The sequence below is a fragment of the Pseudomonas sp. W2I6 genome (assembly GCF_030815935.1).
Lineage (GTDB): Bacteria > Pseudomonadota > Gammaproteobacteria > Pseudomonadales > Pseudomonadaceae > Aquipseudomonas.
This window is the reverse complement of the sequence record NZ_JAUSXJ010000001.1, coordinates 6,006,304-6,062,041: the sequence shown is the minus strand read 5'-3', so window position 1 is coordinate 6,062,041 and position 55,738 is coordinate 6,006,304. Positions and strand designations below refer to the sequence as shown.

At 60.8% G+C, this 55,738-nt stretch carries 54 protein-coding genes and 1 pseudogene (1 of these 55 cut by a window edge); 35 read left to right on the top strand and 20 right to left on the bottom strand.

The genetic code is table 11. From position 1 onward, the window contains the following. The 6 genes from QF039_RS28085 to gcvH all read left to right on the top strand — a co-directional run. A protein-coding gene (locus QF039_RS28085; RefSeq protein ID WP_177066862.1) for a DUF4442 domain-containing protein crosses the window boundary here: on the top strand, positions 1-213 show its final stretch. 273 nt of this gene lie to the left of the window's left edge; the window shows 213 of its 486 coding nt (coding positions 274-486); its start codon lies beyond the left edge, outside the window; it ends in the stop codon at positions 211-213. A gap of 9 nt (positions 214-222) precedes the next feature. Further along, complete coding sequence (locus QF039_RS28080) at positions 223-1,440, top strand: 2-octaprenyl-3-methyl-6-methoxy-1,4-benzoquinol hydroxylase (protein ID WP_162835188.1); 1,218 nt, start codon at positions 223-225, stop codon at positions 1,438-1,440. 95 nt (positions 1,441-1,535) lie between these two features. Next, the gene (locus tag QF039_RS28075; RefSeq protein WP_307521793.1) at positions 1,536-2,540 is read left to right on the top strand and encodes an extracellular solute-binding protein; all 1,005 of its coding nucleotides are present in this window, start codon (positions 1,536-1,538) and stop codon (positions 2,538-2,540) included. Positions 2,541-2,700: 160 nt separating this feature from the next. Continuing rightward, positions 2,701-4,317 carry an iron ABC transporter permease gene (locus QF039_RS28070; RefSeq protein WP_003213940.1) on the top strand — a complete coding sequence of 539 codons (1,617 nt, stop codon included), beginning with the start codon at positions 2,701-2,703 and terminating at the stop codon, positions 4,315-4,317. 156 nt (positions 4,318-4,473) lie between these two features. Beyond that, positions 4,474-5,556: a glycine cleavage system aminomethyltransferase GcvT gene (gene gcvT / locus QF039_RS28065; RefSeq protein WP_003213938.1), complete on the top strand. Its 1,083-nt coding sequence runs from the start codon at positions 4,474-4,476 to the stop codon at positions 5,554-5,556. Between the two features lie 51 nt (positions 5,557-5,607). Further along, complete coding sequence (gene gcvH / locus QF039_RS28060) at positions 5,608-5,991, top strand: glycine cleavage system protein GcvH (RefSeq protein ID WP_307521791.1); 384 nt, start codon at positions 5,608-5,610, stop codon at positions 5,989-5,991. A gap of 39 nt (positions 5,992-6,030) precedes the next feature. Here gcvH and QF039_RS28055 read toward each other — a convergent pair whose 3' ends face one another. The 7 genes from QF039_RS28055 to QF039_RS28025 form a co-directional block, all read right to left on the bottom strand. Then, positions 6,031-7,173 (bottom strand): DegT/DnrJ/EryC1/StrS aminotransferase family protein, encoded by a 1,143-nt coding sequence (locus QF039_RS28055; protein ID WP_134327501.1) that lies wholly within the window; start codon positions 7,171-7,173, stop codon positions 6,031-6,033. A gap of 157 nt (positions 7,174-7,330) precedes the next feature. Further along, the gene (locus QF039_RS28050) at positions 7,331-8,002 is read right to left on the bottom strand and encodes an outer membrane protein (protein ID WP_008438895.1); all 672 of its coding nucleotides are present in this window, start codon (positions 8,000-8,002) and stop codon (positions 7,331-7,333) included. Between the two features lie 160 nt (positions 8,003-8,162). Continuing rightward, positions 8,163-8,480, bottom strand: coding sequence for a DUF2388 domain-containing protein (locus QF039_RS28045; RefSeq protein ID WP_008438896.1), 318 nt, complete (start codon positions 8,478-8,480; stop codon positions 8,163-8,165). A 69-nt stretch (positions 8,481-8,549) separates the two neighbouring features. Then, the gene (locus QF039_RS28040; RefSeq protein ID WP_008438897.1) at positions 8,550-8,996 is read right to left on the bottom strand and encodes an NfeD family protein; all 447 of its coding nucleotides are present in this window, start codon (positions 8,994-8,996) and stop codon (positions 8,550-8,552) included. Between the two features lie 10 nt (positions 8,997-9,006). Then, entirely contained in the window at positions 9,007-9,927 is a 921-nt protein-coding gene (locus QF039_RS28035; protein WP_003213925.1) for an SPFH domain-containing protein, read from the bottom strand. Between the two features lie 56 nt (positions 9,928-9,983). After that, positions 9,984-11,687, bottom strand: coding sequence for a GspE/PulE family protein (locus QF039_RS28030; protein ID WP_177066860.1), 1,704 nt, complete (start codon positions 11,685-11,687; stop codon positions 9,984-9,986). A gap of 84 nt (positions 11,688-11,771) precedes the next feature. After that, entirely contained in the window at positions 11,772-12,110 is a 339-nt protein-coding gene (locus QF039_RS28025) for a hypothetical protein (RefSeq protein ID WP_307521785.1), read from the bottom strand. Between the two features lie 127 nt (positions 12,111-12,237). Between QF039_RS28025 and QF039_RS28020 the strand changes: the two genes are divergently transcribed. Further along, the gene (locus QF039_RS28020) at positions 12,238-12,708 is read left to right on the top strand and encodes an Lrp/AsnC family transcriptional regulator (protein WP_003213920.1); all 471 of its coding nucleotides are present in this window, start codon (positions 12,238-12,240) and stop codon (positions 12,706-12,708) included. A 57-nt stretch (positions 12,709-12,765) separates the two neighbouring features. Here the strand turns inward: QF039_RS28020 and QF039_RS28015 are convergent, their stop codons facing one another. After that, positions 12,766-14,133 carry an inorganic triphosphatase gene (locus QF039_RS28015; protein WP_008438903.1) on the bottom strand — a complete coding sequence of 456 codons (1,368 nt, stop codon included), beginning with the start codon at positions 14,131-14,133 and terminating at the stop codon, positions 12,766-12,768. 158 nt (positions 14,134-14,291) lie between these two features. On the opposite strand from QF039_RS28015, the gene argE reads away from it, so the two are divergent. From argE to QF039_RS27965, 10 genes and pseudogenes are all read left to right on the top strand, one after another. Further along, positions 14,292-15,440, top strand: a complete 1,149-nt coding sequence (argE, locus tag QF039_RS28010) for an acetylornithine deacetylase (protein ID WP_003213916.1) — start codon at positions 14,292-14,294, stop codon at positions 15,438-15,440. A 137-nt stretch (positions 15,441-15,577) separates the two neighbouring features. After that, positions 15,578-16,877, top strand: a pseudogene (gene argA, locus QF039_RS28005) (amino-acid N-acetyltransferase). 593 nt (positions 16,878-17,470) lie between these two features. Then, a complete protein-coding gene (locus QF039_RS28000; protein WP_003213912.1) occupies positions 17,471-18,829 on the top strand; it encodes an OprD family porin in 1,359 nt (452 codons plus the stop codon). A 273-nt stretch (positions 18,830-19,102) separates the two neighbouring features. Continuing rightward, positions 19,103-19,741 (top strand): peroxiredoxin, encoded by a 639-nt coding sequence (locus QF039_RS27995; protein ID WP_029533018.1) that lies wholly within the window; start codon positions 19,103-19,105, stop codon positions 19,739-19,741. A gap of 315 nt (positions 19,742-20,056) precedes the next feature. Continuing rightward, on the top strand, positions 20,057-20,650 hold the full coding sequence (gene ssuE / locus QF039_RS27990) for an NADPH-dependent FMN reductase (RefSeq protein ID WP_003213909.1): 594 nt from the start codon (positions 20,057-20,059) through the stop codon (positions 20,648-20,650). Positions 20,651-20,758: 108 nt separating this feature from the next. Then, a complete protein-coding gene (locus QF039_RS27985) occupies positions 20,759-21,727 on the top strand; it encodes a sulfonate ABC transporter substrate-binding protein (RefSeq protein ID WP_003213907.1) in 969 nt (322 codons plus the stop codon). Between the two features lie 25 nt (positions 21,728-21,752). Then, positions 21,753-22,901: an FMNH2-dependent alkanesulfonate monooxygenase gene (ssuD, locus tag QF039_RS27980; protein WP_307521778.1), complete on the top strand. Its 1,149-nt coding sequence runs from the start codon at positions 21,753-21,755 to the stop codon at positions 22,899-22,901. 9 nt (positions 22,902-22,910) lie between these two features. Further along, the gene (gene ssuC / locus QF039_RS27975) at positions 22,911-23,699 is read left to right on the top strand and encodes an aliphatic sulfonate ABC transporter permease SsuC (RefSeq protein WP_008438905.1); all 789 of its coding nucleotides are present in this window, start codon (positions 22,911-22,913) and stop codon (positions 23,697-23,699) included. Then, positions 23,696-24,502 (top strand): aliphatic sulfonates ABC transporter ATP-binding protein, encoded by an 807-nt coding sequence (gene ssuB / locus QF039_RS27970; protein ID WP_008438906.1) that lies wholly within the window; start codon positions 23,696-23,698, stop codon positions 24,500-24,502. The genes ssuC and ssuB overlap by 4 nt, the downstream gene beginning before the upstream one ends. A 29-nt stretch (positions 24,503-24,531) precedes the next feature. Continuing rightward, positions 24,532-24,747, top strand: coding sequence for a molybdopterin-binding protein (locus QF039_RS27965; protein WP_003213899.1), 216 nt, complete (start codon positions 24,532-24,534; stop codon positions 24,745-24,747). Positions 24,748-24,864: 117 nt separating this feature from the next. Here QF039_RS27965 and QF039_RS27960 read toward each other — a convergent pair whose 3' ends face one another. Further along, entirely contained in the window at positions 24,865-25,503 is a 639-nt protein-coding gene (locus QF039_RS27960; RefSeq protein WP_307521774.1) for a TetR/AcrR family transcriptional regulator, read from the bottom strand. 252 nt (positions 25,504-25,755) lie between these two features. Then, entirely contained in the window at positions 25,756-27,132 is a 1,377-nt protein-coding gene (locus tag QF039_RS27955) for a glutamine synthetase family protein (RefSeq protein ID WP_003213894.1), read from the bottom strand. Positions 27,133-27,410: 278 nt separating this feature from the next. Here QF039_RS27955 and QF039_RS27950 point away from each other — a divergent pair, with 278 nt between their 5' ends. The 8 genes from QF039_RS27950 to QF039_RS27915 all read left to right on the top strand — a co-directional run bounded on the left by QF039_RS27950 (position 27,411) and on the right by QF039_RS27915 (position 36,593). Continuing rightward, positions 27,411-28,190: a gamma-glutamyl-gamma-aminobutyrate hydrolase family protein gene (locus tag QF039_RS27950; RefSeq protein WP_003213893.1), complete on the top strand. Its 780-nt coding sequence runs from the start codon at positions 27,411-27,413 to the stop codon at positions 28,188-28,190. Between the two features lie 39 nt (positions 28,191-28,229). After that, positions 28,230-29,588 (top strand): glutamine synthetase family protein, encoded by a 1,359-nt coding sequence (locus QF039_RS27945; protein ID WP_003213891.1) that lies wholly within the window; start codon positions 28,230-28,232, stop codon positions 29,586-29,588. A gap of 58 nt (positions 29,589-29,646) precedes the next feature. Continuing rightward, positions 29,647-31,011: an aspartate aminotransferase family protein gene (locus QF039_RS27940; protein ID WP_003213889.1), complete on the top strand. Its 1,365-nt coding sequence runs from the start codon at positions 29,647-29,649 to the stop codon at positions 31,009-31,011. Between the two features lie 208 nt (positions 31,012-31,219). Beyond that, the gene (locus tag QF039_RS27935) at positions 31,220-32,314 is read left to right on the top strand and encodes a polyamine ABC transporter substrate-binding protein (RefSeq protein WP_003213887.1); all 1,095 of its coding nucleotides are present in this window, start codon (positions 31,220-31,222) and stop codon (positions 32,312-32,314) included. Between the two features lie 165 nt (positions 32,315-32,479). After that, positions 32,480-33,574 carry a polyamine ABC transporter substrate-binding protein gene (locus QF039_RS27930; protein WP_003213885.1) on the top strand — a complete coding sequence of 365 codons (1,095 nt, stop codon included), beginning with the start codon at positions 32,480-32,482 and terminating at the stop codon, positions 33,572-33,574. Between the two features lie 75 nt (positions 33,575-33,649). Beyond that, the gene (locus QF039_RS27925; RefSeq protein ID WP_003195240.1) at positions 33,650-34,792 is read left to right on the top strand and encodes an ABC transporter ATP-binding protein; all 1,143 of its coding nucleotides are present in this window, start codon (positions 33,650-33,652) and stop codon (positions 34,790-34,792) included. Next, positions 34,789-35,709 (top strand): ABC transporter permease subunit, encoded by a 921-nt coding sequence (locus tag QF039_RS27920; protein ID WP_003213882.1) that lies wholly within the window; start codon positions 34,789-34,791, stop codon positions 35,707-35,709. Before QF039_RS27925 ends, QF039_RS27920 begins: the two co-directional genes overlap by 4 nt. After that, complete coding sequence (locus QF039_RS27915; RefSeq protein WP_008438909.1) at positions 35,706-36,593, top strand: ABC transporter permease subunit; 888 nt, start codon at positions 35,706-35,708, stop codon at positions 36,591-36,593. Before QF039_RS27920 ends, QF039_RS27915 begins: the two co-directional genes overlap by 4 nt. Positions 36,594-36,735: 142 nt before the next feature. On the opposite strand, the gene QF039_RS27910 is transcribed toward QF039_RS27915, so the two are convergent. Continuing rightward, positions 36,736-37,377, bottom strand: a complete 642-nt coding sequence (locus QF039_RS27910) for an HD domain-containing protein (RefSeq protein ID WP_226475497.1) — start codon at positions 37,375-37,377, stop codon at positions 36,736-36,738. Between the two features lie 263 nt (positions 37,378-37,640). Between QF039_RS27910 and QF039_RS27905 the strand changes: the two genes are divergently transcribed. After that, positions 37,641-38,606, top strand: coding sequence for a GlxA family transcriptional regulator (locus QF039_RS27905; RefSeq protein WP_177009079.1), 966 nt, complete (start codon positions 37,641-37,643; stop codon positions 38,604-38,606). Here the strand turns inward: QF039_RS27905 and QF039_RS27900 are convergent. After that, complete coding sequence (locus QF039_RS27900) at positions 38,584-38,937, bottom strand: carboxymuconolactone decarboxylase family protein (protein WP_177020266.1); 354 nt, start codon at positions 38,935-38,937, stop codon at positions 38,584-38,586. The genes QF039_RS27905 and QF039_RS27900 overlap by 23 nt on opposite strands. Before the next feature lie 99 nt (positions 38,938-39,036). Here QF039_RS27900 and QF039_RS27895 point away from each other — a divergent pair, with 99 nt between their 5' ends. Then, the gene (locus QF039_RS27895; RefSeq protein WP_102370124.1) at positions 39,037-39,939 is read left to right on the top strand and encodes an AraC family transcriptional regulator; all 903 of its coding nucleotides are present in this window, start codon (positions 39,037-39,039) and stop codon (positions 39,937-39,939) included. 131 nt (positions 39,940-40,070) lie between these two features. On the opposite strand, the gene QF039_RS27890 is transcribed toward QF039_RS27895, so the two are convergent. After that, positions 40,071-42,434: a penicillin acylase family protein gene (locus QF039_RS27890; RefSeq protein WP_307521767.1), complete on the bottom strand. Its 2,364-nt coding sequence runs from the start codon at positions 42,432-42,434 to the stop codon at positions 40,071-40,073. Between the two features lie 239 nt (positions 42,435-42,673). On the opposite strand from QF039_RS27890, the gene QF039_RS27885 reads away from it, so the two are divergent. Together QF039_RS27885 and QF039_RS27880 are read left to right on the top strand one after the other, a co-directional pair. Next, entirely contained in the window at positions 42,674-43,759 is a 1,086-nt protein-coding gene (locus tag QF039_RS27885; protein ID WP_307521765.1) for a GNAT family N-acetyltransferase, read from the top strand. Further along, positions 43,756-44,631, top strand: a complete 876-nt coding sequence (locus QF039_RS27880; protein WP_003213870.1) for a hypothetical protein — start codon at positions 43,756-43,758, stop codon at positions 44,629-44,631. Before QF039_RS27885 ends, QF039_RS27880 begins: the two co-directional genes overlap by 4 nt. Here the strand turns inward: QF039_RS27880 and QF039_RS27875 are convergent. From QF039_RS27875 to QF039_RS27860, 4 genes are all read right to left on the bottom strand, one after another. After that, positions 44,628-45,854, bottom strand: coding sequence for a DegT/DnrJ/EryC1/StrS family aminotransferase (locus tag QF039_RS27875; protein ID WP_307521763.1), 1,227 nt, complete (start codon positions 45,852-45,854; stop codon positions 44,628-44,630). The genes QF039_RS27880 and QF039_RS27875 overlap by 4 nt on opposite strands. Next, positions 45,851-46,264, bottom strand: a complete 414-nt coding sequence (locus QF039_RS27870; protein WP_003213866.1) for a multidrug efflux SMR transporter — start codon at positions 46,262-46,264, stop codon at positions 45,851-45,853. Before QF039_RS27870 ends, QF039_RS27875 begins: the two co-directional genes overlap by 4 nt. Then, on the bottom strand, positions 46,264-46,620 hold the full coding sequence (locus QF039_RS27865; RefSeq protein WP_003213864.1) for an EamA family transporter: 357 nt from the start codon (positions 46,618-46,620) through the stop codon (positions 46,264-46,266). Before QF039_RS27865 ends, QF039_RS27870 begins: the two co-directional genes overlap by 1 nt. 107 nt (positions 46,621-46,727) lie before the next feature. Continuing rightward, positions 46,728-47,312, bottom strand: a complete 585-nt coding sequence (locus QF039_RS27860; RefSeq protein ID WP_003213861.1) for a DUF6436 domain-containing protein — start codon at positions 47,310-47,312, stop codon at positions 46,728-46,730. A gap of 111 nt (positions 47,313-47,423) precedes the next feature. Between QF039_RS27860 and QF039_RS27855 the strand changes: the two genes are divergently transcribed. Further along, complete coding sequence (locus QF039_RS27855) at positions 47,424-48,365, top strand: alpha/beta hydrolase (protein ID WP_307521759.1); 942 nt, start codon at positions 47,424-47,426, stop codon at positions 48,363-48,365. A gap of 118 nt (positions 48,366-48,483) precedes the next feature. On the opposite strand, the gene QF039_RS27850 is transcribed toward QF039_RS27855, so the two are convergent. Beyond that, on the bottom strand, positions 48,484-49,236 hold the full coding sequence (locus QF039_RS27850) for a DUF2059 domain-containing protein (protein ID WP_301051563.1): 753 nt from the start codon (positions 49,234-49,236) through the stop codon (positions 48,484-48,486). Between the two features lie 131 nt (positions 49,237-49,367). Between QF039_RS27850 and QF039_RS27845 the strand changes: the two genes are divergently transcribed. Both QF039_RS27845 and QF039_RS27840 read left to right on the top strand, forming a co-directional pair. Then, positions 49,368-50,000: a 2OG-Fe(II) oxygenase gene (locus QF039_RS27845; protein ID WP_003213854.1), complete on the top strand. Its 633-nt coding sequence runs from the start codon at positions 49,368-49,370 to the stop codon at positions 49,998-50,000. A gap of 2 nt (positions 50,001-50,002) precedes the next feature. Then, positions 50,003-50,497 carry a DUF523 domain-containing protein gene (locus QF039_RS27840; RefSeq protein ID WP_063033885.1) on the top strand — a complete coding sequence of 165 codons (495 nt, stop codon included), beginning with the start codon at positions 50,003-50,005 and terminating at the stop codon, positions 50,495-50,497. A 110-nt stretch (positions 50,498-50,607) separates the two neighbouring features. Here QF039_RS27840 and QF039_RS27835 read toward each other — a convergent pair whose 3' ends face one another. Then, complete coding sequence (locus QF039_RS27835; RefSeq protein ID WP_003213851.1) at positions 50,608-51,387, bottom strand: transporter substrate-binding domain-containing protein; 780 nt, start codon at positions 51,385-51,387, stop codon at positions 50,608-50,610. Positions 51,388-51,521: 134 nt separating this feature from the next. Between QF039_RS27835 and QF039_RS27830 the strand changes: the two genes are divergently transcribed. Then, positions 51,522-51,962: a DUF4399 domain-containing protein gene (locus tag QF039_RS27830; protein ID WP_003213848.1), complete on the top strand. Its 441-nt coding sequence runs from the start codon at positions 51,522-51,524 to the stop codon at positions 51,960-51,962. Between the two features lie 61 nt (positions 51,963-52,023). On the opposite strand, the gene serA is transcribed toward QF039_RS27830, so the two are convergent. Beyond that, positions 52,024-53,253, bottom strand: a complete 1,230-nt coding sequence (serA, locus tag QF039_RS27825; RefSeq protein WP_003213846.1) for a phosphoglycerate dehydrogenase — start codon at positions 53,251-53,253, stop codon at positions 52,024-52,026. A 204-nt stretch (positions 53,254-53,457) separates the two neighbouring features. On the opposite strand from serA, the gene QF039_RS27820 reads away from it, so the two are divergent. Then, positions 53,458-54,852: an FAD-binding oxidoreductase gene (locus tag QF039_RS27820; protein WP_102604101.1), complete on the top strand. Its 1,395-nt coding sequence runs from the start codon at positions 53,458-53,460 to the stop codon at positions 54,850-54,852. 22 nt (positions 54,853-54,874) lie between these two features. After that, on the top strand, positions 54,875-55,540 hold the full coding sequence (locus QF039_RS27815) for a fumarylacetoacetate hydrolase family protein (RefSeq protein ID WP_003213842.1): 666 nt from the start codon (positions 54,875-54,877) through the stop codon (positions 55,538-55,540). Positions 55,541-55,738 lie beyond the last annotated feature (198 nt).

Genomic DNA, 55,738 nt, shown 5'->3' with positions numbered 1-55,738 from the left:
GCTATCGACTTTATCTCGCCGGGCAAAGGCCCGGTGTTCGCCGAATTTTCCATCGACCAAGCGTTGCTGGACGAGATTCGCCAGCACACCGCCAGCGGCGACAAGTATTTACCGCAGCTCAAGGTACAGATTCATGACGGCTCCGGCACCCTGGTGGCGCGGGTCGACAAAACCCTTTACGTGCGGCGCAAGCTGCAATCGAGACAGGCTTAAAGCATGGACATGCGCGCAGATGTGCTGATTGTCGGGGCCGGAATGGTCGGAAGCGCCCTGGCGCTGGCGTTGCAGGGCAGTGGCCTGCAGGTGCTGCTGCTCGACGGCAGCCCCCTGAGCGTCAAGCCGTTCGACCCTCATGCTGCGTTCGAACCGCGGGTGAGCGCCTTGTCGGCCGCCAGCCAGCGCATCCTCGAACGCCTTGGCGTGTGGGACGGCATTGTCGAGCGACGTGCCAGCCCGTACGGCGAGATGCAGGTGTGGGACGGCAGCGGCACCGGGCAGATCCACTTCTCGGCGGCCAGCGTGCATGCCGAGGTGCTGGGGCATATCGTCGAAAACCGTGTGGTCCAGGATGCCTTGCTCGACCGCCTGCACGACTGCGACCTCGGCCTGCTGGCCAATGCGCGCCTGGAACAGATGCGCCGCTCCGGCGATGACTGGCTGCTGACCCTCGCCGATGGCCGCACCTTGCGCGCGCCACTGGTGGTCGCGGCGGACGGCGCCAACTCGGCAGTACGTCGCCTGACCGGCACCGCTACCCGTGAGTGGGATTATTTGCACAACGCCATCGTCACCAGTGTGCGCAGCAGCCAGGTGCATCAAAAGACGGCCTGGCAGCGTTTTACCGACAATGGCCCGCTGGCGTTCCTGCCGCTGGTGCGGGACGGGCAGGAAGACTGGTGTTCGATTGTCTGGTCGACCACCCCGAGTGAGTCCGAGCGCTTGATGGCGCTGGACGATGAAAGCTTCTGCCGTGAACTGGAAAATGCCTTCGAAGGCCGCCTGGGCAGCGTGATAAGCGCCGATCCACGGCTGTGCGTGCCGTTGCGTCAGCGCCACGCCAAACGTTACGTGGCCGAAGGCCTGGCATTGATTGGCGACGCGGCCCACGTCATTCATCCGCTGGCGGGGCAGGGCGTGAACCTGGGCTTCCTCGATGCGGCGGTGCTCGCCGAGGTGCTGCTGGCGGCCAACGAGCGCGGCGAGCGCCTGGCGGATGTGAAGGTGCTCAGCCGTTACGAGCGTCGGCGCATGCCGCACAACCTGGCGCTGATGGCGGCGATGGAAGGCTTTGAGCGGTTGTTCCAGGCCGATCAACTGCCGTTGCGCTGGCTGCGTAATGCAGGGCTGAAGGTGGTTGAGCAGATGCCGGAGGCCAAGGCGTTGTTTGTGCGTCAGGCATTGGGTTTGACCGGGGATTTGCCGGAGCTGGCCAAGGCCTGAGGGTGCTGTGCAACATCTGGTAACGGCTCCGTTGAGCGTTACCAAATGTGAGTCCTTATCATTTGCGCTCTTTTTGCAAATGAGAGACCGCACCCATGTTGGCACCCAAGCGCCTCCTGACTGCCCTGGCACTCACTCTTATCGGCAGCACCGCCGTGCAGGCGGCCGATGAGGTCGTGGTCTACTCCTCGCGCATCGACGAACTGATCAAGCCGGTGTTCGACGCCTACACCAAGAAGACCGGCGTGCAGGTGAAGTTCATCACCGACAAGGAAGCGCCGCTGATGCAGCGCATCAAGGCCGAAGGTGAAAACGCCACCGCCGACCTGCTGCTCACCGTCGACGCCGGCAACCTCTGGCAGGCCGAGCAGATGGGCATCCTGCAGCCGTTCACCTCTGCGGTGATCGACAAGAATATTCCCCTTCAATACCGTTCTTCGGCCCATGCCTGGACTGGCCTGAGCCTGCGAGCGCGGACCATCGCCTACTCCACCGATCGCGTGAAACCGGGCGACCTGACCACCTACGAAGCCCTGGCCGACAAACAGTGGGAAGGCCGCCTGTGCCTGCGCACCGCGAAGAAGGTCTACAACCAGTCGCTGACCGCCACCCTGATCGAAACCCACGGCGCGGCCAAGACCGAAGAAATCGTCAAGGGCTGGGTCAACAACCTGTCCACCGACGTGTTCTCCGATGACATTGCCGTGCTGGAGGCGATCAACGCCGGGCAGTGTGACGTGGGTATCGTGAACACCTACTACTACGGCCGCCTGCACAAGCAGAAGCCGGACCTGGCGGTGAAGTTGTTCTGGCCGAACCAGGGCGACCGCGGGGTGCACGTCAACCTGTCGGGCATCGGCCTGACCAAGCATGCACCGCACCCGGAAGCAGCCAAGGCGCTGGTGGAGTGGATGACCACGCCGGAAGCGCAGAAGATCTTTGCGGATGTGAACCAGGAGTTCCCGGCCAACCCGGCGGTGCCGCCGTCGGCGGAGGTGGCGACCTGGGGCAAGTTTGTAGCTGACACATTGCCGGTGGAAGTGGCGGGCAAGCGTCAGGCTGAGGCTATTCGCTTGATGGATCGCGCTGGCTGGAACTAAGTGCACGTTTAAAAACACCGCACACAGTGTGGGAGCTGGCTTGCCTGCGATAGCATCACCGCGGTGTGACTGACACACCGAGGTGCGTGCATCGCGGGCAAGCCCGGCTCCCACACTGTTTTGTGGCGAGTTAAAAATATTATCCCCAGAGATCTGTTCCTTGGCCCATCCCGCCCAACGCCGCTGGTACCTGCCGGTCTTCACCGTCGCCGCCCTGGTGCTGCTGCCGTTGAGCGTGCTGTTGCTGTCGTGGCAGACCATCGACCACCAGATCTGGTCCCACCTGTGGGAAACCCAGATGCCACGTCTGCTGGGCAACACCTTGACCCTGGTGCTGGGCGTCGGTGTGGGCGTTACGCTGCTGGGCGTCAGCCTGGCCTGGCTGACCAGCCTCTGCGAATTCCCCGGCCGGCGCTGGCTGGACTGGGCGTTGATGCTGCCCTTCGCGATTCCCGCCTATGTGCTCGCCTTCGTCTTCGTCGGCCTGCTGGACTTCTCCGGCCCGGTGCAAACCCTGCTGCGCGAATGGTTTGGTACAGGCTTGCGCCTGCCGCGTGTGCGCTCGACCAGCGGTGTGATCATCGTGCTGGTGCTGGTGTTCTACCCCTATGTTTATCTGCTGGCACGCACCGCGTTCCTCGCCCAGGGCAAAGGCCTGATGGAAGCGGCGCGTGTCTTGGGGCAGTCGCCGTGGCAAGCGTTCTGGCGGGTGGCCCTGCCCATGGCGCGTCCCGCCATCGGTGCGGGCGTGGCCCTCGCGTTGATGGAAACCCTGGCGGATTTCGGTGCCGTCTCGGTGTTCAACTTCGACACCTTTACCACCGCCATCTACAAGACCTGGTACGGCTTTTTCAGCCTCTCCAGTGCCGCGCAACTGGCCAGCCTGTTGCTGTTGGTGGTGATGCTGGTGCTGTACGGCGAACGCCGTGCCCGGGGCGCCAGCCGGCCGAGCAACGAGCGACCTCGCGGCAAGGCGCTTTACCATCTGCGCGGGTTCAAGGCGGCGTTGGCCAGCGGTTGGTGCGGATTGGTGTTCGCCTGCGCGTTCGTGATCCCGATGCTGCAACTGGTGGCCTGGTTCTGGCAGCGTGGCCGTTTCGACCTGGACGAGCGCTACGCCGGTTTGATCGTCCATACCCTGTACCTGGGCGGTATGGCTGCCCTGATCACCGTCAGCGTGGCCCTGGTGCTGGCGTTCGCCCATCGCCTGGCGCCCACCCGAGCCATCCGCTCCGGCATCAGCCTGGCCAACGTAGGCTACGCGCTGCCCGGCTCGGTACTGGCGGTGTCGATCATGCTGGCGTTCAGCTACCTGGATCGTGAACTGGTGATCCCGGTCTCCGGCTGGCTGGGGGGCGCCGGCAAACCGCTGTTACTGGGCAGTTTGTCGGCCTTGCTGCTGGCGTATCTGGTGCGCTTCATTGCGGTGGCCTACGGGCCGCTGGAAAACAGCCTGGCGCGAATCCGTCCGTCCTTGCCGGAAGCCGCCCGCAGTCTTGGGGTCAGCGGGCCGCGACTGTTTTGCAAAGTGTATCTGCCACTTTTGCTGCCGGGCACCCTGAGCGCGGCGCTGCTGGTGTTTGTCGATGTGCTCAAGGAAATGCCGGCGACCCTGCTGATGCGCCCGTTCGGCTGGGACACGCTGGCGGTGCGGATTTTCGAGATGACCAGCGAAGGGGAGTGGGCGCGGGCTTCGCTGCCGGCCCTGACCCTGGTATTGGTGGGGCTGTTACCGGTCATCGGGTTGATCCGACGTTCGGCGCGACGAATCGGTTAGGTGCCAGTCCTACGGCTTGAGGCTACAATGCGCGGCATTCGGTGCGGTCGATCTTTCAGATCGGGTTGCTGAACGCGGCTACAGGCCTTGTATTTCAAGGCGTGCGGCCCGAACGGCGACCGTCCGCACCTTCGCCACGCCCGGAAGGAGAAACCCATGGGACAGCGCACGCCTCTGTATGACCTGCATCTCGCCCTTGGCGCGAAAATGGTCGATTTTGGCGGTTGGGATATGCCTTTGCACTACGGCTCGCAGGTTGAGGAGCACCATCAGGTGCGACGCGACTGCGGGGTGTTCGATGTATCCCATATGACCGTGATCGATATCACAGGCCCCCAGGCCAAGGAATGGCTCCAGCATTTGCTGGCCAATGATGTTGACCGATTGCACGGCTGCGGCCGCGCGTTATACAGCGCCATGCTCAACGAGCAGGGCGGCGTGGTGGACGACATGATCGTCTACCGTACCGAGGGCGGTTACCGGCTGGTGGTCAACGCCGCCACCCGTGACCAGGACATGGCCTGGATGCAGGCTCGGCTCGGCAGCTATCAGGCCCAGCTCCGCGAGCGGCCCGAATTGGCCATGCTCGCCATTCAAGGCCCCCATGCCCGGCAAAAGATCGCTGAACTGGTGACCCAGTCCCGCGCCACCCTGATCCATCAGCTCAAGCCCTTTGAAGGCCTGGCTGACGGCGACTGGTTTATCGCGCGCACCGGTTACACCGGCGAAGACGGTCTTGAAATTGTCCTGCCGGCCGATCAGGCCCCGGCGTTCTTCAACGACCTGGTAGGCGCAGGCATTTCGCCCATCGGCCTCGGCGCCCGCGACACGCTGCGCCTTGAGGCCGGCATGAACCTTTACGGTCAGGATATTCACCAGGACGTCTCGCCCCTGGCAGCCAACATGGCCTGGAGCATCGCCTGGGAGCCGGCCGAGCGGGATTTCATCGGCCGCGCCGCCCTGGAAGCCGAAAAGGCTGCGGGTGTGAAGTCCAAGCTGGTCGGCCTGGTGCTGGAAGAGCGCGGGGTTTTACGCGCTCACCAGGTGGTTCGTATCGCCAATGTTGGCGAAGGAGAGATCACCAGTGGTAGTTTCTCTCCTACGCTAAGCAAATCCATTGCCCTGGCGCGTGTGCCGTCGGCGACTGCTGACCGGGCCGAGGTGGAAATCCGCGGCAAGTGGTACCCGGTTCGGGTGGTCAAACCGACGTTCGTGCGCCATGGCAAAACATTGATCTAACTTTTCCGGCGGGCCAATGGCCGCTGACATTTTTCCTTGAGGACACAGACTATGAGCGATATCCCTGCCGACCTGCGTTTTGCCGAAAGTCACGAATGGGCCCGTCTGGAAGCTGACGGCACCGTGACCGTCGGGATCTCGGACCATGCCCAGGAAGCATTGGGGGATGTGGTATTCGTCGAGTTGACCGAAGTCGGCAACGTATTTGAGGCGACTCAGCAGGCGGGTGTAGTTGAATCCGTTAAGGCCGCTTCGGATATCTACTCGCCAATTGCTGGCGAAGTGATCGCGGTGAACGACGCCTTGAGCGGCGAGCCAGAACTGTTGAACTCCGACCCTTACGGCGCCTGGATCTTCAAGCTCAAGCCAAGCAACCCGTCTGAGCTGGACAAGCTGCTGGACGCTGCCGGTTACAAGGCTGCCATCGGCGAGTGATCCCGCTGCGGGAGCCGGCAACCGGCTCCCGCAAAGGTTTTATCCGCGTTTCAATACTGCTTTTACCGCCGCTACCGAACGCTCTACGTCCGCTTTCGTCATCGCCGTGAACATCGGCAACGACACAATCAAACGCCCCACTTTTTCCGCAACCGGGAACATGCCTTCCTTGAATCCCTGTGCCTTGTACAAGCTCAGCAGGTGGATCGGTGGGTAGTGATAGCCAATGCCGACGCCATGGGCCTGCATCTGCTCCATGAACGTGGCGCGTGCGGGCAGGCCGTCCTGACGCTCCGGCAGTACCAGCTGGAACAGGTGCCAGTTGCTGTTTTCGAAGTCTGCCGGTGGCAATTGCGCGCCGTACTTTTCTTCGAAATCACTGCCGAAGCATTCGAAATAGTGCCGTGCCAGTTCCTGGCGGTGGGCAGTGATCTTCTCGATATGGGCAAACTGGCCCAGGCCGATGGCTGCTGCGATGTCGGTCATGTTGAACTTGCCGCCCAACACATCCACGTCGAGGCCATCGAAGCCGGTGCGGGTCACGCCCTGCAGGCGATATTTCTCGGCCAGGCGTGCTTCTTCAGCGTTGTTCAATACCAGGCAGCCGCCTTCGGACGAGGTGATGTTCTTGTTCGCCTGGAAGCTGAACGATACGAAATCGCCGGTAGCGCCAATGCGTTGGCCATCCCAGCTGGAACCCAGGGCCTGGGCTGCATCTTCGACGATGCGCAGGTTGTACTTGTTGGCCAGCGCGTAGAGCAATGGCATGTCCAACGGCAGGCCCGCCAGGTATACCGGGATGATTGCCTTGGTGCGCGGTGTGATCGCGGCTTCCACCTTGGCCAGGTCGATATTGCGGGTCACCGGGTCGATGTCGGCGAACACCGGCGTGGCACCGACTTCCAGAATCACGTTGGCCGTGGCTACCCACGAAATCGGGGTGGTGATGACTTCGTCACCAGGCCCGATACCGGCGATGCGCAAGGCAATCTCCATGGTGCAGGTGCCCGAGTTGAAGGTACGCACCGGGCGCCCCCCAAAATATTCCGACAACTGCGCCTCGAACGCCTGCACTTTCGGCCCGCTGGTGATCCAGCCGGAGCGCAGTACGTCGCCTACCGCCGAGATGGTGGCTTCATCAATGGTGGGCTTGGAGAACGGCAGAAAGGGCAGTTGGCTCATGACGTTGAAGGCATCCGTTTCAGAAGGCGATGAGAAAAAGCATATCAATGCCGGGCATGGTTGCACGGCTCGACTGAATATAGCCTGTCGTCTGTGAATGAATCGTCCCGCCTGAAACAAAAAATGCCGCCTCGGGAGCGGCATTTCAGCATCGGTGTCAGAAGGCAACGCGTGCCTCAAGAAACACGTTCTGCTCTTTGAGCTTGCCTTTGAGCTGTTCGTCCCGGGCGTTGATCCGATTGGCGAACGTGTTGTAGCCGGTCTCGATCCCGCCCATGTCCACGTAACGCCAGCCGGTACCCAGGGTCAGGGTTTCGCTGACCTTGGCATCCAGCCCCAGGCCAACGCTGTAGGCGAAGTTGTATTGGCGATTGCTGGCGAAACGGCGGGTGTCGTTGGTCTGGTAACCCTCGGCGTCAACCTGGGCCACGCCGACTCCCGCCATACCGTAGAACGACAGCCATTCATTGATCGGGATGTTTTTATAACCGTTGAGCATCAGGCGCTGGCTGTCGGTGCGCAGGCTGTTGACGTTGGCATTGAACGGTGCCCAATGGGATTTGAAGGTCGAGTGGCTGGGCATCGTGTATTCCCCCTCCAGGCGCCAGCCATCGGCAAAGGCATAGCCTACGGCGAATGAGCCGGTGAAAGTCTTGCTGCTGTCGGGGGCTTCTACCCGGTGGGTTACGCGTGGGCTGGTCAGCAGTGAGCTTGAGAGATTCTGCCGGGCGCTGTTGAGCTTTGCCGACCCGTACCAGCTTTCTGCCTGGGCATAAGGCGTGGCAACCGCGGCGAGCAGCAGGGCGTAGGAGAGTTTTTGCATGGTCATCGATTCACTCAGTCTGAAGGGAATCGATAGCTTGTTGCCGGGCGCGCCTGCAACTCGACAGGACTTTTCCTGTTCAGATGCGGAATCGCCAGCGTCTGGCGTAGGAAATCAGGGCAAAAAAATGCCGCTCTCGAGGAACGGCATTTTTTATGCGGCGGTGTTACTCGGAAGCAATGGCGTTTTTCGCCAGGATTGCGTTCGCCAGGTCCATATCCGTGGCCTTGAGGCCAGGGTTATCGGCGCGGACTTTCTGCATCGCAGCTTCCAGGTATGGGCCACGGATGTTGCCGTCACTGGCGACGAAGCTACCGGCGTCGTCCTGGGCGGCGACTACCATTTTGTGGTCCTTGAAGGTCAGGTACGTCGAGCCGGTCGTGGCACCCGATGAGATGACATTACGCCAGAAGCTGTCGGCCATGGCTGAACCGACAGGAAGGGAAAGCACAGCGAGGGTTGCGACAGCATATTTTAGACGCATGATGGGTGACTCCGACTGGGTTATCTGAACAGTTTGATTGTAGATAGCCCAGCCGAGTTCCATGGATGACTAAACAGTTTCAACCTGCAAAATCACACCTTCCTGACCAATGACACGTACGTGTGCCCCAGCCGGCGCGTCCGGCCCGGATGCCATCCACACACCGTCACCCACCTTGATCTTGCCACGGCCCTCGACGATGGCCTGATGCACCACAAAGGTGCGACCGATCAACTCGGAGCCGCGCATGTTCAGCCCCGGCTGGTCGCTGACCTTGGCGCTGCTGCGCTGGCGTCGCCACCAGTACACCGCCGTGAGGATCGACAACACGGCGAACAGCAGCAGTTGCCACTCCAACCCCAGGCTCGGCACCAGGAACTTGATCACGCCCACGGCTGCCGCGGCGATGCCCATCCACAGCAGATAACCACCGGCACCGAACACTTCAAGGATCAACAGCACCGTGCCCAGTGCCAGCCAGTCCCAAAACGACAGGTGCTGCAGGAATTCCCACATGGTGCGTGCCTCAGGCTTTCTTGTTGTCGAAGGTTGCCTTGACGATTTCGCCGATGCCGCCGACTGCGCCAATCACCTGGCTGGCTTCCAGCGGCATCAGGATCACCTTGCTGTTGTTGGCCGAGGCCAGCTTGCCCAGTGCGTCGATGTATTTCTGGGCGACGAAGTAGTTGATGGCCTGCACGTTACCGGTGGCGATGGCTTCCGATACCACTTGAGTGGCGCGGGCTTCGGCCTCGGCCTGACGTTCGCGGGCTTCGGATTCCAGGAAGGCGGCCTGACGACCACCTTCGGCCTCCAGGATCTGCGCCTGCTTCTTGCCTTCGGCGGTCAGGATCGCGGAGGCTCGCAGGCCTTCGGCCTCGAGGATCTGCGCACGCTTGATCCGCTCGGCCTTCATCTGGCCGGACATGGCGGCCATCAGGTCGGCAGGCGGGCTGATGTCCTTGATCTCGATCCGGGTGATCTTGATGCCCCACGGTGCGGTGGCTTCGTCGACGGTGCGCAGCAGTTTTTCGTTGATGCCGTCACGCTGGCTGAGCATCGCATCCAGCTCCATGGAGCCGAGCACGGTACGGATGTTGGTTTGCAACAGGTTGCGGATGGCGTGTTCGAGGTTGTTCACCTCGTAGGCCGCCTGGGCGGTATTGACCACCTGGAAGAAGCACACGGCGTCGATCTGCACCGTGGCGTTGTCAGCGGTGATGACTTCCTGGGGTGGGATATCCAGCACGCTTTCCATCACGTTGATCTTGCGACCGATGCGGTCCATGACCGGAATGATGATGTTCAGGCCGGGCTTGAGGGTGTTGGTGTAGCGGCCGAAGCGCTCGACTGTCCACTGGTAACCCTGCGGGACCACCTTGAAACCCATGAAGAGGATGGCGACGGCCAAGCCTACAAAAAGAAGCAGTACGGTTCCGATCTGCATAACGATTCCTTGTCTGGTGACGGTAAAGCGAGGTTTTTCCGATTGTAACGGTGTTGTCACGGATAAGGACGGATTACCGCGCCATCGATCAAAGGATTTGTTTCTGAATCCCCAGGCGTCACTCGCAGTACCTCTTCAAGTGTTGTCAGTCCTGCCATTACCTTGCGCATACCGGCGGACCGCAAGCTGCACATTCCCTGGTCAAGGGCCGCCAGACGCAGGGCCTGGAGGTCGGTGCCCGGGCTGACCAGGGCCTTGAGGCGATCGTTCATCAGCATGATCTCGTAGACCCCGGCTCGACCCCGATAGCCACTTTCCCGGCACTCGCCGCAACCCACTGCCTGATGGACCTGCCCGGCTTGCCGCTTGCAGTGCGGGCACAACAGCCTGACCAGGCGCTGGGCCATCACCCCCAGCAGCGTGGCATTGATCAGGTAATGGGGAATGCCCAGTTCCAGCAAGCGGCTGATGGCGCCGGGCGCATCGTTGGTGTGCAACGTCGACAGCACCAGATGCCCGGTCAGGGCGGCCTGGATCGCCATTTCTGCGGTTTCCAGGTCGCGAATCTCGCCGATCATGATGATGTCCGGGTCCTGGCGCATCAGGGCGCGGATGCCGCTGGCGAAGGTCAGGTCGATGTTGTGCTGCACCTGCATCTGGTTGAAGGCCGGCTCCACCATCTCGATCGGGTCTTCGACGGTGCACAGGTTGACCTCGCGAGTGGCCAATTGCTTGAGCGTGGTGTACAGCGTGCTGGTCTTGCCGGAACCGGTAGGGCCGGTGACCAGGATGATGCCGTTGGCCTGGCCGGTCATGGATTGCCAGCGTTGCAGGTCGTCGTTGGAAAGTCCCAGTTGCTGGAAATCCTTGTGCAGCACCTGCGGGTCAAAAATTCGCATCACCAGCTTTTCGCCGAAGGCTATGGGCAAGGTCGACAGGCGCAGTTCCACTTCCCCGCCCGTGGGGCTTTTGGTCTTCACCCGGCCGTCCTGGGGTTTGCGTTTTTCCGCCACGTTCATCCGGCCCAGGCTTTTCAGGCGGCTGACCACCGCCATCGTCACCTGGGATGGGAATTGATAGACATCATGCAGCAGCCCGTCGATGCGAAAACGCACGCGCCCCTGATCGCGTCCGGGTTCGAGATGGATATCACTGGCCCGCTGGCCAAAGGCGTACTGCAACAGCCAGTCGACGATGTTGACGATGTGCGCGTCGTTGGCGTCGGGCTCCTGGTCGTTGGCGCCGAGATTGAGCAGTTGTTCGATATTCGGCGCGCCGGAGGTTTTTTGATCAATGGCGCCGCTGACCGATTTCGCCAGTCGGTAAAACTCCACGGTGCAGCGCTGGATCTCCTGGGGATTGGCCAGCACCCGCTTGATAGAGCGCTTCAACACCTGAGCCAGGCCGGCTTCCCAACTGCTCACGAAAGGCTGGGCGCTGGCGACGGTAACGCTGTGGGCGTCGACCGCAACGGCCAGGATCTTGTGGCGCTGGGCAAAGGCATAGGACATCAGCGGCACCACCGCCGCGACGTCGATTTTCAACGGGTCGATACGCAGGTAGGGCTGGCCGCAGTGGCGGGCGAGCCATTCGGTCAGCATTTCCAGAGACGGCCCCTGGCGGGCAATGCATTCCAGGGGATGCAGCCCACTGTTCGCCGGTAGGGCCAGGTCGGCGGGCACCAGGCCCTGGTCGATCAGGGCAGGCAACAACTGATGGATTTCCAGCCAGCGATCCTGCGGATTTGGCGCAACGGACATGGTGACGTTCCTGGGCAACGATTAGGCGTAGTCCTCAGGCTAGTCACCCTTTGCGCTTCGGCCTCCGAGGTATATTGCAGGCTTTTACTGAGGGGCCGCCTGGACCGCCAGAGGCCGCGCAGCATCTGCCGGGCGCAGCTCCAGCGAGCACACACTGATCAGGTTACGAAGTTTTTCGCCGATCACCTGGGCCCGGTGCCAGCTCAGGCCATCCATCACGATATCGATCGCCAGCAGGTCGTCTTCACGCTGCACGCTCACCTGACGTGGCACCAGGAACTGCAGGGCAAAATAGTTGAGCACCCGGCACAACACGTCGGGTTCAGCCTCGGCGAGGATTTGATAGTGCGCCTGGCAGTGGGCATTGCTGACGGCCCAGGCGTCAACGCGTTGGGCGGGGTGGGAGGCTTCGACGATGTGCATGATGATTCTCCGGATTCGACTGGAGAAATTTTTGCATTCGTCGCGGGAGATTTCTTATCTAAAACAGCCTGTATTGGCTTATAAGAGAATCATGTAATTCTTTAAATCATGATTGATGGGTATTTTTATGCACGCTGAATTGGACGTGTACGACCGGCGCATTCTCGCGCTGTTGCAGGAAGACGCTTCGCTCTCCAGCGCGCAGATCGCCGAACAGGTCGGCCTGTCGCAGTCGCCGTGCTGGCGCCGGATTCAGCGGCTGAAAGAGGAGGGTGTGATTCGCGGCCAGGTCACCCTGCTGGATCGCAAGAAAATCGGCCTTAATACGCAGATTTTTGCCGAGGTAAAACTCAACGCCCACGGCCGTTCCAACTTCACCGAGTTCACCGAGGCGATTCGCGGTTTTCCGCAAGTGCTGGAATGTTATGTGCTAATGGGGGCGGTGGACTTTCTACTGCGGATCGTCACGTCGGACATTGAAGCGTATGAGCGGTTTTTCTTTGAGAAGCTGTCGATGGTGCCGGGGATTCAGGAGGTCAACTCGATAGTGGCCTTGTCGGAGATCAAGTCCACCACGAGTTTGCCGGTGTTGCGCTGATAGTTGCCATGGCCTGACTTGAGTGGCGAGAGAGCAAGCTCCCTCGCCACAAGGGTTTTACAGGCGCAGCAGGGTTTTCCAAGCGCGATTCTGATACACCGCAATCGCCTGATGCATCCGCGCATCCAGCGACTCATCGGTGATCGGCTGGTTGGCCAGGTGCGCCAGCTTGTTCAGCTCGCCATACAAACGGTCCAGCTCGGCGATATCCAGCACCTGGCGTGCATGGTGCAGCCAGGCCAGGATGCGTTCGATACGCGGCAGTTGCTCGGCCAGGTCTTCCGGCTGTTGCTGGTAGCGCGGCAGTTGCAGGGCAACGGCGTCATCGGCCAGCAGGCGCGGCAGCCAGTTGGCCAGCTGTGCAGCGCCCTGGCGATTGCCACGCACGTTGCGATCCGCGGCCCAGGTGCGGGCCAGCAGCCAGCGGGAAGTGGTCAGGGAGAACAAACCCCAGCGCACGTCTTCCAGTTCTTCGGCGAACTGCTCCGGCGCGGCCTTGCGGATGTCTTCATCGTCGTCACCGGCCTGGACCAGCGGACGCCAGTCTTCCAGCAAGGCGTCCAGTGCGGCGCGCAATTCGCTGGTGGACTGACGCGGTGCGGCCTGGCCGAGGCTGCCGAGCAGGGCCCGCAGTTCGCCGAGGTTTTCCACCCAGTCCTGCAGCAGGCGCCAGTGGCCGTTGAAACGGTATTGCTCGGCCAGGCGCTGGCTGCTGCCCAACAGATGCCACATGACGGCAGCAAATGCGTCGTCCAGCGGCATTTCGGCGTGCAGCAGCGGTGCCGGCAGGCTCAGGGAGTAGCTGTTGGCGTCGAACAGGCGATAGCCACGCTCGGCCTTGCTGATATCGCACGGCATCAGCGCCAGGGTCGCGGCCAGTTCAGCGGCCAGTTCCAGCAGGGCGGCCGGGTCGCCTTCGCGCAGTTCCAGTTCCAGCTCGCAGATTTCTTCTTTCTGCTTGCCGGCAACCACGTGGCCCAGGTCCAGGGCGGCTTCGATCACCACCTTGGCCTTGCCGCGGCCCCAGGCGATTTCAGCGCGTTCGCGGACGAAATCGGTGGTGAAGATCGGCTTGAGGGTCTTTTTGTCCAGCTCGGCCAGTTGCTCGGGCCAGCATTCGCCGTCGAGTTTCTTCACGTCGAGCTTGGCTTTGGCCAGGTCCCAGTTGTACTCATTGCGTTCCGACAAGCCGGCGACGCTCTGGCCACGGGTCTTGAGGGTCTGGATCACTTCGTCGCCGTCTTTGCGCAGGCGCAGGGCCACTTTGGCCTGGGCCAGGTCGCGTTCCGGGGTGTCGAAGTACTGGTTCATCAACTCACGGCGTTCCCAGCCACTTTTGTTGCGTTTTTTCAGTAACGGGTGCTCACGCAGCGCGGCGAGGGTTTCGCGGCTGACACGGAGCTTGATTTCGGTTTCTTTCTGCATGGCCGGAAAATCCAGGATCGGGAGCGCAGCCGGGGAAAAGAGTGGCTGCCAAGGTCGTGCAGTGTACAGGACTGAGCCCGGCAACGTGCCGCAACGGTTTATTGTGTCACTCAGATAGCTCTATGATGGGGTTCGTCCGGGAAGTTGAGAGACAGCGCATGCCTTTACCGTCCATGAAAGAACAATTCGCCGCGCTGATTGCCGCGCCTTCGGTCAGTTGTACCCAGGCCTCTCTCGACCAATCCAACCGCCCGGTCATCGATTTGCTCGCCACCTGGCTGGCAGACCTGGGCTTTGCCTGCGACATCCAGCAGGTCAGCCCAGGCAAATTCAACCTGTTGGCCAGTTTTGGCACCGGCCCTGGCGGCCTGGTGCTGGCGGGCCACAGTGACACCGTGCCGTACGACGGCGCCCTATGGCAGACCGATCCGCTCAAGCTGACGGAAGTCGACGGCCGCTGGGTAGGACTGGGCAGCTGTGACATGAAGGGCTTTTTCGCCCTGGTGATCGAAGCCGTCCAGCCGTTGCTCGACCAGCCTTTCAAGCAGCCGCTGCTGATTCTTGCTACCTGCGATGAAGAAAGCTCCATGGCCGGTGCCCGTGCACTGGCCGAGGCGGGTCGTCCCTTGGGCCGTGCGGCGGTGATCGGTGAACCCACCGGCCTCAAACCCATCCGCCTGCACAAGGGCGTAATGATGGAGCGCATCGATATCCTCGGGCGCAGCGGCCATTCGTCGGACCCAAGCCTGGGCCACAGCGCCCTCGAAGCCATGCACGACGCCATTGGCGAACTGCGTGGCCTGCGCCTGGCCTGGCAGCGCGAATACCGCAATCCGCAGTTCAGCGTGCCGCAGCCGACCATGAACTTCGGCTGCATCCACGGTGGCGACAACCCCAACCGCATCTGCGGCCAATGCTCCCTGGAATTCGACCTGCGGCCCCTGCCGGGCATGGATCCCCAGGTGCTGCGCGCTGCCATCCGACAGAAGCTCGAACCCTTGGCCGAGCGCCATCAGGTGAAGATCGACTATGCGCCGCTGTTCCCCGAAGTGCCGCCCTTCGAGCAGGCCGAGGATGCAGAGTTGGTGCGGGTAGCTGAACGACTTACCGGTCATCGCGCCGAAGCAGTGGCGTTCGGCACCGAAGCGCCTTATCTTCAGCGCCTTGGTTGCGAGACCCTGGTGCTTGGCCCTGGCGATATCGCCTGCGCCCACCAGCCAGGCGAGTACCTTGAAATGTCACGCTTGACGCCTACAGTGCGTCTATTGCGTGAACTGATTCAACATTACTGCCTGACACCTGCATAAATTAACCCCTGCCCATCCGTACATAGAAGGAGAGCGAGCGTGTCGCCAAGCCTGTTTCCGACGATAACCAACAGCCCGCTGTGCGTTTTTGCGATTCATCCTTTTTTGGCTGCTTTTTATTACAGGCCCAGGTTTTTATGCCCGAATACGTCAATTGGCTTCGTCACGCTTCGCCTTACATCAATGCCCACCGGGATTGCACCTTTGTCGTCATGCTGCCGGGCGATGGTGTAGAGCACCCGAACTTCGGCAATATCGTCCACGACCTGGTGCTGCTCCACAGCCTGGGCGTGCGACTGGTGCTGGTCCACGGTTCGCGCCCGCAAATTGAAACCCGCCTCGCCGCCCGCGGCCTGACCCCGGCTTACCACGAAGGCTTGCGCATCACCGATGCCGCAACCCTGGAGTGTGTGATCGACGCGGTCGGCCATCTGCGTATCGCCATCGAAGCGCGGTTGTCGATGGACATGGCGTCCTCGCCGATGCAGGGCTCGCGCCTGCGGGTGGCCAGCGGCAACCTGGTGACGGCGCGCCCGATCGGTGTACTTGAAGGCGTCGACTATCACCACACCGGCGAAGTGCGCCGGGTCGACCGCAAGGGCATCAACCGCCTGCTGGACGAGCGCTCCATCGTGCTGCTGTCGCCGCTGGGCTACTCGCCTACCGGCGAAATCTTCAACCTCGCCTGTGAAGACGTCGCCACCCGCGCGGCCATCGACCTGGGCGCGGACAAGTTGCTGCTGTTCGGTGCCGATCTCGGCCTGATCGACGAGCACGGCCGCCTGGTGCGTGAATTGCGGCCGCAACAGGTGCCCGCGCACCTGCAACGCCTGGGCAACAACTACCAGGCCGAATTGCTGGACGCGGCCGCCGAGGCTTGCCGGGGCGGCGTAGGCCGCAGCCACATTGTCAGTTATGCCGAAGACGGCGCCTTGCTGACCGAGCTGTTCACCCGGGATGGCGGCGGTACGCTGGTGGCCCAGGAGCAGTTTGAACTGGTGCGCGAAGCGGCGATTGAAGACGTCGGCGGGTTGCTGGACCTGATCAGCCCGCTGGAAAGAGCAGGGGATTCTGGTGCGTCGTTCCCGGGAAGTGCTGGAGCGGGAAATCGAGCAGTTCAGCGTGGTGGAACGTGAAGGCATGATCATCGCCTGTGCGGCGCTGTATCAGATCGCCGACTCCGACGCAGGGGAGCTGGCGTGCCTGGCCGTGAACCCGGAGTACCGCCATGGCGGTCGCGGTGACGAACTGCTGGAGCGCATCGAGACCCGTGCCCGGGCCCAGGGTTTGAAGACGCTCTTCGTGCTGACGACCCGTACCGCCCACTGGTTCCGCGAACGTGGTTTTGTGCCGAGCACGGTGGATCGCCTGCCGTCGGCGCGGGCGTCGTTATACAACTATCAGCGTAATTCGAAGATTTTCGAAAAGGCGTTGTAAGCCTGAAGGGGCGAGGGGGCAATCCTCTCGCCTGTCACTTTGGCAAGTCATGCTCCTCGGCGGATGCATCGGCCCTGAACACAGGGTTTGCCAATTTATACATATAACTGACATCAAAGTGACATTATCACCGGGTACGGTGAGGTGGATTGTTGGGACGGCAGAAAAGTTTCATCGATACAAAAACTGTAACAAATTGACGGAATGATGTGCGTTTGGCCATGATGGCGTCGCGTTTTTGATCGTGAGTGACGTATGACCCCGTTTGGTCAACACAAAACGATCTAAAAAAGCGCAAAGACATACTCTTTCGGAAAACGCTTATGGAGCGGCATCGCCTGTCGGCTTGACCGTCCCATGGAAAGCGTTATTCCTGAATGGTATGAAAAAGGACGAAACAATTCTTTTTGGGTGTATGAAAAACTCATTACCCTGCAAGGACCAAATTAACTGCGGTTAGACGAAAGTAGTAGACACACAAGGTTACGATTGACTTGTCAGTCACTATCCGGTGCTAATCGCGCATCTGTGGATCGAGGGCGTCAGACCCGAGACCTAAGAAATACAAAAATTAGAAATGAGAGGAGCGGTACATGAAGAAGTCAACATTGGCGTTGGCCGTAGCTTTGGGGGCAATCGCCCAACAAGCAGGCGCCGCTGGTTTTATCGATGACAGCAAGATCACGCTGGGCGTACGTAACTTTTACATCAACACCGACAACCGCGATCTGAAGCCATCGGCTACCTCGAACACCCGCAGCAAAAACGCTGAATGGGGTCAGGGTTTCGACCTGCGTTTCATCTCGGGTTTTACCCAAGGTACTGTGGGCTTCGGTCTTGACGCCATCGGCCTGTACGGCGTGCGTCTGGATTCCAGCCGCGCTGATCACGGCAACTACACTGGTACTGCTTCCGGCGGCACCGTGTTCCCAAGTGATGGCAACAAGGCCGTTCACGATTTCGCCAGCCTGGGCGTGACCGGTAAGGTCAAGATCTCCCAAACCGTGCTGAAGATCGGTACCTTGCAGCCGAACAACCCGGTGATCAAGACCAACGACGGTCGTCTGTTGCCACAAACCTTCCAGGGCGGCGAGATCTCTTCGAACGAGTTCAAGGACCTGACCCTGACTGCTGGTCAGATCGAGCACTCCAAAGGCCGTAACTCCAGCAACAATGAAGGTCTGTCCCTGGCCGGTGCCAACGGCAGCTCGAACTACGACGCTGGTAACTTCGTCAACAAGTTCTACTACGCCGGTGCTGACTACAAAATCAACAAAGACCTGACCGCTTCGTACTACTTCGGCGAGCTGAAGGATTTCTACTCTCAGAACTTCCTGGGCCTGGTCCACAACTGGGCGATCGGTCCTGGCGTCCTGAAAAGTGACCTGCGCTACTACCGCAGCCGTGACAACGGTGCCAACGGTGATACTGCCGGTTACTACACCTCCGGCTACTACTCGGATCATCCGACCAACGCCACCAAGGTCAAAGGTAAGGTCGACAACGACCTGTACAGCTACCTGGCGCTGTACTCGGTTGCCGGTCACACCTTCGGTGCTGGCTACCAGTACACCAAGGGCGACAGCGACTTCCCTTGGCTGAACCAAGGTGACGGCTCGTCTAACAGCACCATCACCGACATGCAAATCCAGAAGTTTGCCCGTGCTGGCGAACGTACCTGGCAAGCTCGCTACGCCTATGACTTCGCCAAGATCGGCGTACCTGGCCTGACTGCCGGTGTGGTTTACCTCAAAGGTAGCAACATCGACACTACCGTCGGCGAGCGTAACGAGTGGGAACGCGACCTGACCCTGGCTTACGTTGTTCCAGAAGGTCCGCTGAAAAACCTGGGCGTTGCCTGGAAAAACGCGATGTGGCGTACCGACCTGGCGAACACCCGTTCCCAGGACGAAAACCGCGTAATCCTCAGCTACACCTACGCGTTCAAGTAAGAGCGTAAAACCTTGCCCGGCGCAATGCCGGGCAGGGTGCTTTACTTTTCAAGCCGGGCTCAACCCCCGCAAGCCCGTCCTGAACCCCTCTTTGTACAGCGTCTCAAGGCCTTCTCGAACCTTGAAGCGGATGTTGATCCACGCCCGTTGCCAAGTCCAATGAACAGATTTTTAATATTCCTTTATCGTCTAGATAAATCGATATTTATTCTTTTTAAATAATCCGCGACACAGGCACAGTGGGCTCCATAAGCACTCATCAGGAGCCACACCATGAGCCTCAGACTGGGCGACATCGCCCCCGACTTTGAACAGGATTCCAGCGCCGGCAAGATTCGCTTCCACGAGTGGCTGGGCGATAGCTGGGGCGTGCTGTTTTCCCACCCGGCGGACTTCACCCCGGTGTGCACCACCGAGCTGGGTTTCACCGCCAAGCTCAAGGATGAATTCGCCAAGCGGGGCGTCAAGGCCATTGCGCTGTCGGTGGACCCGGTGGACTCCCACCACAAGTGGATCGAAGACATCAACGAAACCCAGCACACCATCGTCAACTTCCCGATCCTGGCCGACGCTGACCGCAAGGTCTCCGACCTGTACGACCTGATCCACCCGAATGCCAGTGACACCCTTACCGTGCGTTCGCTGTTCGTGATTGATCCGAACAAAAAGATTCGCCTGACCATCACCTACCCGGCCAGCACCGGGCGCAACTTCCACGAAATCCTGCGGGTGATCGACTCGCTGCAACTGACCGACAACCACAAAGTCGCGACCCCGGCCAACTGGCAGGACGGTGACGAAGTGGTGATCGTGCCGTCGCTCAAGGACGAGGAAGAGATCAAGAAACGCTTTCCGAAGGGTTACCGGGCGGTGAAGCCGTACCTGCGGCTCACCCCTCAACCGAATCGTTAAGGCTGATATCGCCATCGCGGGCAAGCCCGCTCCCACAGTTGACCGCATTCCCCTGTGGGAGCGGGCTTGCCCGCGATAGCGGCCTGACAGCAACAGAGAGTTCAAGTTGTAAACCGTCTCACATAGCAGGGGTTTTAAGGCCGTTTCGACGGCCTTTTTTTATGCCTGCGATTTAGTCGGCAGCATATGCATTTAAAGAATAAACAAATGAAAAAATAAGATTTATAGATATATAAATTGGCTGATATGGTCTGTCCCATCTTGGCGCCATCGCCACATAGCGAACCGCCGACACTTTCCAAAGGAATTTCCTACATGCTGGTCGTAACACTTGGTGGTAGCCCCAGCCAACGTTCCCGGTCCGGGGTCTTGCTGGATCACACCCGCAACTGGTTGCAGCAACAAGGCGTGGAAGTGGTGAGTTATCAGATACGGGACTTCCCGGCCGAAGACTTGCTGCACGCGCGGTTCGATAGCCCGAAAATCATCGACCTGTTGCAGCAAGTGGCGAACGCCGATGGCCTGGTGATCGCCACGCCGGTGTACAAGGCTTCGTTTTCCGGCGCGCTGAAAACCATCCTCGACTTGCTGCCTGAACGCGCCCTGGCCCACAAAATAGTGTTGCCGATGGCCACCGGCGGCAGCATCGCCCACATGCTCGCGGTGGACTACGCGCTGAAGCCGGTGCTGTCGGCATTGAAAGCCCAGGAATTGCTCCACGGGATTTTCGCCGAAGACAGCCAGATCGCCTACGGCGAAGGCAGCGCCCAGGCGCAACTGGTGCCGGTGCTGGAACAACGCTTGAGCGAGGCTTTGGAGACGTTCTACAGCGCCATGGCCCGCCGCCCGAAACCCCTTGACCCCAATGTGTTGAATGAACGTTTGTTGAGTGCTCGCTGGAGCATTTAAGCCTTACCCAGCTTTACCTGAATTCGACAAGTACTACTCACCTTACTCAGCCGCCAACGGCCAAGCAGGTGCAGCCAACCCCCTAATCGTATATTTGGAGAGAGCGCCATGCGCACTGTCATCTTGCGTCGTGGTCTGGTCGCACTGTTTGCTGCGGCTGTGTCCTTCGGTGCCATTGTTCAAGCCCAGGCCGCCGAAACCTTGCGGATCGGCTATCAGAAATACGGCACCCTGGTGCTGCTCAAGGCCAAGGGTTCGCTGGAAAAGCGCCTGGCCGAGCAGGGCGTGCAAGTGCAGTGGACCGAGTTTCCCGGCGGCCCGCAGCTGCTGGAAGGATTGAACGTAGGCTCCATCGACTTCGGCGTGACGGGTGAAACCCCGCCAGTGTTCGCCCAGGCTGCCGGTGCCGATCTGCTCTACGTCGCCTATGAACCGCCGGCGCCTACCAGCGAAGCGATCCTGGTACCGAAAGACTCGCCGATCAAATCGGTGCAAGACCTCAAGGGCAAGAAAGTCGTCCTCAATAAAGGCTCCAACGTGCATTACCTGCTGGTACGTGCCCTGGAAGATGCCGGCCTGAAATACACCGACGTGCAGACCGTGTTCCTGCCGCCCGCCGATGCCCGCGCCGCGTTCGAGCGTGGCAGCGTCGATGCCTGGGTGATCTGGGACCCGTACCAGGCAGCCGCCGAGAAGCAACTGCAAGCCCGCACCCTGCGTGACGGCACCGGCATTGCCGACAACCATCAGTTCTACCTGGCCACCAAGCCGTACGCCGAAAAACACCCTGAAGTGATCAAGACGCTGGTGGAAGAAGTCCGCGCCGTGGGCGAATGGTCCAAGGCCAACCCGGAACAAGTCACCGAACAAGTTGCTCCGCTGCTGGGCCTGCCGGCTGACATCACCCTGACCTCGGTAAAACGCCAGGGCTACGGTGCGCAGTTCCTGACGCCTGAAGTGATCGCGGCGCAGCAGAAAATCGCCGACAGCTTCTACCAACTCAAATTGATCCCCAAACCCTTGAGCATCAAGGACGTGATCTGGACACCACCTGCCGCCGTTGCCAAAGCGCCGTAATCCGACTTCTTCAGGAGACAACTCCATGAGCCTCAATATTTTCTGGTTTCTGCCTACCCACGGCGACGGCCATTACCTTGGCACCGCCGAAGGCGCTCGCGCCGTAGACCACGGTTACTTGCAGCAAGTGGCCCAGGCGGCCGACCGCCTTGGCTTCGGCGGGGTACTGATCCCCACCGGCCGCTCCTGCGAGGATTCGTGGCTGGTGGCGGCGTCGCTGATCCCGGTGACCCAACGCTTGAAATTCCTTGTCGCGCTGCGCCCCGGGATCATTTCCCCGACGGTGGCTGCGCGTCAGGCCGCGACCCTGGATCGTCTGTCCGGCGGCCGCGCGTTGTTCAACCTGGTGACCGGTGGAGACCCGGATGAATTGGCCGGCGACGGTTTGTTCCTGAGCCATGAAGAGCGTTACCAGGCGTCGGTGGAGTTCACCCGCATCTGGCGCCGCGTACTGGAAGGCGAGACCGTCGATTACGACGGCCAGCACATCAGCGTCAAAGGCGCCAAGTTGCTCTATCCGCCGATCCAGCAACCGCGCCCGCCGCTGTATTTCGGTGGCTCCTCCGAAGCGGCCCAGGGCCTGGCAGCCGAACAAGTGGAAATGGTCCTGACCTGGGGCGAGCCTCCGGCTGCGGTGGCGGAAAAGATTGCACAGGTTCGCGCCAAGGCCGCCAAGCTCGGACGTACTCTGCGCTTCGGCATTCGCCTGCATGTGATCGTGCGTGAAACCAACGCCGAAGCCTGGCAGGCCGCCGACAAACTGATCTCCCATGTGGACGATGAAACCATCGCCCGCGCCCAGGCGTCGTTGTCGCGCTTTGATTCCGTAGGCCAGCAACGCATGGCCGCCTTGCACGGCGGCAGCCGCGACAACCTGGAAGTCAGCCCCAACCTGTGGGCGGGCGTAGGCCTGGTACGCGGTGGCGCCGGCACGGCACTGGTGGGCGATGGCCCGACCGTGGCCGCGCGGGTGAAGGAATACGCGGACCTCGGTATCGACACCTTTATCTTCTCCGGGTACCCACACCTGGAAGAGTCGTATCGCGTAGCGGAGTTGCTGTTCCCGCATCTGGACATCGAGCGTCCCGAGTTGCCGAAAGGCGCCGGCTACGTCAGCCCGTTCGGCGAAATGGTCGCCAACGACATTCTTCCCAAAGCTGCGTCCCAGAGCTGAGGCGCCGCCATGAACCTTGAAAAGTTAAGTCATCGATTGGCGCCCTGGGCGCTGCCGATCCTGTTGCTGGCGGTATGGCAGCTGTCCGTCTCGGCCGGCTGGTTGTCGACGCGCATTCTGCCGGCACCCAGCGCGGTGATCGAAGCGGGTGTCAGCCTGGTGCGCAGCGGCGAAATCTGGACCCACCTGGCCATCAGCGGCTGGCGTGCGGGCCTGGGCTTTGTGATCGGCGGCAGCATCGGCCTGACCCTGGGTTTTATTACCGGCCTGTCGACCTGGGGTGAACGCCTGCTGGACAGCTCGGTGCAGATGATCCGCAACGTGCCGCACCTGGCGCTGATCCCGCTGGTGATCCTGTGGTTCGGCATCGACGAGACGGCGAAGATATTCCTGGTCGCCCTCGGCACACTGTTCCCGATCTATCTCAATACTTACCACGGCATCCGCAACGTCGACCCGGCGCTGGTGGAAATGGCCCGCAGTTATGGCCTGTCCGGTTTCAGCCTGTTTCGCCAAGTGATTTTGCCGGGCGCCTTGCCTTCGATTCTGGTGGGCGTGCGCTTCGCGCTGGGCTTTATGTGGCTGACGTTGATCGTCGCGGAAACCATCTCCGCCAGTTCCGGTATCGGCTACCTGGCGATGAACGCCCGGGAATTCCTGCAGACCGACGTGGTGGTTCTGGCGATCGTGCTTTACGCGGTCCTCGGCAAGCTGGCAGACCTGGCGGCGCGGGGCCTGGAGCGAGTCTGGCTGCGCTGGCACCCGGCTTATCAAGTGAATAAAGGAGGTGCGGCATGACCGCTCAACAACCTCCACGCCTGCTGCGGGGCATTCCCCTGGCAGTGCGCAAGTTGCGCAAGGCTTTCGGCGCGCGGGAAGTGCTGAAGGAAATCGACCTGCATATTCCCGCCGGTCAATTCGTGGCGGTCGTGGGCCGCAGTGGCTGCGGCAAAAGTACCTTGCTGCGCCTGCTGGCCGGGCTGGACAAAGCCAGCGGCGGCGAACTGCTCGCCGGCTCCGCGCCGCTGAGCGAAGCGATTGAAGACACGCGGTTGATGTTCCAGGAAGCGCGCCTGCTGCCGTGGAAAAAGATCATCGACAACGTGGGCCTTGGCCTCAAGGGCAACTGGCGCCCGCAGGCACTGGAAGCGCTGGAAGCGGTCGGCCTGGCCGAGCGCGCCAATGAGTGGCCGGCGGCGTTGTCCGGTGGCCAGAAGCAGCGCGTGGCCCTGGCCCGCGCCCTGATCCACCAACCGCGCCTGTTGCTGCTGGACGAACCGCTGGGGGCGCTGGATGCCCTGACCCGGATCGAGATGCAGCAACTGATCGAGAACCTCTGGCAGAAGCACGGCTTCACCGTGTTGCTGGTGACCCACGACGTCAGCGAAGCCGTGGCCATTGCCGACCGGGTGATTTTGATCGAAGACGGCGAAATCGGCCTCGACCTGCACGTGGAACTCCCACGTCCGCGGGTGCGTGGCTCCCACCGCCTGGCGGCGCTGGAAACCGAAGTGCTTAACCGTGTGTTGTCGCTGCCCGGCACCCCGCCGGAACCCGAACCTGTTTCACCGCTGCCTACGCAATTGCGTTGGGCTCAATAACTCACTTGTCTTACACAGGAAGAACGACCATGACTATCAAAGCCATCAACGTGCGTAACCAGTTCAAAGGCACCATCAAGGAAATCGTCGAAGGCGACGTGCTGTCGGAAATCGACGTACAGACCGCGTCCGGTATCGTCACTTCCGTGATCACCACCCGCTCGGTGAAAGAGCTGGAACTGGTGATCGGCAGTGAAGTGATTGCCTTCGTGAAATCCACCGAGGTGTCGATCGCCAAGTTGTGATTGGCGTTCTTGAAACCGCCATCGCAGGCAAGCCAGCTCCCACATTTTGATCTGTGAACGCAGTCAAATGTGGGAGCTGGCTTGCCTGCGATAAGGCCTTTGTGGGCAACACATCAATCAGGCAGTGACCACCCGCTTGGGCAAGAACGCCGGCAAGTAGAGCCCCACATACGCATCAAACACCCGCATGCCTTCCTCGGCCATGCGCGGGGTGATTTGCCCATGCTGATGCACCGAGCGCGCGTAGACGCGGTCGCTCAGTTCCAGGGCCAGGGCAAACACGTCGACATCGGCGGGCAGGCTCGGCACCTCAAAGTGCCGGTTGAACACCTCAAACATCAGGTTTCCCAGCTCCAGGTCGTGCTGGCGGTCGGCCTGTGTCACTTCGGTCAACCCGTGCTGGGCCAGGATCAATTGGCGGGCGGCGGCGTCGTTGCTGTAGATGCTGAGCATGCGCTGCTCCACCACGCAGGACAGGTCGCGCCAGTGCTTGAGTGAATCATGATCGATGGGCGCCTGAATGGCCGCGCGAAAGGCCGCATGAACGTCAGCGGTCAGCGCCTCCAGCAACGCCGGCACGCTGGCGAAGAAGTGATACACCGATGACGGTGGAATCTGCGCCCGCTCGGCCACGCTGTAGATCGACAGGCTGGCCACGCCTTCGGCGGCCAGCAAGGTGCGGGCGGCATCAAGGATCGCGTCGATCCGGGCCTGGCTGCGGGCGCGGGGTTTGCGAGGAGTGGCAGGGCGATTCATTGAAGTCTCCTACAGGGCAGCGGGCATTGTACGCAGAGCCACTGGATGATCCATACCCTGTGGCGAGGGAGCTTGCTCCCGCTGGACTGCGCAGCAGGCCCAAGACCTGCACCTCGGTTCCGCCTGAAAGAACCCGGTGTTCTTATTGGGGCCGCTTCGCAGCCCGGCGGGAGCAGGTTCCCTCGCCACAACAGCCATAAAAAAACGCCGTAGGCCAAAGGCCTGCGGCGTTCTTTTTAGCCCGGCAACCGCTTACACGGTATGCAGGTACCAGTTGTACTCAAGGTCGGAGATGGAGTGTTCGAACTCCTCCAGCTCACTTTCCTTACAGGCGACGAAGATATCGATGTATTTAGGATCGATGTACTTGGCCATCACCTCGCTGTCGTCCAACTCGCGCAGGGCATCACGCAGGTTGTTCGGCAGGCTCTGTTCGTTCTGCTCGTAGCTGTTGCCTTCCACCGGTGCGCCAGGCTCGATCTTGTTGGTCAGGCCGTGATGCACGCCCGCCAATACCGAAGCCATCAGCAGGTAAGGGTTGGCATCAGCCCCGGCCACACGGTGTTCGATACGTACGGCGTCGGACGAGCCGGTCGGTACGCGAATCGCCACGGTGCGGTTATCCAGGCCCCAGCACGGCGAGTTCGGCACGTAGAACTGTGCGCCGAAACGACGGTAGGAGTTGACGTTAGGGCACAGGAACGCCATTTGGGCGGGTAGGGTCTCCAGCACACCGCCGATCGCGTGACGCAATGCGGCGTTCTGCTCGGGATCCTCGCTGGCAAAGATGTTCTTGCCGTCCTTGTCCAGGATCGAAATGTGCACGTGTAGGCCGTTGCCTGCCTGGCCCGGGTAAGGCTTGGCCATGAAGGTGGTGTCCATCTCATGGTCGTAGGCGATGTTCTTGATCAAGCGCTTGAGCAGTACCGCGTAGTCGCAGGCCTTTATAGGGTCGGCAACGTGGTGCAGGTTCACTTCGAACTGCGCCGGGGCACTTTCCTTGACGATGGCGTCGGCAGGGATGCCTTGCTCTTTTGCACCTTCCAGAATGTCCTGGAGGCAGTCGACGTATTCGTCGAGGTCGTCGATCAGGTAGACCTGTGTCGAGTGCGGGCGTTTGCCGGAGATCGGCGAGCGGGGCGGTTGTGGCCGGCCATTCACGTTCTCCTGGTCAATCAGGTAGAACTCCAGCTCGAATGCGGCGCAGATGGTCAGACCGAGGTCGTCAAATTTGCTTACAACTTGGCGGAGTACTTCGCGAGGATCGGCGAAGAAAGGTTCACCTTCGAGTTCGTGCATGGTCATCAGCAGTTGCGCGGTTGGGCGCTTTTGCCAGGGTTCATTGCACAGGGTGTCGGGGATTGGATAACAGATTCGGTCAGCATCACCGATGTCCAGACCCAGGCCGGTGCTTTCCACCGTTGAGCCGTTGATATCCAGGGCAAATAGAGAGGCAGGCAGGTTAATGCCCTTCTCGTAAACCTTGTGGAGGCTGGTGCGTTCGATGCGCTTGCCGCGCACCACACCATTCATATCCGCAATTAGAAGGTCTACGTACAGAACCTCAGGATGATCCTTAAGGAACGCGTTCGCTTCGTTAAGCTGAACGGCACGCGGGGGTACCGACATGATGCAACACCTTTGTTGTTAAAAATATCAATCATTGATCTCTTCGGGTTTCAGTCAACCCGAACGGCATGCCGAAGTCAAGCGAGGCCTTTTTTGCCCTAAAAAAGCGCCGTGAGGGCTTTTTTGGGGCTTTTTGGGGCAATTTTTTGGGATTGGGGCTCTTGGAACCAGCACGTTTGAGCGGGCCGTGTTGTATTTTTTACGGGGGTGTTGTGTAAAAAAATGAACAAGGCTAAGCTCGATTCAAACCCATAACAGCAATAATACCGGGGTGCTTCATGTCTCGCCTGCCGTTAATCGGCGTCACCGCCTGCTCCAAACAGGTCGGTCTGCATGCTTATCACATCAGTGGCGACAAATACGTCCGTGCAGTGGCCACCGCTGCCAAGGGCTTGCCGTTGATTATTCCGTCCCTGGCGGATCTGCTCGACCCGGCCAATATTCTTGACGGCCTGGACGGCATTCTATTTACCGGATCACCTTCCAATATCGAACCCTTTCACTACGACGGTCCGGCCAGCGCGCCCGGGACTGCTCATGATTCTGCACGGGACCAAACCACCCTGCCGCTGCTGCGTGCAGCCATAGCGGCCGGCGTTCCGGTGCTGGGGATTTGCCGTGGCTTCCAGGAAATGAACGTGGCGTTTGGCGGCAGCCTGCACCAGAAGGTTCATGAAGTGCCGGGCATGATGGATCACCGCGAAGACGACACCCAGCCGCTGGACATCCAGTACGGCCCGGCACATCCGGTAACCATCTCCCCGAATGGGGTATTGGCAAGCCTGGGCTTGCCGTCGACGATCCAGGTCAACTCGATTCATTCACAGGGCATTGATCGCCTGGCGGCCGGTTTCCAGGTCGAGGCCACCGCGCCGGATGGCCTGATCGAAGGCTTTTCAGTGCCCGCGGGCAAGGCTTTTGCTTTAGGAGTGCAATGGCACCCCGAATGGCAGGTAAGCTCTAACCCGCACTACCTCGCAATCTTCCAGGCATTTGGCAATGCCTGTCGAAAGCGGGTGATGCAACGCGACGCGGATGCTGCGTCAACTTACGCCTGACCTTTAATGGATGTCAGGAAACACAGCCCAGAGGCATTTATGAGTAACAACCTCGACCAGCTCACCGATTGGTTGAAAGACCACAAGATCACAGAAGTCGAATGCATGATTGGCGACCTCACCGGCATCACCCGGGGCAAGATCTCGCCGACCAACAAGTTCATCGCCGAAAAAGGCATGCGCCTGCCCGAAAGCGTTCTGTTGCAGACCGTGACCGGCGACTATGTCGAAGACGACATCTATTACGAATTGCTCGACCCGGCCGACATCGACATGATCTGCCGCCCGGACGAGAACGCGGTGTACCTCGTGCCCTGGGCCATAGAGCCTACGGCCCAGGTGATCCACGACACCTACGACAAGCAAGGCAACCCGATCGAGCTGTCGCCGCGCAACGTGCTCAAGAAAGTCCTCAAGCTCTACGCCGACAAGGGCTGGCAGCCCATCGTGGCGCCGGAGATGGAGTTCTACCTGACCAAACGCTGCGAAGACCCGGACTTCCCGCTGCAACCGCCGATTGGCCGTTCCGGTCGCCCGGAGACTGGCCGCCAGTCCTTCTCTATAGAAGCGGCCAACGAATTCGACCCGTTGTTCGAAGACGTCTACGACTGGTGCGAATTGCAGGAACTGGACCTCGACACGCTGATCCACGAAGACGGCACGGCGCAGATGGAAATCAACTTCCGTCACGGCGACGCACTGTCCCTGGCCGACCAGATCCTGGTGTTCAAGCGCACCATGCGCGAAGCGGCGCTCAAGCACGACGTGGCAGCCACCTTCATGGCCAAGCCCATGACCGGCGAGCCCGGCAGCGCGATGCACCTGCACCAGAGCATCATCGATATCGCCACCGGCAAGAACGTGTTCTCCAATGAAGACGGGACCAAGAGCGAGCTGTTTTTGCACCACATCGGCGGCCTGCAGAAGTTCATCCCCGAGCTGTTGCCGCTGTTCGCCCCTAACGTCAACTCGTTCCGCCGCTTCCTGCCCGACACCTCGGCGCCGGTCAACGTGGAGTGGGGCGAAGAGAACCGCACCGTTGGCCTGCGGGTTCCGGACGCCGGCCCACAAAACCGTCGGGTGGAAAACCGCCTGCCCGGTGCCGACGCCAACCCGTACCTGGCGATTGCCGCCAGTCTGCTGTGTGGCTACATCGGCATGGTCGAAGGCATCAGCCCAAGCGCGCCGGTGGTGGGCCGTGGTTACGAGCGCCGCAACCTGCGCCTGCCGCTGACCATCGAAGACGCCCTGGAACGCATGGAAAACAGCAAGACCATCGAGAAATACCTGGGTCACAAATTCATCACAGGCTACGTCGCGGTCAAGCGGGCCGAGCATGAAAACTTCAAGCGCGTGATCAGTTCGTGGGAGCGGGAATTCCTGCTCTTCGCCGTCTGATGCGCCGGGCGCGCCCTTCAAACGGCGCGTCCTCACCTGAAACATCTAGGAGATTGGTATGTCCAGCAACAACCCGCAAACCCGTGAATGGCAAGCCTTGAGCAGCGATCACCACCTGGCGCCGTTCAGCGACTTCAAGCAATTGAAAGAGAAAGGCCCACGGATCATCACCAAAGCCCACGGCGTTTACCTGTGGGACAGCGAAGGCAACAAGATTCTCGACGGCATGGCCGGCCTGTGGTGCGTGGCGATCGGTTACGGTCGCGATGAACTGGCTGATGCGGCCGCCAAGCAGATGAAAGAGCTGCCTTACTACAACCTGTTCTTCCAGACCGCCCACCCGCCGGTGCTGGAACTGGCCAAAGCCATCTCCGATATCGCCCCACAAGGCATGAACCACGTGTTCTTCACCGGCTCCGGCTCCGAAGGCAACGACACCATGCTGCGTATGGTCCGCCACTACTGGGCGATCAAAGGCCAGCCGAACAAGAAAACCATCATCAGCCGCAAGAATGGCTACCACGGTTCAACCGTGGCCGGCGCCAGCCTGGGCGGCATGACTTATATGCATGAACAAGGCGACTTGCCGATCCCGGGCATCGTCCACATCGCCCAGCCTTACTGGTTCGGCGAAGGCGGCGACATGAGCCCGGAAGAATTCGGCGTGTGGGCGGCCAACCAGCTGGAAGAGAAGATCCTGGAACTGGGCGTGGACAACGTCGGTGCCTTTATAGCCGAGCCGATCCAGGGTGCCGGTGGCGTGATCGTGCCGCCAGACAGCTACTGGCCGCGCATCAAGGAAATCCTCGCCAAGTACGACATCCTGTTCGTGGCTGACGAAGTGATCTGTGGGTTTGGCCGCACCGGTGAGTGGTTCGGTAGCGATTTCTACGGCCTCAAGCCCGACATGATGACCATCGCCAAGGGCCTGACCTCCGGCTACATCCCGATGGGCGGCCTGATCGTGCGCGACGAAGTGGTCGCCGTGCTGAACGAAGGCGGTGATTTCAACCACGGCTTCACCTATTCCGGTCACCCGGTGGCGGCAGCGGTAGCCCTGGAAAACATCCGCATCATGCGCGATGAACAAATTGTTAAGCACGTGCACGACGAAACGGCACCCTATTTGCAAAAGCGTTTGAGGGAACTGGCTGATCACCCGCTGGTGGGTGAAGTTCGCGGTGTGGGCATGCTCGGTGCCATCGAACTGGTTCAGGACAAGGCAACGCGCAAGCGTTATGAAGGCCGTGGTGTTGGCATGATCTGCCGCACGTTCTGCTTCGAGAATGGCCTGATCATGCGCGCCGTGGGCGACACCATGATCATTTCGCCACCGCTGGTGATCAGCAAGGCCGAGATAGACGAGTTGGTGACCAAGGCGCGGCACTGCCTGGACCTGACTTTGGCGGCATTGCAGGGCTAAATGCTAGGCTCAGAACGCAGCGCCTGTCGGGCGCTGCCTCTGGGATGTTAGAAAAGCGGGGCATTGGTTGAAAGCCGGCCCCTGAACTTGCCAGACTGTCGCCCTGTTTTGTTGCCCCTTAGACGGGCTGCGAAACACGTTGTACTTAAAGAACGAACGTGGCCCAAAAAAGAAAAAATTGGAGCATGACCGAATGAAGGCATTAGGTTTGAAGAACGCTGGCAAGACCCTCCTGGCCTTGTCCCTGATGGGGGCCATGGCAGGCGCGGCACACGCCGACGATAAAGTGCTGCACGTTTATAACTGGTCCGACTACATCGCACCGGATACCATCGCGAACTTTGAAAAAGAGTCCGGGATCAAGGTGGTCTATGACGTGTTCGACTCCAACGAAACCCTGGAAGCCAAGTTGCTGGCAGGCAAGTCCGGCTACGACATTGTCGTGCCGTCGAACAACTTCCTCGCCAAGCAGATCAAGGCCGGTGTTTACCAGGAACTGGACAAGTCCAAGCTGTCGAACTACGACAACCTGAACAAGTCCCTGCTTAAAGCCGTGTCCATCAGCGACCCGGACAACAAGCACGCCTTCCCGTACATGTGGGGCTCGATCGGCATCGGCTACAACCCGGAGAAGGTCAAGGCCGCACTGGGCATCGACAAGATCGACTCGTGGGACACCATCCTCAAGCCGGAAAACCTCGCCAAGCTCAAAGGCTGCGGTGTGAGCTTCCTCGATTCGCCAACCGAAATGCTGCCAGTGGCACTGCATTACCTGGGCCTGCCGACCGACACCCAGAAGAAGGAAGACCTCAAGCAAGCCGAGGCCCTGTTCCTCAAGCTGCGTCCTTCGATCGGCTACTTTCACTCGTCCAAGTACATTTCCGACCTGGCCAACGGCAACATCTGCGTAGCCGTGGGTTATTCGGGTGACGTGCAACAGGCCAAGTCCCGCGCGGCTGAAGCCGGTGGCAAGGTCAAGGTTGCCTATGACATTCCGAAAGAAGGTGCCGGCAGCTTCTATGACATGGTCGCCATCCCTAAAGATGCCGAGAACGTCGACGCTGCCTACAAGTTCATGAACTACCTGCTGAAGCCGGAAGTCATGGCGGGCATTACCAACAGCGTACGTTTCCCGAACGGTAACGAGAAAGCTACCGCGTTGGTCGACAAAGACATCACCAGCGACCCAGGCATTTATCCGCCAGCGGACGTGCAAGCCAAGCTGTATGCCATTGCTGACTTGCCGGCTGCTACTCAGCGGGAAATGACCCGCAGCTGGACAAAAATCAAATCGGGCAAGTAAAGCCGCGTTGATACCTGTTTTGCTAACTGCCGCGATGCGCGCGGTGGTTAGCGAAACAATTAAATGACAGAAAGTTTTGCCGGATCGGTTTATCGAGGGTAAGTTGCGCGCCGGTTTTGTTGCCGGGCAACAACTTCGGGCCCAACTATTTAAGAGGACCTCCACTTGCCAATTTCTTTATTTCGCAAAGCCTTGCTGGTGGGTGCAGGTATCACGCTGGCTGTCAGCGTGCAGGCCGCCCCGACTGTGCATATTTATAACTGGTCGGACTACATCGGCCCGGACACCCTGGCCAACTTTGAAAAGGCCACCGGCATCAAGCCGGTCTACGACGTGTTTGATTCCAACGAAACCCTGGAAGGCAAGTTGCTCGCCGGGCGTACCGGGTATGACGTGGTCGTGCCGTCGAACCACTTCCTCGGCAAGCAGATCAAGGCCGGCGCGTTCCAGAAGCTCGACAAGTCGCAACTGACCCACTACGCCAACCTCGACCCGGCGCTGCTCAAGCGTCTGGAAAAGAACGACCCGGGCAACCAGTACGCTGTGCCGTACCTGTGGGGCACCAACGGTATTGGCTACAACGTCGACAAGGTCAAGGAAGTATTGGGCGTCGACCATATCGACTCCTGGGCCGTGCTGTTCGAGCCGGAAAACATGAAGAAGCTGGCCACGTGCGGTGTGTCGTTCATGGACTCGGCGGATGAAATGCTGCCGGCGGTCCTCAACTACATGGGCCTCAACCCCAACAGCACCAACCCTGAAGACTACAAGAAGGCTGAAGAGAAACTCCTGAAAGTGCGTCCCTACGTGACCTACTTCCATTCTTCCAAATACATCTCGGACCTGGCCAACGGCAACATCTGCGTGGCGGCCGGTTTCTCCGGTGATGTGTTCCAGGCCAAGGCTCGTGCAGCCGAGGCGGGCAAGGGCGTGAACATCGCCTATGTGATTCCGAAAGAAGGCGGCAACCTGTGGTTCGACGTGCTGGCCATCCCCAAGGATGCCACCAACGTCAAAGAGGCCCTCGCCTTCATCAACTATTTGCTGAAACCTGAAGTGATCGCTCAGGTCAGTGATTACGTCGGTTACGCCAACCCTAACCCAGGGGCGGACAAACTGATGGAGCAATCGATACGCACCGACGAAGCGGTTTACCCACCGCAGGCGGTTCTCGACCGGACTTTTGTCAACTTCGAGCTACCCCCGAAAGTGCAACGTTTGATGACCCGTAGCTGGACCAAGGTCAAGACGGGCAAGTAAGGCTTAACGCTCAAACTATCCAAGGCTGGCCCGTATTGGGCGAGCTGCACTCTTTTTATTCTGGGAGTTTCGTAAATGGCAGTTGCCTCCGGCGCCTATAAGAAAGCCCTCGAGGGCGACCAGACACCGAAAAAGGTGCTGGTCAAAATCGACCGGGTCACGAAGAAGTTCGACGAGACGATTGCGGTGGACGATGTGTCCCTGGAAATCAAGAAAGGCGAAATCTTCGCCTTGCTCGGCGGATCGGGTTCGGGCAAATCCACCTTGCTGCGCATGCTCGCAGGCTTCGAGCGCCCAACGGAAGGACGCATTTACCTCGACGGTGTGGACATCACCGACATGCCGCCGTACGAGCGGCCGATCAACATGATGTTCCAGTCCTACGCCTTGTTCCCCCACATGACCGTGGCCCAGAACATCGCGTTTGGCCTGCAGCAGGACAAGATCCCCAAGGCCGAGGTCGACGCCCGTGTGGCCGAGATGCTCAAGCTGGTGCAGATGAGCCAGTACGCCAAGCGCAAGCCGCACCAGCTGTCCGGCGGCCAGCGTCAGCGGGTGGCGCTGGCGCGTTCCCTGGCCAAGCGTCCGAAACTGCTGCTGCTCGATGAGCCGATGGGCGCACTCGACAAGAAGCTGCGTTCGCAGATGCAACTGGAACTGGTGGAGATCATCGAGCGCGTGGGCGTGACCTGCGTGATGGTGACCCACGACCAGGAAGAGGCCATGACCATGGCCGAGCGCATCGCGATCATGCACCTGGGCTGGATCGCCCAGATCGGCAGCCCGATCGACATCTATGAAACGCCGACCAGCCGCCTGGTGTGCGAGTTCATTGGCAACGTCAACATCTTCGACACCCAGGTGGTGGACGACGCCGAAGGCCACGCGGTACTCAAGTGCCCGGACCTGGACCGCGATATCTACGTCGGCTACGGCATCGCCACTTCGGTGGAAGACAAGTCGGTGACCTACGCCATCCGCCCTGAAAAGCTGCTGGTGACCACCGAAATGCCGACCTGCGAGCACAACTGGTCCAGCGGCAAGGTGCATGACATCGCCTACCTCGGCGGCCATTCGGTGTTCTACGTCGAATTGCCGAGCGGCAAGCTGGTGCAATCCTTCGTGGCCAACGCCGAACGCCGTGGCCAGCGCCCTACCTGGGGCGACCAGGTGTACGTGTGGTGGGAAGACGACAGCGGCGTGGTACTTCGCTCATGAACATGAAGAAGTTCAAACGCCAGCTGCAACGAATAACCCCCGGTGGCCGGCATGTGGTCATCGGGATCCCTTTCCTCTGGTTGTTCCTGTTCTTCATGCTGCCGTTCTTCATCGTCTTGAAGATCAGCTTTGCCGAAGCCGACGTGGCGATCCCGCCTTACACCGAGATCTACACCTTCGTTGAACAGAAACTGCAGTTGGTGCTGAACCTGGCCAACTACGGGATGCTGGGCGATGACGAGTTGTACATCGCGGCGTACCTGGGCTCGCTGAAGATGGCGTTTTTCAGCACCATCCTCTGCCTGCTGATCGGCTACCCGATGGCCTACGCCATTGCCAGCGCACGCAAGGAAATCCAGACCGTGCTGGTGCTGCTGATCATGATGCCGACCTGGACTGCGATCCTGATCCGGGTCTATGCGTGGATGGGCATCCTCAGCAATAACGGGTTGCTCAACGGCTTCCTGATGTCCATCGGGTTGATCAACGAACCGCTGCAGATCCTCAACACCAACATCGCGGTGTATATCGGCGTGGTCTATTCGTACCTGCCGTTCATGATCCTGCCGCTGTACGCCAACCTGGTGAAGCACGACCAGAGCCTGCTGGAGGCCGCATCGGACCTGGGTTCGAGTACCTTCAACAGCTTCTGGAAAATCACCGTGCCGCTGTCCAAGAACGGCATCATCGCCGGCTGCATGCTGGTGTTTATCCCGGTGGTGGGCGAGTTCGTGATCCCGGAACTGCTGGGCGGTCCGGAAACCCTGATGATCGGTAAAGTGTTGTGGCAAGAATTCTTCAACAACCGTGACTGGCCGGTGGCGTCTGCCCTGGCGGTGGTGATGCTGGCGATCCTGATCGTGCCGATCATCCTGTTCAACCGCAGCCAAGCCAAAGAGATGGAGGGCAAGATATGAAGCGCGTCAGTTTCTCAAGCTTCATGCTGGTGGCGGGGTTGCTGTTCATCTACCTGCCGATGCTGATCCTGGTGATCTACTCGTTCAACGAATCCAAACTGGTGACGGTGTGGGGCGGTTGGTCGATCAAGTGGTACGTCGGCCTGTTGGACAACACCCAGTTGATGGGCTCGGTCGGCCGCTCCCTGGAAATCGCCTGCTACACCGCGATTGCGGCGGTGGCACTCGGTACATTGGCGGCGTTCGTGCTGACGCGCATCAGCCAGTTCAAGGGCCGCACGCTGTTCGGCGGCCTGGTGACGGCGCCGCTGGTGATGCCGGAAGTGATCACCGGCCTGTCGCTGTTGCTGCTGTTCGTGGCCATGGCGCAGATGATCGGCTGGCCGCAGGAACGTGGCCTGGTGACCATCTGGATCGCCCACACCACGTTCTGTTCGGCGTATGTGGCGGTGGTGGTGTCGGCGCGCTTGCGTGAGCTGGACCTGTCGATTGAAGAGGCAGCCATGGACCTGGGTGCGCGGCCGTGGAAGGTGTTCTTCCTGATCACCATCCCGATGATCGCGCCGTCGCTGGCGGCGGGCGGCATGATGTCGTTCGCGCTGTCGCTGGATGACCTGGTGTTGGCCAGCTTCGTGTCGGGGCCGGGTTCGACCACGTTGCCGATGGAAGTATTCTCGGCGGTTCGCCTGGGGGTTAAACCCGAGATCAACGCCGTGGCCAGCCTGATTCTGTTGGCGGTGTCGATCGTGACGTTCCTGGTGTGGTTCTTCAGCCGTCGTGCGGAAGAGCACCGCAAGAAAGCGATCCAGCAGGCGATTGAAGAAGCGGCTGCGGATGGTTGGGAGAAGCCGGCGGATTCGCGTCGCGCACCTGCGCCGGTCTAACTGACGGAACCGGCTCAAAAAATGTGGGAGCTGGCTTGCCTGCGATAGCGGTGTGACAGTCGACTGATGTGTTGACTGATACACCGCTATCGCAGGCAAGCCAGCTCCCACAGTAGTTTTGTGGTGTTTATAAGGCTGGGTTTCAGGCCACCCAAGGCGACTTGCGAATCACCTCGACGAAGTTCATCGGCTTGAACCCCGGCTCCTGATCCACCAGCACATCGGTCTTCACGTTGCCAAACGTGGTCTGCGGGCGATGGCGCAGGCCGTCGGCAAACGCGCAGATGATGCACTCCTTGAACCCTTCACCCCGTGGATGCGCATGCACCACCGCTTCGCGCTGCACGCTGGTAAACGCCGCGTACTCCATTCCCAGCACATCCATTTCCACGCCCGCGGTCACCAGCGCCACGGTTGGACGCAAGTGCTTGGGCACCCCCGGTGTGGTGTGCAGGGCGATGGACAACCACACCTGTTCGATGTCGTCATCGCTCAACCCGTAAGGCTTGAGAAAGTCCGCCGCCGCGTTGGCGCCGTCCACTTCAAAGCGTTCGTCGTCACTGCGGTGACCTTCCACCAGGCCCAGGTCGTGGAACATCGCGCCGACGTACAGCAACTCCGGGTTATAGGCCAACTGCTGGCGCTCGCCGCTCAATGCGCCGAACAGGAACACCCGGCGGGAGTGGTGGTACAACAGGTCGGATTCGATGTCGCGGATGTATTCGGTGGTGGCCTTGGCCAGGGCGCTGTCCGGGATCTTGATGCCGGCGATGGTGGTGCTCATGGTCGTTCTCCTCAAGAAAGCGCCGGGGTTGGCGCCGATGAGTCCAGTCTGGTCGCGCGCCCGCGAAGGGGCCATCGCGGCGAGGATGCGATCCCGGCCAATGTGCCGCGATATCGCGCCAAGGCTATGCGCGATCAAATGTAGGAGCTGGCTTGCCTGCGATAGCATCACCTCGGTATACCTGATGGACCGCGTCGCCTGTATCGCAGGCAAGCCAGCTCCCACAGGGGTTTTGCATTTATTCAAAAAAGGTGTTTCTATCCATGGGCAAAACCGTCGCCATCCTGATCTTCCCCGGCGTCCAGTCACTGGACGTGACCGGGCCCCTGGATGTGTTCTGCGAGGCCAACCGTTTTCTGCCGCCCGAGGCGCATTACCAGCTGGAGGTGATTGGCCTGGGGCACGGCAACATGGCCTGTTCCAACGGCTTGTCGTTGCAGGCACACCGGCATTTCAGCGAGGCCCTCGAGCCTTACGACTTGCTGTTGATGGCCGGCGGGCCGCAGCTGCCCTTCGAGGATTTCGGCCCGGTGTTCAATCAATGGCTGCGGGACGCCAGCGCGCGGGCGAAGCGCTTCGGCTCCATCTGCAACGGTGCCTTCATGCTCGCCCGCGCCGGGTTGCTGGACGGGCGCACCGTCACCACCCACTGGGGCGACGCTGCCGATCTGGCCAGCTTGTGCCCATCGGCCCAGGTCGAAGCCGACCGCCTCTATGTGCAGGACGGCAACCTCTACACCTCGGCCGGGGTGACGGCGGGCATCGACCTGTCGCTGTACCTGCTGGCCCAGGACCACGGCCCGGAAGTCGCCCTCAGCGTGGCCAAGCGCCTGGTGGTGTTCACCCAGCGTTCCGGCGGGCAGTCGCAGTTCAGCCCGTTCCTGACACCCCACGCGCAAGCCACCTCGGCGGTGGCGCTGGTGCAGCTGTATGTATTGGCCAACCTGACGGGCGACCTGACCATCGCCGACCTGGCCAAAGCCGCCAACATGAGCGCGCGCAACTTCTCGCGGGTATTTGCCCGGGAAGCGCAGATCACTCCGGCGGAGTTCGTCGAGCGGGCGCGGGTGGATGCGGCGCGGGTGATGCTCGAAAGCACCCACGCACCGCTCAAGACCGTGGCGTATCAATGCGGCTTTCGCGATGCCCAGCACATGCGCAGTGTGTTCAATCGCCGGCTGGGCGTGACGCCGCAACAATTCCGGCTTAATTTTGCGGCGCCGGTTTGAGCGTGTCATAGGCTTCCAGGGCGCGCAGCGAGTAGATATACGCCGCGCCGGCATTCAGCGAGATCGCGGTAGCCAGGGTCGCGGCCACTTCTTCGCGGGTGGCGCCGGCCTTGATCGCCGCGTCGGCATGCACGCCGATGCAGCCGTCACAGCGGGTGGTGATGGCCACGGCGATGGAAATCAGCTCACGGGTCTTGGCATCCAGGACGTTGTTTTCCTCGGCAGCTTCCCCCAGCGCCATGTAGGCTTTGACCATCTTCGGGTTGCTCTTGCCCAGCGTGCCAAAGGCTTTCTTCACGGTAGGCAGCAAGTCTGACCAGTTATTGAACATCGTGTTAACTCCTGAACGGGTTGGGTGTGAAGCCAGTGTGCGCGGTTCAGGTTTGGCGCTTTTGTTCGATCCACTCACCTTTTTGACCGATGCTCGCAAATGAACTCCATCGACACCCTCATCGCGTTGGCCAACCTGCGGGGCAGCCTGGACCTGCGTTGCCAGTTCCAGGGCGCCTGGGCAATGGACCACGAGCCCGAGCCGCTGGGCGTGGCGCCGTACCACATTGTACTGGCGGGCACCTGCCGCGCCGAATTGTCCGGCGGGCAGCAGGTGACGTTGGAGGAGGGCGACATCCTGTTGATGCCCGGTGGCGCGACGCACCTGGTGCGCAGCCAGGGCGCGCGGGTAAAGCCGGTGGCGCAGACCGTGATCGAAGGCGGCTTGCTGCCGATCCATCGCCTGGGCGGTGAGCAGCCGGACGTGGACATGCTCTGCGGCAGCTTTCGCTACAACCGCCAGTCGTTGCTGTTCAGTGCGTTGCCGGACTACCTGGTGGTGTCCAGCCGGCAGTGGCAGGCCGATGGACAGTTGGCGGCATTGATCGCACTGCTGCGCAGCGAGGCGGACGGGCAGCGGCTGGGGGCGCGGTTTTTCATTGATGCGCTGTCGTCGGCGTTGTTCACCCTGATCCTGCGGGCATGGCTGACGCAGCAAGCGCCGGTGGCGGGCACCTTTGCCTTGTTGACCGACAAACGCCTGGGCAAGGCCTGGCAGGCGATGCTGGCGGATCCTGGGCATGAGTGGACCATCGACAGCCTGGCCAGCGCCGCGTCGATGTCCCGGGCGACGTTCATGCGTGGGTTTGTCAAAGTAGCGGGCGTGTCGCCGTGGGTGTTGCTGACGCAGTTGCGCATGGAGCTGGCGTTCAACCTGCTGCATCAGTCGCGGCTGAGCCTGACGGATATTGCCGCTCGGGCGGGGTATCAATCCCAGGCGGCGTTCAGCAAGAAATTCAAGGAAACCTACGGTGAGGCGCCGGGGCGGCTGCGAGCACGGTAGACGCAACAACGCAGATCAAAATGTGGGAGCGGGCTTGCTCGCGAATGCGGAGTGTCAGTCACCAGATGTATTGACTGATCCACCGCATTCGCGAGCAAGCCCGCTCCCACATTGGTTTTTTGTTTCTTCAGTTATTGCGGTGTCCGGGCCGGCAACAGCTTGAGCGTACTGCGGGTATTCGCCGTCACTTCCTCATCATTGAAATGCGCCTGCTCATACCCGCCTTCGATGTACGTTTCCGCCTGATCGGAATAGTGCTTGTCGAACGGCACACCACTCTGCCCGACCGGGTTGATGGTCAGCCCATGTGCGGCATCGGCGAAATCAATCAGGCGTCGGGTCGACGGCCCGTACGTCACCGGCCACGGCGCCGGGCCGATCTGTGCGGATTGGTTGTTGGGCACTTCATGGGTGCCGGGAGCGGCAAACGGGCCCACGTTGACGATCTTGTCCAACGGCTTCTGCGAGCCCAGTGGATGGCCGTGGGTCAGGGTGTGGGCCTTGCCCCATTGCCACTGCGATGGATCCTCACCAAAGGTCGCCTTGAGGTGTTGCAGGCTGTTGTCCCAGGCAAGCTTGACGGTCTCGGCGCGGTGGCCATCCCACCACGGCGTATCCGCTGAAGCAGCCAGGCGCGGCAAGGCTGCGTCCACTACGCGGGTGGTGAGCAAGGTCTTGAACATCCCATCGCCCAGCTTTGGGTGGAACGCGGCGTCAGTGAGGTTGAACAGGAACTGGTTGAACAGCGTGGCACTGGTGGAATCCAGCGGGTAATCGCCTTTCCACGTCGCCAATTGCTCCACCAGCTTCAACTGCGCCGGGTCCTTGACCACGTCACGCAGCACCGGCAGCAACGGCGCCAGCAGCCGTGGGCCGTAGGCGGTGGTGGTGCCGAGCTGCAAGGCCTGGCTGTTGTCCACGTCCCATTTCACGCTGTTGTCGCTCAGTTGCGCGTTCAACTGCTGGCCACGGTCTGCCAGGTTGTAATACCCGGGGATCGGCATGCCGGTGGGTGACGCGGGCTGGGCATTGGCGGACACCACATAACCGCGGGCCGGGTTTTCTTCCTGGGGGTTGGCGCTGAATGGGTAGAAACCGAGCTTGTCCGCCTGGGCGGTACTGCCGTCGAGGATAAAGCCCGGGTTGACCCCGGCCGGGCGGATCGGCAATTGCGCCGCCGCCCACCAGCCGATATCGCCCTTGGCATTGGCCCATACGATGTTCAAGCCAGGCGCCTGGACCTTGGCCGCCGCCGCACGCGCTTTGGCGAGGGTATCGGCACGGTTGAGCTGATAGAAACCGTCGAGGATCGGGTTTTCGGTATCCAGGAATGCCCACCACATGGCAATCGGCGTCTTGCCGACATTCTCGCCGAGCACGTCGTTGATGATCGGACCGTGGGGCGAGGTGCGCAGCGTCAAGGTTACCGGGTCCTGGCCCTTGACCGCGATCTGTTGCTCGCTGCTGGTCATGTCCACCCACTTGTCGTGGTACCAGACCTGGTTGGGGTTGTCCGGGTTGACCTTCTCGGCGATCAGGTCGAGGTCATCGTTCTGGAACATGGTCAGGCTCCAGCCGAAATCCTTGTTGTGGCCCAGGAACGCCACCGGCACCAGCGCGTTGTGATAACCGTACAGCTCGAAGCCCGGCGCCGACAGCTGCGCCTCGTACCACACCGACGGCACCGAGAAACGGATATGCGGGTCACCCGCCAGCAACGGCTTGCCGCTCTTGGTGCGGCTGCCGCTGATGGCCCAGGCGTTGCTGCCTTCGAACTGCGGCAGGCCGTTGTCGGCCATGGCCTGTTCGCTCAACTGGGCAATGGCGCCGAGGTCTTTCCAGTCACCGGCCGCCAGGTTCAGCGCGCCCTTGGGCTGCCAGTCGAGGTCGAAGACCTTCAGGTAGTCGTTGCCCAACTGATCGCGTACGTAGGTCAGCAAGGGTTCGGTGCGAAAGGCTGCGGCAAAGCTGTAGGCCAGGTAGCCGGCGACGCTGATGGTGTCTTCGGCGGTGAACGGGCGCTTGGGGATGCCCAGTACGTCGAACTCCATGGGTTTGGCGTGGCTGTCCTGATACTGGTTGACCCCGTCCAGGTAGGCTTGCAGGGCCTTCCAGGACGCAGACTCATGGTCCATGCGTTCGACGTAGCTCAAGGCGCGCTCGCGAATGCGCAGGCTGCGGAACAGTTTGTCGGTGTCCAGCAATTTAGGCCCCAGCACCTCGGCCAGCTCGCCACGGGACAGGCGCCGCATGATCTCCATCTGGAACAACCGGTCCTGGGCATGCACGTAGCCGAGAGCACGGTACAGGTCGGTCTCGTTCTCGGCGCGGATATGCGGCACGCCTCGGTCGTCGTAGCGCACCGTGACCGAACCTTGCAGATGGGCCAGCTCCACCGTGCCCTGGCGGGTCGGCTGCTTGCTGTACACGTACCAGCCGGCGCCAACCATAAGGGCTACGAGCAGGATGGCCAGCGCGGTCAGGATGCGTTTCATGGGTTGTCCCTTATTAGTCGGTCACCGTGAAGATTCGGGCAGTTTAGTGGGTTTGGCGAGCGCTGCGGAAAATGCTCTCGGGTTCGTGCTCCCTGAACCTGAGCTGCATGAAGTGGGGGTTCTGAAGTGGGCCGCGGGTGGGCGGAGTATTATGTTTACTCTGTTACATGAAACCAGCGGCGCGATGATTCACCCCGTCATCCGGGCGCGCCTTTGCTATCACTTTCGGAATGCAATTTATGACAGATCCCAGCCGTGCACAGGTGCCTTATGCCTGCTGCATGGAAACGCCATCGCTGATCAGCAATTTTTTGCGATACCCGCCGGCGGGCTTCACTGCCCAGCTGTCAGCACAGGGACTGCCGTACTTTTTCACCCGGTTCGACCTGCAGACCACCGCCGACGATGAGCTGCGTAGCCGCCTGCGCAGTTGGCCGGGGTACCGTTTGTGGCAGTCATGGCTGCATATCGACACCTGTTTTATCGGCACCACGGTCAGCGAATATTCCCCGTTCCCGCTGAACGTAGCGCCACAGGACATGGCGCAATGGCTGCAACAGGAGTGTGCACCGCAACGCAAGCTCACCATCGTCAAGGATGTGCCGCTGGATTCTCCGCTGCTCAGCGTTGAGGACAATCGCTACGCACACGCGTTGATCGAGGCCTGCACCCAGCGCGGATTCATCAATGTAGAGGGCCAGGCGCTGGCCTATGTACCGATCGACTTCAGCTCGACGGATGAGTATCTGTCGCGGTTGTCCCACAGCCGTCGCCGCAATATCCGCCGCAAGTTGCGCAGCCGTGATGAGCTGCGCATCGAGATTCTGGACACCGGCGATGCCCGCTTCAGCGATGAGCAATGGCAGCAGGAACTGTATCGGCTGTACAAGGCGGTGTACGCACAGAGCGAAATCCACTTCGACTTGCTCACGCCCGAATTCTTCATCCAGTTGCTCACCGATGCCGACAGCGGCGGGCATGTGTTCTGCTACTGGGACGAAGACGAACTGGTCGGGTATAACCTGTGCTACCAGCAAGACGGCAAGTTGCTCGACAAGTACATCGGCCTGAACTACCCGCTGGCGCTGGAGCACAACCTGTACTTCGTCAGCTGGTTTGTGAACCTGGAGTTCGCCCTGGAAAAGGGCCTGCAGTTTTATGTCGCGGGGTGGACCGACCCACAGGTCAAATCCAGCCTCGGCGCCAAGTTCACGTTTACCCGCCATCTGGTGTGGGTGAGGAACCCGCTGCTGCGCAAAGTGATGAACCGTTTCCGGCACCATTTTGAAAGCGATACGCAGTGGCAGCAGGAGCAAACCGCATGAGCCAGGCCCGTCCCGCATTGATCCTCGATTTTGACGGGGCCGTGAATAACATTCCCGGCGCCCTTACCCTGCCGTTGCAAGCCTGGCAGGAGAAAATCCGTTTCGGCTGCCGCTGGGCGCAGTTCAAGGAGCTGGAGAGCGCCCTGCACGCGCAGATGCCCAGCGATTACGGCTGTGTGTTTACCGGCAGCGGTGATTATCACCACCTCAGCCAGCTGTTGTTGAACCGTCTTCCCACCCAGCAAAAGATCCAGCTGATCATTTGCGATAACCACCCGGACAACATGCGTTATCCGTTTGGTATCCATTGTGGGTCCTGGGTCTACTGGGCCAGCCGCCTGCCGCAGGTCGAGCACGTTCACGTGCTGGGCATTGGCTCGCCGGACATTTCCCTTAAGCACGCCTGGGAGAATCACTGGTCGCCGCTGGTGAAACGCAAGCTGACCTACTGGAACACCAACGTCGATACCCGCTGGTTGAACTGGATCGGCGCAGGCCGCAGCAATCGTGCATTCACCAGCGCGGACGAGTTGATGAGCGCGTTCCTGGCGCAGCTCGACCCTTCGCTGCCGGTGTATCTCTCGATCGACAAAGACGTGCTGAGCCCGCAGGTGGTGAATACCAACTGGGACCAGGGCGAGTTTCTGGAGAAGCATTTGAATGCGCTGATCGATGCCTGCCACGGCAGCATTATTGGCGCTGACATTACCGGCGACGTGTCCGCCTACCACTACCAGAGCAAGTTCAAGCGCTGGCTGAGTGCGTCGGATGGCCAGGAAGAGCTGCCGGAGAACCAGGTGGTGATCTGGCAACAGCAGCAGAATGAGCTGAATGCGCGCTTGTTGACCCGTATCGATCAAAGCTGGGCCTAGCGTTTAAGAATCCGCCGCAGATGATCCAGCACTTGCTCGAACAGCTCGTCCGTCAGCCAGTGGCTATTGCTGATCGACAGTGTCTGGGCGGCGAAGCTTTGCGCGCGGGGGATATCGGCGCCCTGCCGTAACAGCGGGGTGAGTGCCGGGTAGCCCGGCAATACGTGGATGAACAGGCGGGTCACGCCCAGGCCTGCCGTCCACAGCTGCGCCATCGCGGTATCGCGGGTTTGTGCGCTGGGCATCACCACCATCAGGAACGGCCAGGTGCCTTGCTGGCCCGGGCTGTCGGTCAACACCGACACGCCGGGCAAGCTGCTCAACTGCGCCACGCGACGCAAGGCCCGCACGCGGCCTTGCTGCAAATGCTCGGGTAAGCGGGCCAGGGCTGCGGCGCCGACCTTCTGGCGATAGCCGCCGAGGCGGTGCAACGGAATATCGTTGACGGAAAAGTCGTCGCCTACCGCCGCCACTTCATCGCCCCGCGCCAACGCCGCCCGCAGCGGCTTGCCGTACACGTACCTCAGCCCGCGGGGCTGATACGCCGCAGCATAGCCCCACAGCTCGGCGCTGCGTTGCACTTCCCAGCGCAGGCTGAAGGGCAAGTCCTGCCGGCATTGCTGGTGCAACGCCTGATGCAGCGCCGGATCCCGGCTGAACAACACACCGCCTTCAGCCGTCGTCAGGCCTTTGCCCAGCGCCATGCTGAAAAAGCCGATGTCGCCTTTCAGTCCGACGCTTTTTCCATCATCCAGTGCGCCCATGGCTTGGGCGGCGTCTTCGATCACCGCAATGCCGAGTGGCTCGGCAATGCGCTTGGCAGCCTCCACATCCGCCACACGCCCGGCCAGGTGAGTGACGACGATCGCCAAGGTGTTTTGGTTGCACAGCTGCGCCAGCTGGTGTTCGTCCAGGTCGATGCTGCCGGGCTGCAGATCGCACGCCACCACGCGCAAAGGCGGGCAGTGATGGGCCGCCAGGGCCACCAGCGGGCAGGTATAGGCCGGCACGATAAGCTCGGTGCGCCCCGGCGTGCGCTGCTGCAACACCCGCAGCGCCATGATCAGCGCGGCGGTGCCGGAGCAGGGCAGGGCCGGCAGCGGGATGTCGAGCTGTCGGGCCAGGTCGCGGGCCAGGTCGCCCGAGCGGTTGAACAAGTCCTGCCAGCGCAGGGGAAGCCCCGCCGTTGGCGGAATCTCCCGCTGGCTGACAACGGGCGTCATGACGCCAGCGTCTGCGAGGGTTCGGCCTCGACGGTCTTGCTTTCTTTGTCTTCGCTGCGCGCCAGGCACAGGATGCCCGCAATTATCAGCGCGCCGCCGACGACCTTGGGCAGGGTCAAGGTGTCATTGAACAGCCACACGGAGATCAGCGTCACGCTGATCAGCTCCAGGTGGGAGGCCGCAAACGCCGGGCCCACCGGGGCGTATTTCAACAGCGTCATCCAGGTGAAAAAAGCGCCGATGTAGCCCACGAATGCGCCGTAGATCCATGGCGCACCGAACACGCGGATCAGCCAGGCGGCGTCCATCGTCAGCGGTTCGGCATGAATCGAGGCGAACTTGAAACTGACCTGCGCCAAGGTATCGAAAATGATCAGCGACAGAAAACCGAGGATATAAAACCGTTTCATTACTCGAACCCCACGACGGTCACGCCACAGGCGATCAGCATGATGCCGATCAACCGCCATTTGCTCAGGCTTTCCTTGAACAGGAAACGCCCCGCAATCATGATCACGACAATATTGATGGAGCCCAGCATCACCCCGACCGACAACGGCACCAGTGTCAGGAAGGCCAGCCACAGCACGAATTCGAACACATAGCAGATGATGCCCAGCCAGATCCACGGACGCTTGAGCATATGGCGCCAGTGGGCCATGCCGTCATGCTCGGCGCTGGCTGAGGCTGCGGCTTTGAACGCCAACTGGCCGGACGTATCAACGATGACGTTGAGTATCCAGAGGATGATGGTTAATTGGCTCATGTGTTCCCGTGTCGTCTGCTTGTACGGCTAGTTGCTTACGATACAGGAGCGTGCCGATACAGTTGTTCGAGTTTGTCGAACGAACAGCGTCTGTTCAGCTTGCCGAGTCAGGGTGGAGACGTTTCCCCGTTCCACTCGCAATAACAGCCCACCGCCAGGGTGTGGGTCGCATTGACCTCGCGTCCGCCTTCGAGGGCTTGCAGGATCGGCTCGATAAAGCTGTTGCTGGAGTTACACGTCAACCCTTCGCTGTAGGGCCCGAAATACGCCAGCTTGCCGCTGCGGTCCCAGATGCCCACGGCAGGGCTGGCCGGCAGATGCTGGGCACCGGGCACGGCCTTGAGGGCCTTCATCGAGCCCAGGGTGGCGGGCAACTGCCCGTGGCTGCCGGCTTTCTGCAGGGAATAGAACTCCACGCCCTGGGGGGCGTACTGCTCGATCAACTCGCCAAGGTGCTGCTGGTTGCCGACATTGCAGGGGCAGGCGGGGTCCCAGAAGTGCACCAGGCGGATCGGGCCCGGGCCGGCAAGCTCGGCCGGCAGGCTCAGGCTGTCACCGGAAAACACCGCCGTATGCTCACTGAATGCCCGCAGGTAGCGTCCCTGGAACCAGTCATACGCCGCCCACAACACCCCGGCGCAAATGATCACGATCAGGCTGGCGAAGAGGGTGGTGCGGTAGGGCTGTCGCATTTGGATCAATCCTCGGAGGATGCGTAGCTTGCCATGCTTGCCCTGACAGATGAATATCGCGGCTCGATATTCATCTGTTCAATGCGTTGAAGCCACATTCTGGAAGTTCTTATGCCCGTTACGTTTGACCCTGATCATCTACGCGAAAGCTTGCGCCCACTGGTGGACGCGCAGCCGCTTTCAGCCGAGGCCCGGGTCTACCAGCGCTTCTACGGCCTGGACCTCGCTGCCCGCAAGGTGCCCGCGACAAGCCGCCTGGGGCGGTTTGCGGTGGATGGGTTCGACGTGGTCTGCCAGGTGTGGTGGCCACCGGTGCCGGTGGCGACGATGTTCCTGTTCCATGGCTTCTACGACCATATGGGCCTGTACCGGCATGCCGTGGACTGGGCGCTGGATCAGGGTTTTGTGGTGATCGCCTGCGACTTGCCGGGCCACGGCCTGTCCAGCGGCGAGCGGGCCAGCATTGATGACTTTGCGGTGTACCAGGACGTGGTGCAGGCGTTGTTTGAACAGGCCAAGGCGCTGCAGTTGCCGCAGCCGTGGCACTTGTTCGGGCAAAGCACCGGCGGCGCGATTGTGGTGGATCACCTGCTTAGCCATGGCGTCGACAGCCCGGCCCAGGGCAAGACCTTTTTGCTCTCACCGCTGGTGCGTCCCCGGGCCTGGGGCTGGTCGCAGCTCAGTTATTACCTGCTCCGGCCGTTCGTCAAAGGCATCGCCCGGCGTTTCAGCGATAACACCAACGACCCGCAGTTCAAGCCGTTCCTGGAGGCCGACCCGTTGCAGCCCCGGCAACTGCCGACCGCCTGGGTGGGCGCCTTGGCGCGCTGGATCAAACGCATTGAAGCCGCGCCACGCAGTGCGCGGCGGCCGTTGATCGTGCAGGGTGAGGAAGACATGACGGTGGACTGGCAGCACAACCTGAAGGTGCTGCGCAGCAAGTTCGACCAACCTGAGGTGTTGATGCTGCCGCGCGGCAGGCATCACTTGGCGAATGAGATTCCGGAGATTCGGCAGCAATACTTCGGGTTTCTCACCGACCACCTGAAATAACGCAATGAGATCGTTCCCACGCTCTGCGTGGGAATGCCTCCGAGGACGCTCCGCGTCCCGTGACGCAGAGCGTCACCCGCTGCGCTCCCACGCGGAGCGTGGGAGCGATCAATCGGTGTCAGGGTGCCAGGCTTGAAGTGCTTTGACCGACCGCCAGCCCGGCCCGGATCGCCGCCAATGCCGCCTTGTAGTACGCCTTGCCATCCGGCGACTCCGCGAAGGTGGCGAACTCCTCCAACTCCGGGTCAGACAGATCCCGGTAGACGTACAGCAACGTGTTGTTCAAATCATTGCCGATCTGCTGCATCAGGCGCTCACGCTGGCCGTTCAACATGCCCTGCGCCTGGCCGCCGCCCAACAGCCCGGGGATCATCTGGCTCAAGCTGTCGGCCGCCACGCCGGCAATCGCCAGGCTGACTTCAGCCCCGGCTTCCCGCGCAGGCAAGGCCTGGGCCAGGTGGCCGATGATCAGGCTGCGGGTGGCATCGGCTTCCATGTGCGGCAAGCCCTGGGCGTTCTTCGCCAGTTGATCGCGGCGGGTGGCCAGCAACTCGGCGGCGACAATCTTGCGGCCCAGCGGCGACTGGAAGAAGGCCAGTGCCGGCTTAGGGTCCGCCAAATTCTTGCGCAGTTGCGCTTCGGCGCGCTGGTCTACCGACTGGGGCGCGAAGCGTTTATTGCTGTTGTCCACCAGCGCCTGATACACCGCCGGCGGCAGGCTGTTGCGGTAGCGTTGCTGGGCGGCACTGAGGGCGTCATTAAAATGCGCGCGCTGGTCTGCCCAGCCGGCGACCTTGTACAACTGGTCATGGCTGTCTGCCCAGGCGGGCAAAACGCAGAACATCAGCAAGGAAAAAAACAAACGACGCATATGGACTCCTGTCAGTCGGCCACTATTGTCCGTGTCGGGCGTAGGATTTGTCGAGAAATCCTATCGGTCACCTGACTAAAGTGTATTCAGACGCTCGGCGGCTCTGTCGGATTCACAGGCGTATGGATACTATGCGCGCCATGCCCATACCCTCCGATCACCCGCTGCTGTTACGCATTGTCGATGACCTGGCCGCACAAGGCTGGTCGCAGCAGAATATCTTCCTGCCCGAGGCTCTGACCCTCGAACTGGCGGCTGAGTGCCAAAAACGCGCCGCCGAAGGTGAATTGGCGCCCGCGGCGGTCGGACGGGGGCCGTCCCAGGAGATTCGCGAGGGCATCCGGGGTGACCATATCCAGTGGCTGGAGCCGGGCGAGGTGGTGGCCTGCGATAACTACCTGGAGCTGATGGACAGCCTGCGGGTGGCGATGAACCGTGGCCTGTTCCTGGGCCTGGAAGACTTCGAAAGCCACTTCGCGATGTACCCCCCGGGGGCGTTTTACCTCAAGCATGTGGACCGTTTTCGCGATGACGACCGGCGCATGGTGTCGGCAGTGATCTACTTGAACAACGCCTGGCTGCCGGAACATGGCGGCCAGTTGCGCATGTACCTCAAGGGCGACGTCGAATACGATGTGGTGCCCACCGGCGGTTGCCTGGTGGTATTCCTGTCGGGGGAAATCCCCCATGAAGTCATGCCCGCCACCCGCGAACGCCTGTCCCTCACCGGCTGGTTTCGCCGGCGGGGCAACGAGCCGTTTTGATGATGCAAAAAATTCTGGTCAGCCGCTGCCTGCTGGGGCACCGGGTACGCTACGACGGAGGGGCCAGCGGGCCTTTCGACCAACTGGCCGCGTGGCAGGCCGAAGGCCGGGTGGTTGCCGTGTGCCCGGAAGTGGCGGGTGGCTTGCCGACGCCACGGCCGTCTGCCGAAATCCCGGGCGGGCAGGGGATTGACGTGTGGGAAGGCCGCGCCCAGGTGCTGACGGCCCAGGGGGAAGACTTCAGCGAAGCCTTCCTCGATGGCGCCCGCCAGGCATTGGCGCTGGTACAGCGTCACAATATCCGCGTCGCCGTACTCAAGGCCAACAGCCCGTCGTGCGGCAATCTGCTGACCTATGACGGTACCTTCACCGGCGTGAAGGTCACGGGCGAAGGCGTGACGGCGGCCTTGCTCAAGCGCCATGGGGTGCTGGTGTTCAGTGAGCTGGAATTGCCCGAAGCGGCAGCGGCCCTGGCAAAATGCTCAAGCCCGACATAGATCAACATGTGGGAGCGGGCTTGCTCGCGAAAGCGCAGTGTCAGTCACCCGATGCTCAAGCCGAGCCACCGCATTCGCGAGCAAGCCCGCTCCCACATTGACCGAGTCGTTTATTCGGCCTTTTTCACCGGCTTGCTCGCATCCATCCCGAACCACTTCTCCGACAGCGCCGCCAGCCGGCCATCGGCCTTCACTCGTTGCAGGGCCTTGTCCAGGCTGGCCTTGAACGCCGGGTTACCCTTCTGGAACGGAATCGCCAGGCTCAGCGTCGGGCCGACGTCTGCGCCTTCCTTCACCGGCAGCTGGCTGTCGCGAATCGCGTAGGGAATCAGCAGCCGATCACTGATGGCGGCATCGATCTGTTGATCGGCAACGTCCTTGATCGGCTGCCTGGCATCGGCATAGCTGCGCAAATCAACGCCCTCGGCGGTGCGCGCCTGCTCCACAAACTGGCTGCCCTGGGCCACGCCCAACGCCTTGCCCTTGAGCGCCGCAAAGCTGCCCAGCGGGCGCTGTTCCTGCTTGCGCACGATCAGCTGTGCGCTGGAGTAGCTGTAGGGCTCGCTGAAGTCGAAACGATCCGCCAGTTCAGGAGTCATAGCGATATGGTTGATGGCCACGTCGTACTTGGCGCTTTCCACGCCGGGCAGCAACTCGGCGGCATCGACGGTGATAAAGGAGGGGCGTACGTCCATTTCCTTGGCCAGCAACTCACCCAGCTCCACTTCAAAACCGGTGAGTTTGTCGCCTTCCTTGAAGTTGAAGGGCGGGGTGTTGGCTTCCATTGCGATGCGCAGTTCCCCGCGGTCAAATACATCGTCGATCAGTTCGGCATGGGCCAAGGGACTTGCAAGGGGCAGTAAAAGTAACAGGCCAGGCAGGAAACGCATGGTCGCTCCTAAAGAATTCGAATGAGCGAAGCGTTGTTCAGGCTCGCTTTGCTATGGTGTTGAATGCCTTGGACAGCAATTTGTCGCGAAGTTGTCATAACCCTACAGATTTCCCGGAAAAACTGGAGAAGTGAATGAAAGCCTTTTTGACCCGTGCAACCCTGGCCAGCCTATTGCTGGGCGCTTCGATGCTGGCGACCGCTGCTGATGGCATCCCGCGCAGCGCTCCACCAGAAGGTGCCAAAGTGTTCATCGTGTCGCCCAAAGATGGCGCCACCGTCGATAAAACCTTCACCGTGAAATTCGGCATGGAAGGCCTGAAACTGGCCCCGGCCACCAGCCAGGACCCGGGCACCGGCCACCACCACCTGCTGATCGACCAGAAAGAGTTGCCGGATGCCAGCGTGCCGATCCCGGCCACCGACACCGTGATCCACTACGGCAAGGCCCAGACCGAAACCGAGCTGACCCTCACCCCAGGCAAGCACACGCTGCAACTGGTAGCCGGCGACAAACTGCACATGCAGTTCAACCCGACTGTAGCCTCGAAAGTCATCACGGTTAACGTCAAGTAAGATTTGTTCAGACAAAAAAAGGGAGACCCGAGGGTCTCCCTTTTTTATGCGCGTTTAACGATTAGAACAACACGCGGCTACGGATAGTGCCGTTGATGTGTTGCAGCTTCTCTTGCGCCAGGTCCGAATACTCGGCGTCTACGTCGATAACCACGTAGCCGACTTTCTCGTTGGTCTGCAGGAACTGACCGGAAATGTTGATGCCGTTTTCCGCGAAGACCTTGTTGATCTCCATCATCACGCCAGGGATGTTCTGGTGGATGTGCAGCAGACGGTGCTTGCCAGGGTGCGCCGGCAGAGCCACTTCCGGGAAGTTGACCGAGGACACCGACGTACCGTTGTCGCTGTACTTGACCAGTTTCTCCGACACTTCCAGGCCGATGTTGGCTTGGGCTTCAGCGGTGGAACCGCCGATGTGCGGGGTCAGGATCACGTTGTCCAGGCCACGCAGCGGGCTTTCGAAGATGTCGTCGTTAGAGCGCGGCTCTACCGGGAACACGTCGATGGCGGCGCCGATCAGGTGCTTGTCCTTGATCGCGTCGGCCAGGGCGTCCAGCTCGACCACGGTGCCGCGTGCAGCGTTGATCAGGATCCCGCCCTTCTTGATTGCGCGGATTTCCTTCTCGCCGATCATCCACTGGGTTTCAGCGGTTTCCGGTACGTGCAGGGTCACGATGTCGGACATGCCCAGCAGCTCGGTCAGGCTCGACACCTGAGTGGCGTTACCCAATGGCAGCTTGGTCAGGGTGTCGTAGAAGAACACCTGCATGCCCAGGCCTTCGGCCAGAACCGACAGTTGAGTACCGATCGAGCCGTAACCGACGATACCCAGCTTCTTGCCGCGGATTTCGAAGGAGTTGGCTGCGCTCTTGATCCAGCCGCCACGGTGGCAGGAAGCGTTCTTCTCGGGAATACCGCGCAGCAACAGGATCGCCTCGGCCAATACCAGCTCAGCAACGGAGCGGGTGTTGGAGTACGGTGCGTTGAACACCGCGATGCCGCGCTCGCGCGCTGCGTTGAGGTCGACCTGGTTGGTGCCGATGCAGAAACAGCCGACAGCTACCAACTTCTTGGCGTGATCGAAGATCTCTTCGGTCAGCTGAGTGCGGGAGCGAATGCCGATAAAGTGCGCGTCGGCGATCTTTTCCTTGAGCTGGGCTTCCGGCAGAGAACTGGTGATGTACTCAATGCTGGTGTACCCGGCGGCCTTCAGGACTTCGACGGCCGATGGGTGGACGCCTTCCAGAAGAAGGAACTTGATCTTGCTCTTATCGAGAGAAGTCTTGCTCATCTGCGTAAACCTGTATCCCGGAGAAAAATGGCAGGGAATCGGATCACGTAAGCTGACCCGGACGGCAGGAAAGCCGTCACCGCAGAACGCCCTTGGGCACTATCCTGCGGGGGCGGTATGCTAGCATACGTGCCCCGCTAAACACCCATTCCTGCGACGTGAAGCGTTCTCAGGATGACCATGAATTGTTCGAGAGTTCTGTCGATGACCCATCCTGCCCTGATTGATGAGCTGAAGACCCTGGTTGAGCCTGGCAAGGTCCTGACCGATGCTGACTCCCTTGAGGCTTATGGCAAGGACTGGACCAAGCATTTCGCGCCGGCCCCGGTGGCCATCGTCTTCCCGAAGACCACCGAGCAGGTGCAGGCCATCGTCCGTTGGGCCAATGAGCACAAGGTCGCGCTGGTGCCGTCCGGTGGCCGTACCGGCCTGTCGGCCGCTGCCGTCGCTGCGAATGGCGAAGTGGTTGTGTCGTTCGACTATATGAACCAGATTCTCGACGTGAACCTCACCGACCGCACCGCCGTGTGCCAGCCGGGTGTGGTCACCAAGCAATTGCAGAACGTCGCCGAAGAAAAAGGCCTGTACTACCCGGTGGATTTCGCCTCGTCGGGTTCCAGCCAGATTGGCGGCAATATCGGCACCAATGCCGGCGGGATCAAGGTCATTCGCTACGGCATGACCCGTAACTGGGTCGCCGGTATGAAAGTCGTCACCGGCAAGGGCGACCTGCTGGAGTTGAACAAAGACCTGATCAAGAACGCCACCGGCTACGACATGCGCCAGCTGTTCATCGGCGCTGAAGGCACCCTGGGGTTTGTGGTCGAAGCGACCATGCGCCTGGACCGTGCGCCGAAAAACCTTACCGCGATGGTGCTCGGCACCACCGACTTCGACTCGATCATGCCGGTGTTGCACGCCTTCCAGAGCAAGCTGGACCTGACCGCCTTCGAATTCTTTTCCGACAAGGCCCTGGCCAAAGTCCTCGGTCGCGGCGACGTGCCGGCGCCGTTCGAGTCCGACTGCCCGTTCTACGCACTGCTGGAATTTGAAGCGACCACCGAAGAAGTGGCCAACGATGCCCTGGCCACGTTCGAACACTGCGTCGAGCAGGGCTGGGTGCTGGACGGCGTGATGAGCCAGAGCGAAACCCAACTGCACAACCTGTGGAAGCTGCGCGAGTACATCTCCGAGACCATCTCCCACTGGACGCCGTACAAGAACGACATTTCGGTGACTGTGTCGAAAGTGCCAGCCTTCCTGCAGGAAATCGACGCGATCGTCGGCGAACACTACCCGGATTTCGAAATCGTCTGGTTCGGCCACATCGGCGACGGCAACCTGCACCTGAACATCCTCAAGCCGGAAAACCTGAGCAAGGACGAGTTCTTCGCCAAGTGCGCCACCGTCAACAAGTGGGTGTTCGAGACCGTGCAGAAGTACAACGGCTCGATCTCCGCCGAACACGGCGTGGGCATGACCAAGCGCGATTACCTGACGTACAGCCGCTCGCCGGTTGAAATTGAATACATGAAGGCAGTGAAAGCGGTGTTCGACCCGAACGGGATCATGAACCCGGGCAAGATTTTCGCTGTTTAACAGTCCCTGAAGGAGTCGGTCCATGAGCTACCAGCACAAGTATGTCGACGGCACCAATATTCACTTTCCCCTGGGGAAGGTGGTGTGCATCGGGCGTAACTACGCCGAACACGCCAAGGAACTGGATAACCCGGTACCGACCGAGCCGCTGCTGTTTATCAAGCCCGGCAGTTGCGTAGTGGCACTGGAAGGCGGTTTTGCCATCCCTACCGAGCGCGGTTCGGTGCATTACGAAGCGGAAATCGCGGTGTTGATCGGCAAGCCGTTGTCGGCCAAACCGAGCCGCGAGGAAGTGCTGGACGCCATCTCCGGCTTCGCCCCGGCCCTGGACCTGACCCTGCGGGACAAGCAGGCCGAGCTGAAAGCCAAGGGCTTGCCGTGGGAAATCGCCAAGTCGTTTGATGGCGCGGCAGTGATTGCACCGTTCGTGGTCGGCAGCACCTTCCCGGATGTGACGGATATCGGCATTCGCCTGACCATCAATGGCGAAGTGCGCCAGGACGGCAACAGCGCGATCATGCTCAACCCGATCATCCCGATGATCCAGTACATGGCCGGCTGCTTCTCGTTGCAGGCCGGGGATGTGATCCTCACCGGTACGCCGGCAGGCGTGGGCCCGCTGAATGTGGGCGATGAACTGGTGCTGGAATTGCCGGGTGTGAGCCGCTTCGAAAGCAGCGTTCGCTAAGAGCGGGGCAAAACGCGGTCAAAAATGTGGGAGCGGGCTTGCTCGCGAAAGCGGTGTATCAGTGACAGATTCAGTGACTGATACTCCGCATTCGCGAGCAAGCCCGCTCCCACATTTGATCTGTGTACTGTCACCCAATCGGGTTTTTGCATTTTTTTCACACCCCATCCGGATAATCCTCAGCCTCCTGCGCGCGGA

Excerpts from the sequence above, each read along its gene's own strand:
- QF039_RS28080 (WP_162835188.1), top strand. The coding sequence starts at position 223 with ATGCGCGCAGATGTGCTGATTGTCGGGGCCGGAATGGTCGGAAGCGCC.
- QF039_RS28075 (WP_307521793.1), top strand. The coding sequence starts at position 1,536 with ATGTTGGCACCCAAGCGCCTCCTGACTGCCCTGGCACTCACTCTTATC.
- gcvT (WP_003213938.1), top strand. The coding sequence starts at position 4,474 with ATGGGACAGCGCACGCCTCTGTATGACCTGCATCTCGCCCTTGGCGCG.
- gcvH (WP_307521791.1), top strand. The coding sequence starts at position 5,608 with ATGAGCGATATCCCTGCCGACCTGCGTTTTGCCGAAAGTCACGAATGG.
- QF039_RS28055 (WP_134327501.1), bottom strand. The coding sequence starts at position 7,173 with ATGAGCCAACTGCCCTTTCTGCCGTTCTCCAAGCCCACCATTGATGAA.
- QF039_RS28050 (WP_008438895.1), bottom strand. The coding sequence starts at position 8,002 with ATGACCATGCAAAAACTCTCCTACGCCCTGCTGCTCGCCGCGGTTGCC.
- QF039_RS28045 (WP_008438896.1), bottom strand. The coding sequence starts at position 8,480 with ATGCGTCTAAAATATGCTGTCGCAACCCTCGCTGTGCTTTCCCTTCCT.
- QF039_RS28040 (WP_008438897.1), bottom strand. The coding sequence starts at position 8,996 with ATGTGGGAATTCCTGCAGCACCTGTCGTTTTGGGACTGGCTGGCACTG.
- QF039_RS28035 (WP_003213925.1), bottom strand. The coding sequence starts at position 9,927 with ATGCAGATCGGAACCGTACTGCTTCTTTTTGTAGGCTTGGCCGTCGCC.
- QF039_RS28030 (WP_177066860.1), bottom strand. The coding sequence starts at position 11,687 with ATGTCCGTTGCGCCAAATCCGCAGGATCGCTGGCTGGAAATCCATCAG.
- QF039_RS28025 (WP_307521785.1), bottom strand. The coding sequence starts at position 12,110 with ATGCACATCGTCGAAGCCTCCCACCCCGCCCAACGCGTTGACGCCTGG.
- QF039_RS28020 (WP_003213920.1), top strand. The coding sequence starts at position 12,238 with ATGCACGCTGAATTGGACGTGTACGACCGGCGCATTCTCGCGCTGTTG.
- QF039_RS28015 (WP_008438903.1), bottom strand. The coding sequence starts at position 14,133 with ATGCAGAAAGAAACCGAAATCAAGCTCCGTGTCAGCCGCGAAACCCTC.
- argE (WP_003213916.1), top strand. The coding sequence starts at position 14,292 with ATGCCTTTACCGTCCATGAAAGAACAATTCGCCGCGCTGATTGCCGCG.
- QF039_RS28000 (WP_003213912.1), top strand. The coding sequence starts at position 17,471 with ATGAAGAAGTCAACATTGGCGTTGGCCGTAGCTTTGGGGGCAATCGCC.
- QF039_RS27995 (WP_029533018.1), top strand. The coding sequence starts at position 19,103 with ATGAGCCTCAGACTGGGCGACATCGCCCCCGACTTTGAACAGGATTCC.
- ssuE (WP_003213909.1), top strand. The coding sequence starts at position 20,057 with ATGCTGGTCGTAACACTTGGTGGTAGCCCCAGCCAACGTTCCCGGTCC.
- QF039_RS27985 (WP_003213907.1), top strand. The coding sequence starts at position 20,759 with ATGCGCACTGTCATCTTGCGTCGTGGTCTGGTCGCACTGTTTGCTGCG.
- ssuD (WP_307521778.1), top strand. The coding sequence starts at position 21,753 with ATGAGCCTCAATATTTTCTGGTTTCTGCCTACCCACGGCGACGGCCAT.
- ssuC (WP_008438905.1), top strand. The coding sequence starts at position 22,911 with ATGAACCTTGAAAAGTTAAGTCATCGATTGGCGCCCTGGGCGCTGCCG.
- ssuB (WP_008438906.1), top strand. The coding sequence starts at position 23,696 with ATGACCGCTCAACAACCTCCACGCCTGCTGCGGGGCATTCCCCTGGCA.
- QF039_RS27965 (WP_003213899.1), top strand. The coding sequence starts at position 24,532 with ATGACTATCAAAGCCATCAACGTGCGTAACCAGTTCAAAGGCACCATC.
- QF039_RS27960 (WP_307521774.1), bottom strand. The coding sequence starts at position 25,503 with ATGAATCGCCCTGCCACTCCTCGCAAACCCCGCGCCCGCAGCCAGGCC.
- QF039_RS27955 (WP_003213894.1), bottom strand. The coding sequence starts at position 27,132 with ATGTCGGTACCCCCGCGTGCCGTTCAGCTTAACGAAGCGAACGCGTTC.
- QF039_RS27950 (WP_003213893.1), top strand. The coding sequence starts at position 27,411 with ATGTCTCGCCTGCCGTTAATCGGCGTCACCGCCTGCTCCAAACAGGTC.
- QF039_RS27945 (WP_003213891.1), top strand. The coding sequence starts at position 28,230 with ATGAGTAACAACCTCGACCAGCTCACCGATTGGTTGAAAGACCACAAG.
- QF039_RS27940 (WP_003213889.1), top strand. The coding sequence starts at position 29,647 with ATGTCCAGCAACAACCCGCAAACCCGTGAATGGCAAGCCTTGAGCAGC.
- QF039_RS27925 (WP_003195240.1), top strand. The coding sequence starts at position 33,650 with ATGGCAGTTGCCTCCGGCGCCTATAAGAAAGCCCTCGAGGGCGACCAG.
- QF039_RS27920 (WP_003213882.1), top strand. The coding sequence starts at position 34,789 with ATGAACATGAAGAAGTTCAAACGCCAGCTGCAACGAATAACCCCCGGT.
- QF039_RS27915 (WP_008438909.1), top strand. The coding sequence starts at position 35,706 with ATGAAGCGCGTCAGTTTCTCAAGCTTCATGCTGGTGGCGGGGTTGCTG.
- QF039_RS27910 (WP_226475497.1), bottom strand. The coding sequence starts at position 37,377 with ATGAGCACCACCATCGCCGGCATCAAGATCCCGGACAGCGCCCTGGCC.
- QF039_RS27905 (WP_177009079.1), top strand. The coding sequence starts at position 37,641 with ATGGGCAAAACCGTCGCCATCCTGATCTTCCCCGGCGTCCAGTCACTG.
- QF039_RS27900 (WP_177020266.1), bottom strand. The coding sequence starts at position 38,937 with ATGTTCAATAACTGGTCAGACTTGCTGCCTACCGTGAAGAAAGCCTTT.
- QF039_RS27895 (WP_102370124.1), top strand. The coding sequence starts at position 39,037 with ATGAACTCCATCGACACCCTCATCGCGTTGGCCAACCTGCGGGGCAGC.
- QF039_RS27890 (WP_307521767.1), bottom strand. The coding sequence starts at position 42,434 with ATGAAACGCATCCTGACCGCGCTGGCCATCCTGCTCGTAGCCCTTATG.
- QF039_RS27885 (WP_307521765.1), top strand. The coding sequence starts at position 42,674 with ATGACAGATCCCAGCCGTGCACAGGTGCCTTATGCCTGCTGCATGGAA.
- QF039_RS27880 (WP_003213870.1), top strand. The coding sequence starts at position 43,756 with ATGAGCCAGGCCCGTCCCGCATTGATCCTCGATTTTGACGGGGCCGTG.
- QF039_RS27875 (WP_307521763.1), bottom strand. The coding sequence starts at position 45,854 with ATGACGCCCGTTGTCAGCCAGCGGGAGATTCCGCCAACGGCGGGGCTT.
- QF039_RS27870 (WP_003213866.1), bottom strand. The coding sequence starts at position 46,264 with ATGAAACGGTTTTATATCCTCGGTTTTCTGTCGCTGATCATTTTCGAT.
- QF039_RS27865 (WP_003213864.1), bottom strand. The coding sequence starts at position 46,620 with ATGAGCCAATTAACCATCATCCTCTGGATACTCAACGTCATCGTTGAT.
- QF039_RS27860 (WP_003213861.1), bottom strand. The coding sequence starts at position 47,312 with ATGCGACAGCCCTACCGCACCACCCTCTTCGCCAGCCTGATCGTGATC.
- QF039_RS27855 (WP_307521759.1), top strand. The coding sequence starts at position 47,424 with ATGCCCGTTACGTTTGACCCTGATCATCTACGCGAAAGCTTGCGCCCA.
- QF039_RS27850 (WP_301051563.1), bottom strand. The coding sequence starts at position 49,236 with ATGCGTCGTTTGTTTTTTTCCTTGCTGATGTTCTGCGTTTTGCCCGCC.
- QF039_RS27845 (WP_003213854.1), top strand. The coding sequence starts at position 49,368 with ATGCGCGCCATGCCCATACCCTCCGATCACCCGCTGCTGTTACGCATT.
- QF039_RS27840 (WP_063033885.1), top strand. The coding sequence starts at position 50,003 with ATGCAAAAAATTCTGGTCAGCCGCTGCCTGCTGGGGCACCGGGTACGC.
- QF039_RS27835 (WP_003213851.1), bottom strand. The coding sequence starts at position 51,387 with ATGCGTTTCCTGCCTGGCCTGTTACTTTTACTGCCCCTTGCAAGTCCC.
- QF039_RS27830 (WP_003213848.1), top strand. The coding sequence starts at position 51,522 with ATGAAAGCCTTTTTGACCCGTGCAACCCTGGCCAGCCTATTGCTGGGC.
- serA (WP_003213846.1), bottom strand. The coding sequence starts at position 53,253 with ATGAGCAAGACTTCTCTCGATAAGAGCAAGATCAAGTTCCTTCTTCTG.
- QF039_RS27820 (WP_102604101.1), top strand. The coding sequence starts at position 53,458 with ATGACCCATCCTGCCCTGATTGATGAGCTGAAGACCCTGGTTGAGCCT.
- QF039_RS27815 (WP_003213842.1), top strand. The coding sequence starts at position 54,875 with ATGAGCTACCAGCACAAGTATGTCGACGGCACCAATATTCACTTTCCC.